The following is a 57,671-nucleotide window of genomic DNA, read 5'->3' as shown; positions in this document are numbered from 1 at the left end:
GACTTCGACAAGGCTTCCCTGCCGGCCGACTTCGATCTCGCGATCGGCAATCCGCCTTTCTCGAACCTCACCATCCACAACAAGAGCCCGCTCGGTCGCCTCGGCCTGTCGCTCCACGACTTCTTCATCGCGAAGGCGCTCGAGCAGCTTCGCCCGGGCGGCATCGCGCTGTTCGTGACGTCCCGATATTCGCTGGACAAGAGCGATCCGAAAGCCCGCCTCCACATGGAGTCCATCGCCGACCTCCTGGGAGCGGTGCGCCTTCCGAGCAAGGCCATGAAGGAAGAGGCCGGCACCGACGTCGTCGTCGATATCCTGCTCTTCCGCAAGCGCGCGCCCAATGCGCCGTTCGCCGTACGAAACTGGATCGATCTGGCCGAGATTCCCGACAGCGACGAAGGCTTCGGGCCGCTCCGGATCAACAGCTACTTCCTCGACCATCCCGATCATGTGCTCGGGGTCCATCAATGGCACAGCGGCCGGTTCGGCATGGAATATACCTGCACGGCCGAACCCGGCGTCGAGCTGGGAACCGCGCTCGCGTCCACCCTGTCGGCGATTACATCGAGACACGAAGGCGCCTACCGCGCGATCGATCGCGCGACATCGCTTCGCGACAGGCTCGATGTCGCCACGGACGTGGAAGTCGGCACCGCGGCCGACGAAGCTGACTTCAAGGAAGGCAGCTATCTCGTTTTGCGCGGCATCCTGCACCAGATCGTTGATGGAGTGCCCATTGAAGTCAGCGTCAAGACCGGGCGCGGCGACAGCGGCCTGTTCCAGAAGCACGCCAACATCATCAGGGGCCTCATCCCCATCCGCGATACCGTCCGTGCGATCCTGCGCGCGCAGCTTAATGACCGCCCCTATGCCACCCTGCAGGAAACGCTGCTCAACCACTATCGGCATTTCATCAAGAAGCATGGGCCGATCAACCGGACGATCACCAGCATCCGCAGCGATCCGGAGACCGGCGCCGAAAAGGAATATCAGCGCCGCCCGAACCTCCAGCCCTTTCTCGATGACCCTGACGTATGGCTGGTGGCCTCGATCGAGAGTTACGACGAGGCTAGCGACGCCGGCGTCCCCGGCGCGATCTTCACCGAACGCGTCGTCAAGCCGCCGGTGGTCCAGGAGATCCAATCGGCCCAGGACGCCCTGGCGCTGTCTCTCCACGATCGCGGCCGCGTCGACGTCTCCCTGATCGCCGGGCTGCTCGGAGTCACCGAGGCCGAAGCGCTCGCGGACCTCGCAGACGACGTATATCTCGATCCGCTCCGCAGCACGCCGCATTTCGACCATTGGGTGCCGGCCGACGAAGCGCTGTCAGGCCCGGTTCGCACCAAGCTCGCCCTTGCGCGCGAGAAGGCCGAATCCGATCCGCGGTTCGCGGCCACCGCAACCGCGCTCGAGGCGGTCCAGCCGGTTGATCTCAAGCCAAGCGAGATCACCGCGCGCCTCGGGGCTCCCTGGATTCCGGTCGACGTCATCGAGACGTTCATCGCCGAAACGATGGAGGTCACCACCCGCATCCATCACACCGTCGCCCTCGCGAGCTGGACGGTCGACAAGGCGCCATTCCTCGGACATGTCAGCTCGACCTCGACCTGGGGCACCGCGCGCCGCGGCGCTGCCGACCTGCTCGAAGACGCCCTCAACTCCCACATCCCCAAGATCTACGATATCCATCGGGATGCGGACGGTTCCGAGCGGCGCGAACTCAACACGACCGACACGGAAGCGGCCAAAGAGAAGCTCGCGGCGATCAAGTCGACCTTCGAGACCTGGGTCTGGCAGGAGAGCGACCGCGCCGATCGACTGGTGCGGATCTACAACGACGCCTTCAACAACCTTGTGCCCCGCACCTTCAACGGCAAGCATCTCAAGCTGCCGGGCGCCTCGACAACGATCCGCATGCGCGACCACCAGAAGCACGTCGTCTGGCGGATCGTCGCCGCGGGCTCGACCTACGTCGCCCACAGCGTCGGGGCGGGCAAGACCTTCAGTCTCTGCGCCGCCGTCATGGAGCAGCGCCGTCTCGGCCTTGCCAACAAGCCGATGATCGCGGTGCCCAATCATTGCCTGGCACAGATCGCCCGCGAATTCCTGATGCTCTATCCCACGGCACGTATCCTCGTTGCGGACGACACGAACTTCGTGAAGGAAAAGCGCCAGCGGTTCCTGGCCCGCGCTGCAACCGGCAACTGGGACGCGATCATCATCACGCATGATGCGTTCAAGTTCATCCCGACGCCTGCCGCGTTCGAGAAGAGCCTCATCGAGGATCAACTCGCCAGCTACGAGGCCCTGATCACGGGTATCGACCATGAGGATCGCGTCTCGCGCAAGCGTGTCGAACGCCTCAAGGAGGGCCTCAAGCAGAGGCTCGAAAACCTCCAGGCCCGCAAGGACGATCTCGTGCATATCGGCGAGATCGGCATCGACCAGATCCTTGTCGACGAGGCCCAGCAATTCCGCAAGCTCACCTTCGCGACGAATCTCGGCGACCTCAAGGGGGTCGATCCGGCCGGCTCGCAGCGCGCCTGGGATCTCTATGTGAAGAGTCGCTATCTCGCCGGCATCAATCCCGGACGCGAGCTGATCCTCTCGTCAGGCACGCCCATCACCAACACCCTGGGCGAGATGTACACGCTCCAGCGGTTCATGCAGCCCGACGAACTCCACGCGAAAGGCATGCACGAGTTCGACGCCTGGGCGGCGAACTTCGGCGACACGCGCACCGAGCTCGAGCTTCAGCCGAGCGGCAGCTACAAGCCCGTCACCCGCTTCTGCGAATTCGTGAACGTCGCCGACCTGATGGCGATGTTCCGCAGCGTTGCCGACGTCGTGCTGAAGGACGATCTGCGCCAATATGTCCGCTTGCCCACCATCAAGGGCGGGAAGCGCAAGATCGTCGTCGCAAAGTCCGGCGCGCCCTTCAAGGCCTATCAGCGCGTGCTGGCCGGGCGCATTAAGGCGATCGAGGCACGTAGCGGCCGCCCGCAGAAGGGCGATGACATCCTCTTGTCGGTCATCACCGATGGCCGGCACTCAGCGATCGATCTGCGCTTCGTCGACCCTGTCGTCGGGAACGAGGAGGGCAACAAGCTCAACCTCCTGATCGAAAATGCTTTCCGCATCTGGCGGGAGACGAGCGACCAGCGCTACACTGATCCTGAAACAGGAAAGCCCTATCCGCTTCCCGGCGCCGTGCAGATGATCTTCTCCGATCTCGGCACCGAGGCCGCTCTCGAAACCCGCGGCTTTTCAGCCTATGTCTGGATCCGCGATCGATTGGTCGAGATGGGAGTTCCCTCAGACCAGATCGCGTTCATGCAGCACTACAAGAAGAACAGCGCGAAACAGCGCCTGTTCAACGACCTCAACCAGGGCCGCAAGCGCTTCGTACTCGGCTCGACTGCCACTATGGGAACAGGGGTCAACGCTCAGCAGCGGCTGGTAGCCCTGCATCACCTCGACGTCCCCTGGCTGCCTTCCGATATCGAGCAGCGCGAAGGACGGATTGAGCGTCAGGGCAATCAGAACGACGAGATCGAACTGTACGGATACGCCACGAGCGGCTCGATGGACGCAACCAATTGGCAGATGCTCGAACGCAAGGCGCGTTTCATCAACATGGCCATGTCGGGTGATCGCTCCATCCGCCGGATCGAGGACGTCGGCTCCAACGTCAATCAGTTCGCGCTGGCGAAGGCGCTCGCCTCCGGCGACGACCGCCTGATGAAGAAGGCCGGGCTCGACGCCGAAGTGGCACGGCTTCTGCGCCTGCGCGACGCCCATATCGACGACCAGTTCAACATCCGCAGGACGATCCGGCGAACGACCGATGAAATCGGGAACAGCCGCCGGCATATCGCCTTGCTGGAAACCGACATCGCGCAACGCGTCGCCACCGATGACGACAGGGTCAATTTCGAGACCGACGGCAGGACGCTCACCGATCGCAAGGCGGTCGGGGAGCATATCCTCCACCTGGCTGACCAGATGCGCACGCGCGGCACGCCTGCCCGCTGGCTGTTGGGAGCATTTAACGGCTTCGAGCTGGAGATTTCGGGCAGCGAGGCGAGAGATGACGAAGGCCAGCGGTATATCGCAAGCGCCGTCGTCATCCAGCACCACGGCGAGCATCGTGCATTCGAAATTACCGAAAAGACCCGACCGGGCACGGCGGTCGGCCGGCTCGAGTCCTCCATTCGCGATCTCGACACCGGCCTCGCCAATATCAGGGCAAGCCTCGAAGCCGCCGAACGGCGCCTGCCGGCGTTCCAGGCGCGCCTCGGCCAGGAATTCTCTGACACGGCGCTGCTGGAAGAAAAGCTCCAGGAACTGGCTGACCTGGAGGCCGAGCTGGCAAATACCAAGGGCGAGTTCGAATCTGAGAACGACAATGCACCCGTCACCGAGTGCGCCGGCAATCAGCGCGAGTTGCTTCAACCCGCGGCAGCCTCCGCGGCTTGGTAGAGCGCGACGCAAGCCCCCATCCCGGACGCTTGCGGCAATTGGTAGAAATACCCCTGAAGCCGCCGTCGGCACCTGCCAGCGCGAAGCGACGGAGGACCCCCGGCCTCCATCGCTAGCCCCAACTTCGTCAAGGGAGCGCACCATCCCGATTGTGGAGACGCGCTTGATCCGGTCGAGCCTGCTACGGCAACCGTCTCCCAATGGACGCAGGAGTTTCTCCACCATTACAACGACCCGCAGAGCTGGATCGAGCGCATCCACCGCCAGGCAAACGAACGGGCATGCCCCCGATCCGGCCGACCTTGCACCTTCTCATCGCACATACCTTATGGAGGAAATCATGGCCCCTCTATCTCCGCTCAGGGAACGCCTGGCGGGCTTTCCGCACGCTTACGCCTGCTCGATCCAGCGCTGTACCGCTACCGGCCGAAACCAATTCGTCGTTCGTACCGGCGATCCCGTCCAGCCGTTCCGGGTGACCGACGTGGGTCCCAACAACGACGAGAACCTCGTCCTGCGCGTCGCTTGATTGCGTTGTCGCAGTAGGTCGCTTCATGGCGGACTGCCGCCCCGGTGCCACATCTGCGACACCGTCACCCGTACGCAATTCGTCCGACGGCTGATGCCCGTCATTGCGGGCCTGCCGGCGATCTTCTCGCGCTGAGCCGTTGGCAGCGTCGGCGCGAGTTTCTCCAACACTCGGCAGGAGAGCGATCCGATGGATGGCGCCGATCAATATCCAATTGAACCCGGCATGTGGATCAGCACGGAAGAGGACGAAAAGCTCTTCTTTCGACGATACTCATCGACCGGCCATTGGGGCTTCTTTTCCGACAGCAATCATCACAGCGCGCGCGAGCACAAGCTTCCGCTCGCCGGTCTCAGACCTTTGCACAAGGAGCGCCGGACATGAAAACACATGCGATGGCGAGCGGACTTCGGATCACGCTTTCGAAGACCGAATTGCAGGCCTTGCTCAAGGTCGCGCAATATGGCGCTGACCGGATCGCCGCCGCCCCGTGCTCTTATATCCGGCCAAAACGCCAGGAGGTCGTAGCTGTTGACGTCATCCAGGGCCTCGAGCGCGGCCTCGCATCGGTCCAGTGGAAGAAGGCAGAGGCCAAAGCCAGGCGAGAGGCGCCCAAAAGAGAGGCTGAACGCAGCGCGGCCCGCGAGCATCACACCCGGATCGACGGCTATGCCGTCTGGGGTATGCTGGGCGACTGGACCGATATCTCCGATGATCCCGATCGCCGCCGGTGGGCGGATATGTTCCACCCCGACACCAGCCCTCGCGAGCAGGGCGAAATCCGGCATAATGTCTGGCGGATATTCATCAGCAAGGGCAACGCGGCCTTGGACGACCTCGTCGTCTTGTCCGGCGATTGCACGATGACTGCCGATCGAGACGAGATCGAGCAGCTCGCACGTCGGATCATCGCGAACTATCAAGATTGACCGCCTTCGTGGCGTCCGGCCGCCCCGGCCGGCAGCAGCCTATTAGGGCAGGCCTATCCCTCAAAAACCCCGCCTCCACGCCCGGGGCTGGGCCGCCGAACGAATTCCCGTGGCCCCAGCCGTATCCCACAAGGATCCAAACCATGCCCGAACTCATGGAAATCGAGACTTATCGGTTCGAAGAACTATCCGAGCGCGCCAAGACAAACGCCCGCAACTGGTATCGGGAAACTGGCCTCGACTATGAATGGCACGACTTCACATTCGATGACTTCGAACGGGTGTGCAACATTCTCGGTGTCAGCCTCAAGACCAACATCGTGCGCCTCCAGGACGGAGAGACAGACAGCGAGCCACGCATTTACTTCACCGGTTTCTGGAGCCAGGGCGACGGTGCCTGCTACGAGGGCTTCTACTCCTATGCGAAGGGCGCCCATCGTCGAATACGTGACCACGCCCCCCTGGACACCGAGCTTCACCGTATTGCCGATAGCGTGCGGGCCGTGCAGAGCCGCAACTTCTATCAGCTCAGCGCCGATGTCTCTCACCGTGGGCGCTACTATCACGAACACAGCATGGCGATTTCAGTCGAGCGCGATGGGGCCTCCCAAGACATGACTGCTGGAGCCGAAGAGGCTATTGCAGTCGCGCTCCGCGACCTCGCCGGTTGGCTCTATCGCGGTCTTCGCGCCGAGTATGAGCATCTCACCTCCGACGAAGCTGTCGACGAAAGCATCAACGCCAACGGCTACCGATTCACCGCTTCCGGCGAACGACACGTGCGCATCGCATAGCCGATGCAGGCACATTGACCGCCCACGACAGGAGATCCGACAAATGACCGGAACCATTCGACTGTCCACAAATGATATCCGGCGGCTGCGAAACGTCAACGAGCAGATCGCACGGCGAGAAAGGGTGCCTCCCGCTACGCGATCGAGATCGCCAAGCGCTTTACCCTCCCGAGGGCTGAACGGCCGGCTGATCCGCCGCAATGACATTGCGGCATTGACCCCGGCGTCCGCCTAGATGGGAGGATCGCGCCAACTTGGCCTCAAATGCCCTTGACTGGCCCGTACATGGGCGAACTATCCTATGGCATGCGCCTCATCGATTATCTTGCGGCCAGCAGGCTTTATTATCAGCGATCTCTTGTGACGCTGCCCGACATCCTCCTGATCGAAATCCCGCCTCACTTTGCCGGCAGCGGGCTTGCTCTAGACCGCTATTATCCGGTGATCCTCGAGAGCCTCGCCGAGATGCACGAGTTCGAAACTTTCCTGTGCGAACCGCGCGACACGCTGGTCCCTCCCGCGTTGTTGGACCATCGGCCCTCTTCCCTCCGCGCCGACGATATTATCTTCGCCCGCTACGAACCCACGGCACCGTACTGGCCCTGGCTGCTGCTGTGCTGCTGGCCGCCAAACTACACCGCCATGGTGCCGTTCCACATCGAAGCGTTCGCTCGCGGAGCCTACACCGTCGAAGCCTTCACCAGCGCCGGCGAGGTAGACCTTGCGGAGGCCGCGCTGCTCGCAACTCTCGGCCCTCATGAAGCGCGACACGTCCGATGCGTGGAGGGGATGATCGGAAATGCCTGATCACCAAACCGCCCAGTCTCATGGGGGTCGAAATCGCAATGCGCGGTGCCGGAACGGGGGATCGGCAGACCGATCACCGGATTCCCTATCTCCAGCTATCGGCCAAGAATTTCATCAACCGGCCGCGCCATGTCGGCGCGCTGCTTCATGAGCTCGGTTAGCCAGCAAAGATGCGCGGCCGCATCGGCCAGAGGCATTTCGCAGACTTCCTCGAACATCTCGCGCTGATAATCGAGGTCGCGCGCGAGGATGCCTTTCAGCCGCACGCGCGCCGGGCTATCGTCATCCTCGATTTCTTCAATCGCTTCACGAGCGGCGTCGAGAAATGCCTCGGCCAGCTCCTGCGCTTCATAATAGCCGCCATCCAGACCTTCGATCGAGGCGAGGCTCGCCAGACGCCGACGGACCAGCGGTAATTCGGGATCGATCGCCGCATCGTCGAGCGGCAGATTGAAATCATAGGCGGCGAGAAAGTCGCGGATCATGGTCAGCTCCTCGAGCTGAGAAAGAACATATAATGAACAGGATTGCAACCTCTGTCCGGGCTATGTCATGAGTTAGCGCATGCTTCCTTCGATTGTCTTCACGCTTATCGCTTGCCCTTTCGATGACATTGCCGTGCTCGCGGACATCGAAGGTGCCCGGTCATGACCGGCAGCAAGCCCCCGCTGCGATTGCGCGGGATTGTCCGACTGAGTGATCGCGGTCCACTGCTGGAAGTGGCGGATGGCCCGGTCTGGCGCCTCGAAACGCATGACGACTTGCAGGCTCATCGGGACCAGAATGTCCAGATCGAAGCATGGCAACGCGGACCGAGCCTGCTGGAGCTGCTCTGGATCGGTCCTGCTAGCGACTAGCATTGCGTTTTTCGGCTTAGACTGATTTCTACCAATTCGAGGATATCCCGGGCAGGTAACACCGCTCAGTGCATGACGATATGGGGGCGGTTTGAATCTATTGCCGCAATGGACCGAAAGGGCCGACAAACGGGGCCTCGATCCGCTTGGAATGCAGAATAGCGGGGTCGTGCTTTACCAGTCACTCCTCCCCGGCATCAGCAACGTTACCCTGCGGATGCGCTATTACGGCTATTATTGCTGGGTGAGCGAGACCTATGCTCGCCGCAGCGCCACTAGCGATTTCGAGGCCTGGCGCACCTGGGTGCGGCGCGCCGAAGCGCTCTATGCCCTGGTCTGCGCGCGGGCCGGGGAAACCGGCGTGGGCGGCGTCGACTGGGCCAACCGCCGCTTGGCCGCTGAGGAGCGAATCATCGACTTCGCGGCCGCAGCTTCCACCGACGCATCCCAGGAACGCTATCTGCGCCAGTCGCTCGGCGTCTTCGGCGGCGCCTACTACACCCAGATGGCCGAATTGGGCCTCTTTACCGAGAACCGCCACGGGATACAGGTCGCCACCCGCGATCTCGGTCAACGCGCCGCCGGCCTGTTCGCGGATGCGATCGGACCCGATCTCGCAAAGCTCCTGCGCCAAAAGATCGCAGGGGCCAGCGTCAACGTCCGCGACCTCGATCGCCTCGAACCGATCGCGCCCTCCCGGATCCAGGTGCAAAGCGAGGAACGCAGCTTCTACGAAGCCCTTCTCTTCGCACGCGAAGAGTCGCTCGGGCAGAAGGCAGCAAGCCGCGGCGCCACGCTCAGCCTTATCCTGGAGACCGCGCACGCCATCGAGGAACAGCCTGGACCGGAGGATGTTCGCTGGCACCTCTTCGATCCGCCGCAGTCACCTTTGCCCGAACGTCTCGAGGCGCAACGCCTCAACTGGGAAGCCTATCAATGCCAGGATCTGCTGCAGGTGGCATCGGCCGCCCTGCTTGCCTGGGCCATCACGATCATCAACGCGGACGGGCAGGGTCGAACCCCCGCTGATATCCGCGACGAGGTGGTCTCCCATTTGATCGGGCATAACGAGGACGCGTTCGCAGGGAGCTGGCGCGACCTGCGCCTGAGCCTCGATCCGGGGACCTTTCCATATCAGGCCATGTGGGATGACCTGACGAGCGCCCGCGGCGCGCCCGCAGACAAGGCCCTCGCGACCATCAAACTCATGGCGGCCTTGCACCAGCGGCTTTGGACACGGCCCGATCTCGCCGACGCGGCAACGCGCGGCCTGCCTGGCCGAGGTCCTGCACGATCGCTCCGCACGGAACTCGACTGGCTCGAAAGCAGGGATACGGACGACGTCATCGATCGGATCGCCGACTATGTGATCGAACGCGTCGTCCGCCGGCATAGCTGGGTCGCGATGCAGAAGCTACGCCGGCAGCGCGACTACACGTTCCTGTTCGAGCTACGCGATGGACGCCTCTTCTTCCTCACCGGATATCAGCCGGTCGCCACCACCCCCCGCCTTGCGCCCGCCATTCGGTTTCTCGAAGACATCCACCTTCTGGACGAGAATGGGCTGACGGCGCTCGGGCTCGACGCGCTGGAGACCTCCCGATGAGGCTGCCGGATCGTCTCGGCCGCCGCCTCGGCCGTCCCTTTCACAGTGCGATCGCCACGAGCTTCGCCGTGGAATTCGCAGCTGTCGAGCAAATCCTCCTGCCTCAGCTGATGGCGAGCGGCGCATCGAACCTGCTCCTCATCACCGACGCACGCATGGCGTCACTCGCCCTTTCGGACGGATCGATCCTGCCGACAGCGCTCGGGCGCGACTATGCGCTCCACAGCCCGCCAGCCGCCGACGGGATTTTCCACCCCAAGATCATCCTTCAGATCGGCCGTGACAGCGCTCGCGCCTTCGTCAGCTCGGCCAACCTGACCGCGGCGGGGCTTGCCGGAAACGCCGAGGTGTCGATCGAGATCGAATGCAAGGATGAGGACGGTCCAGAACGCGAGATCGTCCGATCCATCTGGCGCTATCTCAATGCGCTCGTGCCATCCGAACCGTCTCCTGCGCGAGACGCCCTGCGCTGGGCGGGCGAACGCGCGGCGTGGCTGGATGGTCCGCCCGGTTTACTCCTGCAGGAGCTGGACGACGGTTCGGCGATCGCGTTCCTCCATGCCCCGGACGAAGCGGGAATCGGCGATCACTTCGTCTCGTTCGTCGGCGGCGACAAGGTTCAGTCGCTGGTGGTGATCAGCCCCTATTGGGACGACGATCTTTCCGCCCTTGCCGGTCTTTCCCGGCGGCTCGCGCCCAAGCGGATCATCCTGCCGATCGACAGTACGAATCACGAGTTTCCGGCCGATGCGCCGTTCGCCAGCACACCCCGTATCGTCGAGCTTTGCTGGCCCACCCGGCGCTTCACCCACGCCAAGATCCTCATCGCTTCCACCGCGCGTCACGACCATATCCTGTTCGGAAGCGCGAACTGCACAACCCCGGCACTGGGGCGGGCAGGGGCCATCGGCTCCAATGCAGAGGCCTGCATCTATCGGAGGCTAAAGCGCGGGGCTGCACGCGAAGCCCTCGGGCTCGATCGCTGGCTCGACGGCGATGTCATCGCGCTTGCCGATCTCCCGCCACGCACTCCATCAACACCCATTCCTCTCAAGGCAATCGAAGCGCGCCAGCCCGGCAGCTTCGATCTCGACAATGACGTTCTCATCTGGCGCCCGGCGCGCAGCGGGATGCAGGAAGGCGAGGTCCAGCTCCTCGACAATGGAGCAAACCTGCTCCTGTCCATCCCTGTCGCCTCCTTCCACCATTCCGGCGACACACGCACGGCACCAATCGATCCGGCGCTCCACCGGACGCTGTGCTTCGCACGCTTCATCTCTGGCGACTTCAGCTCGACCATTACCCACGTCACGCACCGGAACACGCTGCGCGGGCGTCGCAGGGAAGTGGCGACCGGAGCTGTCGCTCGGGCGCTCGCGCCATTCACCGATGGAACCGACTTCGATCTGTGGATGCACCAGGCCTTCGAAACCCTCGCCCGGGCCGACTTCGAGCAAGCGACCAATGCGCCTCAGATTGCGGCCAAACTCAGTCCGACGCGCAAAGCCGATGGCGAGGTCGAATCCCCGGTCGCGCTCAGCTATGAGGAATTTGTCCAGGCGCGGCCTGTCAGCGGGCGGTCGGGCGCAGCTGGCGCGAACAGTCTTGCCGGAACCTATAGCGACAGCATCCGCGATTTCCTCAATCTCCTCTCGGGCCGCACTCCCGCTCCGACCGCAGGCGAAGACGATGATCCCGTTTATTACGAACCTGCGGAAGAGGGCGGTGACGCTGATCTCGGTGATGGCACCGATGGTGGCGACCTTGAGCCGCCGCGCCAGCCGAACGAGGAGCCGAATGATCCCGCCGCGATCGACGGGCGCCTCTATGAGCGCCACGTTATCGGCTATGCCGAGGGTCTCGAATGGGACGATGAACCGCTCGGCCCGAGCGATGTCCTGCGACTGCGCTTCTGGATCCTGTTCCTCCTCTATAAGGCCCGCTGCCCCGATCTCCCTCACGGCCTCGACGGTTCGGGCGCCCCTTTATCCTGGCCGCGCTTCACCGTCCGTATCCTTGTCGCCTTCTTCTGCGGCCGCACGCCAGCGATCACCCGGCTCATGATCGCGCGCGACTATAGCGGCATGCCGGTCGACTTCATGGAATGCTGGATCACCGTCCTGTGGAGCCTCGATACCATCGAACGGACGCTGTCCGGCCGCATCAAGGATCGTGAGTTCCTCAAATATATCCCCGAGCTGCGCCGGCGCGTGGTCGCCCTCCTGGGCCTCTCTCCCGACGAGCTGGCCGGACACACCGCGACCGAGGTTCGCGAAGGACTCGACAGTTCGATCGGACAAAGGCTCGGTCTTGTCCCATAAGCCACCCAAGGAGAGGGCCACGCTCCGCAGGGCCTTGCCGCAAGATGCCCGATGGGAGACCGCAATGTGCAGCGCACAGCAGAAGGCAGGACGAGCCGGATGACCACCGAACGAAGCGCGCCTGTCGAACCCCGGCCGATTGAAGATGGAAGACGCTGGTCGATCTGGATCGACGTTGAAGGCTTCAGCACGCTCTGGGAGCGTGGACACAAAGCCGTGCTGGGCCTGAGCGCCCTCATGGAGGGCATCTACAGCCTCGGAACCCGGCTCTACCGCGATGACGGCGACCGCCTCTTCGCCCACCAGTTCGGGGACGGATTCATCATCGTCGCCGACTTCCACGAGCCCCAGCTCGATCGCTGCGCCGCCATCGCCGTTGCGCTCATGCGCCACATCTCTCGTGCCGGATGTCTCGCCCGCGCTGCCATAGCCGAAGGGGAATTCGCCGACATCTCGGGGCTGTGGCCCAAGGTGATCCGGGAGGCCATCGCGCGCGACGGGTCGGACGATTGCGTATCGCTGGGAAGCGGCCTCATGACGCTGTTGCCCGTCATGGGAACCGCGCTGATCGCCGCCAACAAGCTCGATGCGAGGAACCCCATTAAAGGATCGATCCTCACCATCGCGACCTCGGACAGCGCGCGGATCTCCCCCAGCTTTCCGAGCCGCACCGTCGATGGCCACGCCGCCCTCACAATCCTCGATTGGGTGCATGCGGAGCATGCCCATATCGACCGCATATGGTCCTGCGCCGGCGTTGGCGGATCGCCCGCGGACACCGAGCGCGCGATCCGGGACTATATCGAGACCGAAATGCCCCCATCGGCATGGATCGAGGGAACGCTCCACTCCAGCAAGCCCAGTTGACGGTGCCCATGCCTGACGACCAGACCCGCCGCATCAAGGTCGAACTGCTCATGCCGGGCGACATCATCCTCACCGCGTCCCGCGGCAAGGTGAGCAAGGCCATCCGCCTTGCCACAAAGGGACAGGTGTCCCACGCCATGATCTGCGTCCAGCACGGCTCGATCATCGACTCGACCGATGACGGCGTGCAGGCGCACAATATCCAGCGCGAGCTTTACGGGCCGGACGATCATGTCACCGTGCTCCGCCTTCGCTTGCCCCCGAGCGACCTTCAGCTTGGCATCATCATCGATTTCGCGCGCGCCGAAATCGGGACACGTTACTCCAAGAGCGAAGCGGTCCGATCTGTCCTGAGCGGTCCCAAGCCAAGGACACGGCAACTCTTCTGCTCACGCCTTGTCGCCCAGGCATTCGCCAGCGCGGGCGTCCACCTCGTACCCGACCCCGACTACTGCACGCCCGAGCAGATCCGGCGCAGCCCGCTTCTCGCCGAGCTTCTGAACCTCACCGAGACGGTGTCATCAGCCGAGCTGGCGGCGTGGGCCAAGCGCCCGAACCCGATCGCCGACATGCAGGAGGTCCAGAACCGCATATTGACCGCCGCGCGGCGGCTCGATCCCTCGGTCGAGAACTTCGGCGACCTCGACCAACTCGTCCAGGATCACCCCGAATGGGACGAGGAGATCGCCCGTGTCTATCGGGAGAGCGGCTATCTCGACCTTAGGCGAGCCGACTTCGCGATCAACCCGTGGCATTACGATCTCGACCATATGGAGGAGAGCGCCGGACCTCACCCCGATCGGGGTCTCCTCGAATATTGCATCAGCACCGTTCGGGAATTCCACACCGGTGGCCTGCGCTTCGCCGTCAATCTCGTTCACTACCAGCGGGCTGATGAGGCGAACCGCCGGAAGACCACCGCGCAACTCGTAATGCTCTACCAGCGGCTCGTGGTGAACGACTACACACGGCGCGACGTTGCTCTCGCCTGGCTGAAGCGACACCACCCCGAGGCAGCCGCTCGCCATTTGCAGCGCATTCCGCCGCACTCGGACCTGTGGTTCTCGATCGTGGACCGCGTGGAGCCCCGGCTTGGCGCCATCGCGCGCATCTCCATCCAGCGCATGGGGTCATCGGATGTCTGTTCGGCATGCGGCGATCCGGCCGACGACTATCGCCTCGTGAACGCAGCCGAGGCAATGCCCGGGGTGCCGTCGCTCAGGCTTTGCAGCGATTGTGTGGGCATTCGACGCGGCGGTGGCGAAATCCTTGAGCCGATCACATGACCGCAGCGGGGTGCGCAATGGCCGACAGTCGTGGCCGGGGTGGGCGGATGCCCGCCCGAGGCGGGCACCGGGCTCTATCTCCGCTACGCTCCGACCAAGCCCCCTTGCGGGGTCTTGTCCGCTTCGCGGTAACGATCCCTTCCGCGGGCGCGCGCGGCAGATGAGGCGCTTCTCTCTCGATCGAAGAGTCCGGCCGCATGACCACCGCAATACAGGCTTCGCCTAAGGAATCGCGCTAGTCGCGCGATGCGGATCGTGGAGCCAGCCCGATCGCATCGCCCCCTTCGCCGCCCTCGCAGGATCCGTGCGTTGCAGGACGGGTTTCGTCCGCAAGAATTGCGTCGGAGCAAAGCTGCGCTAGGCGAAAAGGGGCCGGCGATGTTTGTCTGTTTTCAACAGAAACGCCGGCCCCTTTTCGCCAAGCTTCGCTAGAGCCCCTCCCGTGCTTCTTGCGGACAAGAGCCCCGCCCTGCGCCTTCGGACCTGCGAGGGCGGCTCCGGGTGCGATGACGATCGAGCCGGCCCACGCTCCCTTTCCATTCAAGCGGAACCGACCGCTGCGCGGCCGGTGCGTCTTCGTCATTGTTGGGCCGCTGACGCGGCCGTCTGTGCTCGGGCTCACCAGGCACGATGAAAATCTGTCAATAAATCAATAACATGGAAGTAATGGAGGGGAGGGAGTAGGGTTTGGATGCGGCCGGGAAAGAGAAATGGCCCACACCCGAGAGAAAGGATGAAGTCATGAAGATCGGTAGCTTCAAGTTCGACGAACGCGCCAGCGACATTATCGGCAAGATCGCCACTCGCGAGATGCGCTTTCCCTACCTCATCATGCGCCGTGTCGAGGATCGACAGAGCGACAGCGCCCCCGTCTATGAAATCTACGAGACGAACCGCGCGGGCGACGAAATCCAGATCGGTGTCGTCTGGGAACGCCGCATGAAGTCCAATGACGAGGTGTTCCTGTCCGGCATGGTCGATGACCCGAGCTTCCGCGAGCCGCTCCCCATCGCCCTTTTCGGGGACGAGACGAACGGCTTCGATGTCCAGTGGCGGCGCGAACGCGACCGCGAGGCACAGGGCGGCGGCTTTGGCGGACGTTCCGGCGGCGGTCAGCGGCAGGGCGGTTTCGGCGGACGGTCGGGCGGCGGCTTCTCCGGCGGCAGCACCGCAGGCCCCGGCGGCGAATATACCGGGAACGGGCGCGGCCTTGACGAAGACGTGCCCTTCTAAGCGGCACCAAAGGCGGGCCGGGGGAGCGCTGGAACGCTTCCCCGGATCCTGAACCGTCACCCGACCAAAGGAACCCATCCCATGAGCAAGCCAACGGCCTTGCGCAGCGTTAGCAGCTTTGCCGACCTGCCGGAACTCTATGCCGAACTCACTGCCACCCCCGATTTCGTGGCATCGTTCGGCGATCCCTTGCCCCTCACCATCATCGACGCGGGCGAAGACCCTGCCGAACACACCATGCCCGATCCGCTCGCGGCGCAGGCGGAATGCGGGGGCATCGTCGCCGCCATTTTCGACCTGCTAGGCGATACGCGGCTGGACCCACTCGCGCCCGAACTCGCATGGGGCTTCGTCAACAGCTTCCACTTTGTCGCGGGCAAACTCGAAAGCCGCGAGGACAGGCTGGCCGACACGATCCGCGATATGGCGCGCCGATTGGAGCCGGGCGAGGTGTTCAACAAGGAACTGGAAGACACCCAGCTTGAATGCCAGTCGGTCGCCGAGCAGCGCGCCGCCATGGAAGCCATGCGCGACTATGCCGCCGCGATGTATCGCGCCTATGCCGGTCGCCCATGGGCCCCGGCTCGGGGATCGCGCGCGTCCCATGTCACCACCGCCAGCCAGATTTCCGCGCTCGACTTCCTGCGCGCACGATCCGAGCGACGGCGCGATCGCTACGACCCGCAAGGCCCCGTCGTCGTCGTTTCCGGCCCGCAGGACTGGCACGACTGGCGCGTCATCTGGAACAGGCTCGACCAGATCAGGGCGCGCATCCCGCACATGGTGCTTGTCACCACCGGGCAGCGCGCCGGTGTGGACGCCGCCGCCGCCGCATGGGCAGCGCAGCGCGGTGTCGTCTGTATCGCGTTCGGCCTCTATGGACGCGGCAAGGGCAAGGGCTTCAAGCGCAACCGCGACATTGCCGAGCTTATGCCGGTCGAGGCGCTGCTGTGCGAAGGTTCCGGCATCCAGTCGAGCCTCTATGACCTGCTCAACCCGGAACAGGGGCACCGCGTGCCCACGCATGTTTTCATGAGGACCGATCAGGAACCCGATGTGCCGATCAAGCGCAAGCGCCGCGTCATAGCGGCCTGATCGGACGACCACCCAACGAGAGGGACCGGCGCGGCACACCGCAGCCGGTCCCTTGTCGTGCTTGTCGCACGAGCGGGGGAAACCCGAACGGTTTCCCCGCGCCGCTCCTTTTGCCGGGCGTTCCGCCCGCCAACGTCGCTCCCCTTTCCGCTAAGGCTGCACCGTCGCCTGGCTCGCTCCTCCGGCCTCCGATCCGGGCGGCAGCGCAGCGCCGGACTTCCCCCGCGCGGCGGCGCCGGCCTTCGCTGGCAAACCCCGTGCGGGCGGATCATCGGACGCGGCCGGGAGCGCCTTCAAGGCTGCCAGCGCGGCACCGCCGCCAACCCTGATCGCTTGGCCGAGCACATCGCGAAACTCGCGTTCGCTCAGCCGCTCGACCGCAAGCTCCGTCGCGAGCTTCCCATAATGCGCGCGCAATCCGCGCCGCACCGTCTCGGCTTCTTGCGCGAGGTTGCGCTGGTCGGCCTCGATCTTCGCGAGCCGTTCCCGTTCCGTCATCTTGGGCATGTTTGGACTCCTTCTAGGAAGGAGGTCTGCTCGCCACTCCCGACTATCCACCAAGGAGCTTTCGCTTGCAACGCCTTCCCGCCGACAGAGCGCAGCCGATCAAGCGCGGCTCCCCTGCCGGGAAGACCCGCGCCGATCGGGATCGACGGGCGCAGCGGGCAAGCGCGCTGCGGGCGAGGGACGCACGCCGGAGGCGGGTGTAATGCACCCCACGCACGGGTGCTGCGGGCGCGAATCGCTCGGATTTCTGCGGTTTTCCGCCGGCACAGAGCGGCAGTCGATCTGGCACCGGTCGGCAGCCGCTGGCAGCCACACCATATCTCATCGGTCGCTAAATGCCTGATCCCGTTTGGCACTTAGTGGCAGCCAGCGGCAGTTTTGATAAATTGTTGAGATAGCGGCGTAATTCGGCTATAAAGGCTGCGCTTCACCACGTTGCTGGCGTGCCGGACAAGGAGTCCGCCGCTTGGCACGCATCACGATCCGCATAGACGATGACCTCTATGCGCGCCTTTCTGTTCAGGCGCGCAATGCCGGTCTCGGCGCCGCGACCTATTGTCGCGACATCCTCGAACGCTTCGAAGGCACCGATCCCTCGGGCTATCATGCCCGCTTCGACGAGATCCATGCGACGGCCATCCAGGCCTTCGCGATCCTCGCGACATCGGTGGGCGAGCGCTCCCCCGACATCCTCCAGAAGGGGCTGGGCGAAGCCCGGCGCCTCCTTCGCGAAAGGGGGCTGCTCGATCCCGAGCAGGACCGGCCATGAGCATCTTCCGCCACGACACGCTGGGCTCCTGGACGCGGGGCGGCCAGGCCATCGTCCACAATGTCCGCATGACCACCCAGGTCTTCTACCAGACCTTCCTCGCGGGGCTGGTGATCTGGATCGGCGGCATCATCTGGTACGCGTTCGAGAAGTCGTCTGAATATGAGCGCTTCGTGATGTTCAAGATCACGCAGGCCTATTTCATGGGCGACACGCTGCCGGGCAACGCCACGCCGATCCTGTTCAAGACACCGACCGGCCAGCAATATTGGACCACGCCCAAGGGACTGATCGGCTCCGGGGTGGCGCACAAGACGCTCGCCGCCTTCGAGACCTACCTGCTCCATGGGGCGCTGTTCGCCGGCCTGTTCGCTCTCGCCATGCTGGGATGGGCATGGTTCTATTTCACCCGGACGGGAAGGGGGCTCGGCTCCAACCAGTTCCTGCGCGGCGCGCGGTTCGGAACGGTCAAGCAGGTCCGCCGGGCGCTGTGGCGTTATGCCAAGGGCAGCTTCGACATCGGCGGGGTGAATGTGCCCGACGCCTTCGAGCCCGAGCACATCCTCATCTGCGGCGCGCCCGGCACCGGCAAGACCAACATCATCGTCAAGATGCTCCACGGCATCCGGAAGCGGAAGCGCCGCGCCATCGTCTATGACACGGCGGGAACATTCGTCGAGAAATTCTACCGGCCCGGGATCGATGTGCTGCTCAATCCGCTCGATGCCCGGGCAGACTGCTGGTCGCCTTGGGTCGATGTTCCGCGCGACTATCATTACGACCAGATCGCCGAGTCCACGATTCCTGACAAGACTGGCGATCCCTTCTGGGCGAAGGCTGCGCGCGGCACGCTGGTTGCCGTCCTGCGGAAGCTGGCGAAGCAGGAACGCACCCTGGTTTCGATCCTGCTCGACACGCTGCTGCGTTCCAAGCTGAAGGACCTTGCCGCCTTCGCGGCCGGCACCGATGCGGCGGCGTTCATCTCGACCGAGGGTGAGCGCACGAGTGCCGGCATCCAGGCCGAACTCGCCTCGGTGATGCGCAGCTTCTCCTATCTCGACGACACCGCCGATGGCTTCTCGATCCGCGACTGGGTCGCCAACGAAAAGGACGATAGCTGGCTCTTCATTACCGTGAAGGCGGACCAGCTTCCCTCGCTGCGTCCCCTGATCACGGTATGGCTCGACATCGCCATCAGCGCGATCATGAGCATGACGCCTGATCGCAACCGGCGCCTCTATTGCGTGATCGACGAGTTGCCGACGCTCCAGCGTCTGCCCTCGCTCGGCGACTTCCTCGCCCGCGCCCGGAAATATGGCGGCTGCGGTATCCTGGGCTTCCAAAGCTACCCGCAGCTCGAAGCAACCTACGGCATCCAGGATGCCGCGGCGATCACCGGCTACTGCTCGACCTGGGTGGCGCTGCGCGCCAACGACACCCCCACCGCCAAGCATGTCAGCGAGAATCTCGGCCAGGTCGAGCAGGTCGAAGCGAATGAGGGCATGTCCTACGGCGTGAACGACATGCGCGACGGTGTGAACCTCTCGCGCATGCAGGTGACGCGGCCTCTGGTCATGCACACCGAGGTCACCAATCTGCCCAACCTCATGGGCTATCTGCGGTTCGGTCGCAACCTGCCGGTGGTTCGGTTCGAGGACAGCTACAACAAGGTCATCTCCCTCGGCGAGGCATTCGAGGAGAGGACGACAGCGCCAATCAGGATGACCGCGCCAGGCGGTGCGGCGCCCGCAGCTCCCATGTCATCGTCTCCTCCGGCCAAGCCAAGGCCAGCGCCGTCCAAACGCCGCCGGACGACTTCCGATCGGGAGGATGCCGAGCTGCCGCTCACCCGGCCCGAGGAACCCGGAAACGTCCCGGTCGCCGACCCAGAAGAAGTTGTGGTTCCGCCGCCTTGCGATCCGCAGGATAATCGGGATCCGGCCACGCCGACACCGCCGCTCGAGCTGTTCGGCAAGTCGGCAGGTTTCCGTCTCCAGCAACATGGCCGCCATGACGGCGCCCGCAACAAGGCGAGGCCGGCATGATCAACCCGATCCGTCTCAAGGGCAAACCCGCCAACATCGCCCGTTATTACACGGTTGGCGATTACTACACCAAAGGCGCCGAGGAGCAGTCCGAATGGGGCGGGAAGATCGCCGCCGAACTCGGATTGGAAGGCAAGGTTGATTCCGCCACCTTCAAGGAACTGCTCGCTGGCAAGGTCGGCGAGCAACAGCTCGGGCGTCGTCGGAAGGATGGTGAGATCCAGCACCACCCGGGATGGGACTTCGCCGTCAACGCACCCAAATCGGTATCGATCATGGCCCTGGTGGCCGGCGACAACCGCATCGTCGAGGCACATGAGACGGCCGTCACGGTGGCGCTCTCCTATCTGGAGGAACATGCGCTGATGCGCCATCGCGTGGATGGTGAAGTAGCCGAGAGGACGACTGGGCGGCTTATCTGGGCGCGCTTCACCGAGCATGCGTCCAGGGAACTCGATCCGCATCTGCACACGCACGTCGTCGTCATGAACATCACCGACGAGCGGGACGGCGCCAAGAAGGTCAGCCTCGAAACGCGGGCCATGTTCGCTGAGCAGATGACTGCGGGACAGGTCTATCGGAATGAACTGGCGCACCTTCTCCGGGAGCGGGGCTACGACGTCGAATTCGACCCTCGCCGCGGCCTGTTCGAGATTCGGGGAGTCCCCAAGGACCTGATCACGGACATGTCGCAACGCGCCGAACAGATCGACGCGCATGCCAAGGAACATGGTCTGACCGGGCAGGCTGAGCGCCAGAAATCCTTCTATGCCACCCGTGGGCCGAAGCAAAAGGCCTCGTTGGAGGAGCTTCATCAGCGGTGGGACGGACGCTTGGGTCCACATGCCGAGGCCGTGCGGGAGACTCGCGCCGACGCCGAGAAGAACGGAGAGCGCCAGATCGACGTCGAGGCATCGATCGCCGCGCGAGCGATGCTGTTCGGCATTCGGCAATCGGAAGGCAAGGAGGCGGTCAACAATCTCGGGCGACTGTTACATACAGCACTGGCCTCCCATGTTGGCGAGGTCCGGCTGTCCGATGTGCGTCCCGTCGTTGGGGAGCATCAAAGACGGGCCAAGCTTCTCGAAACAAAAGAACGGACCGGCGACGAAATCCATACCCGCGGCCGGACAACCCGCAAGACCGCGCGCGTTGAGATTGCCCTGTCCGATCAACTTGCGCTCGCACTGAACGACGCCCGGCCATTGGCCTCTGTCGAAGCGCTGCGCGACGCAGGGATCGCTCGCGATCTCAAACCCGAACAGAGGACCGCGCTCCTTCATATCGGCACATCCGACCATCGGGTGGTCGCGGTTCATGGCGTGGCCGGCTCCGGTAAATCGACGATCATCCGCGCGCTGCGCGAGGCGGTCGGAGAGCAGGCGACGCTGATCGCCCTTGCTCCCACCTCATCTGCTGCCAGCGAACTGGGGCAAAAGGCCAATATCGAATCACGCACAGTCGCCAGTCTGCTTGCCACGGGAGGAGCCAAACTGGATGATAGCTATGTCCTCGTGGTCGATGAGGCGGGTCAGCTAGGAAACCGCCAAGCGTTACGATTGCTTGAGATCAGCCGCACCACCGGCGCGCGACTGATCCTGCTCGGCGACACCCGGCAGACGGGGGCAATCGAGCAGGGCAAGCCCTTCTGGTTGATGATGCGGCTTGGCATGCCAAAGGCCGAGCTGAAGGATCCTGTCCGTCAGGAGAGCGACGGCATTCTACAAGCGGTCCGGCTGGCCAGACTCCAGAATTACGATGGCTCGCTCAACGCGCTCGAGTCGGTCACCAGCGGCGCGAGCAGCGAGGACCTCGCTAAGGCGCTGGTCGCCGACTGGACGAGGTTGAGCCCCGGGCAGCGGGCCAAGACGAACATTCTTGTCCTTGAGAATGCGACCCGTCTGATCGTCAACACAAGGATCCGCGAGGCCCTGAAGACGGAGGGCGCGCTGGCAGCCGAAGAAGCCCGGCTGTCGATCCTGTCGCCTTCCGGCATGACGGATCAGGAGAAACATTTCGCGCGTTTCTACTCACGCGGGCAGGTCGTGACATTCTCGCGGGATAATGTCGGGCTCGGCATCGCTCGTGACGCCGAATACCGGGTTGTCGGCGTTAGCCGCGATTCTCGTGGTCGGCAGACGGTCAATCTGGTCGATGAGCACGGCAGGACCATCCAGTGGGATCCGCGTCTCGGGCGTGCTTCCCAGATCAACGTGTTCAAGGAGGAGCAGCGCGACCTTGCCGCCGGTGACCGCATCCAGTGGCGTTTGGTCAACAAGGAGCTAGAGCTCAAGAACGCCGAGCGTGGCACGGTGGAACGCCTCGATGGCCCGGTCGCAACGATCCGATGGGATCGAGGCGGCAGGCTCCAGGAAATTGATCTGTCGCGGAACCGCAACTGGGATCACGGTTACGGCGAGACCGTCTACTCCGCACAATCTAAAACCTACGATCGGGTCTATGTCCTGGCGCCGGTCAACTCTCCGCTGGTCACAGGCCAAAATTACTACACTGCGATCACGCGGGCCCGTTTCGGCGCCCGCCTCTGGACCGAGGACCGGGAAAGGCTGGTCGACAAGCTGAAGCTGCGCTCGGGCGAGAAAACTTCTTCGCTTCAGGGATTAGGTAGGATCGACCGCGACAGCGTCAGGGGTCGGACAGCGCAACATGGTGAGCGCTGGGACCGGATTCGTGATGAGCAACGCGCCGAACGCGATATCCGCAAAAACCGCGCAACGGAACAACGAGAACCAGAGAAAGGGTGGCCTCCGACGGGGCTGGCCGAGCGGCTAGTCGGCCGCGCACAATCCGCAGCGGCCTTCCTTGATCGATGGATAGTGTCTCTCCTCGACCGAAGCCCCGACAGGGGCGCGGACCGCGGCGCAAGCGGTGCTACGCAGCAACCAGCTCCGGAGCCGGCCCACACCCCCGCGCAAGATCATGGAGGCGGCCATGATCGCTAACGTGAAGCGGGTCAGAGGACTATTGGCGCTGGTCACGCTGGTTATCTGGTCTGCGGTTGCAGATGCCCGGCCGCTGTCGTCGTCGACTCATGAAGCCCGGATTGGGGCGTGTATTCGGCAGGCATCTGGGGGACGCGCCTGGCTCGAGAAAACACTGTGGGGGCTGCGCGACCAGGAAGGCGGCTGGATCGGAGCCGAGGTACCGAACAGCAACGGGAGCCATGATCTTGGACCGCTCCAGGTCAACACGTTCTGGGTGCCGAAGCTTTCGACGCTGACAGGGCGTCCACCGGATCAGGTTCGGGGATGGCTCGCGAGCGACCCATGCTTCAACGTTCAGGCCGCGCGCTGGATCTTCCTATCGGCCCTGTCCGCAACAGGCGCCTATTGGAAGGCAGTAGGTGTCTACCACAGTCCCACCGGCTGGCGGCAGCGTCGGTACGCCTTGTCCGTTTCGCGCCACCTCGAACGCCGCTTCGGCGCTCGTGTTTTCGCAGCCTCTCCCTCGGTGGCACAACAATGAGAAGGCTGAGGCTTGAAACCACGACCTATGGAGAGGTGAAACCCACCGCCGAGGATGTTGAAGCCCGCCCGAGCCCGCCTCCTTCGACGGACGCCCCTAGCAGGGAAGACCGCTGGACGATCAGACGGAGCGCCTTGTCCCGACAACTCGTTCTGGACGCCCAAGCAGTTTTTACGCATAGACTGCAAAGGCCTGTCTCCGAGAACGAGGCAAGGAACATGCTCGGCAATCTTGCAGATTATGTCTGGATGTTGGTTCAATGGGAGGTCGCTGCGGCTGATCCCCCAGCGCATGTAAAGGAAAAAAATCAGCCTGCGAGACCCCGTGGTCGACCGAAAAAGCCCGATCAAGTAAAACGTAAGCCGTCGCGCCGCCCCCCGCCAACATAGTCGCCCCCTAAACGGCTTGATGGAGGGGAGGGAGGTGTAGGAGGTGCTCTTGGTAGGACTTAGGAACGACAAATGGCCCGTCCGCGTAAACCCAAAGCTCAATCGTCTGGCCGAGGCCGTTCAGCCGGCGGCGAGAAAGCTGTCTTATATGCTCGCGTCTCTACGGCGGAGCAGGAGAGGGAAGGCTTCTCCATCGACGCCCAGGTTGCTCTGATCCGCGAATATGCTGAGCGGATGGGCTTCGTCATCGCCGAGCAGTATGTTGATGTGGAAACCGCAAAAAAGACAGGTCGTACCCAGTTCGAGGCGATGCTGAAATATCTTCGGGGTCATCCAGGGGTGCGGCATCTGCTGGTGGAAAAGACGGATCGGCTCTATCGCAACATCAAGGATTGGGTGACGCTCGATGGATTCGACATCGAACTGCACCTCGTAAAGGAAGGAACGGTTCTCTCCCGCGACTCGCGTTCCTCCGAAAAGTTCATGCATGGGATCAAGGTCCTCATGGCTAAGAACTATGTTGATAACCTCTCCGAGGAAGCTCGCAAGGGCATGCTCGAGAAGGCGAAGCAGGGTATCTGGCCTTCTCAGGCTCCCCTCGGCTACCTCAACGTCGTTGGCCCACAGGGCAAAAAAATCATCGTCCCTGACCCGGATCTTGCTCCCATCGTGGCGCGTGTGTTCGAATGGTTCGAAACGGGTGACTACGCCCTGAAAGATGTCACCCACAAAGCGCGGGCCGCCGGGTTGAGGTACCGTCGGAGCCAGAAACCCGTCGGGACCAGCACGATTCATTACATGCTTCGGAACAGACTGTACGCAGGTGCCTTTGAGTGGGGCGGACGCCTGTATCAGGGAACACACGAGCCGCTCGTGACTCGGGTAACCTGGGAGAACGTCCAAGAGGTCCTTGATGGCCGGAGCGCGAGCAATGTGCGGGCTGAGCCGTTGCGGTTCGCTTTCACAGGTTTGATCACTTGCGGCCACTGCGGCTGCGCGGTGGTCGCCCAGATGCAGCGGGGTCGGTACATTTATTACCACTGCTCCGGCTTCAAGCAGAAATGTCCCGAGAAATATGTGCGCGAAGAAACCTTGGCCCAGGCTTTCTCTGAGCAACTCGCCCGCCTGCACATGGACGACGAGGTTTTCGCGCTGATCGAGCGGGCGATTCGCGAATCGCACGGTGACAAGAACAGGGAGCGCATAGAGACGGTCGGCCGCCTGAGAGGGGAGGCTGATCGGCTTCAGCAAAGATTGGATAAGCTTTACGTAGATCATCTCGACGGCCGGATCACCGCCGACATGCATGACCGCATGGCCAACACTTGGCGCGAGGAGCGGGCGGGATGCCTTCGCAGGATGGATGTCCTCAACAATGCAGAGGACGCCTACGTCGATGATGGAATCGCTCTCCTGAACCTTGCTCGAAAAGCGCATTCCACATTCAACCTACAGTCTCAAAATGGCAAAAACACCGCTTTGAATCTGTTGGTTTCGAACAGCACTTGGGCGAACGGACGGCTGTCGGTCACTTACCGCGAACCGTTTGATATGCTTGAGGAAATATCGCTTGGAAATCCGGGATCCGAGCCGCCGGCGGCGCCGGGCGGCTCGGACTATCCTGAATGGCTCCCCGAGTAGGATTCGAACCTACGGCCATTCGATTAACAGTCGAATGCTCTACCGCTGAGCTATCGGGGAGCAGCCCGACTTCCGCCGGGCAGGCCGCGCCTATAGCAGCGGCTTTTAAGAATTGGCAAGCGCTAATCTGATGATTTTTTTGGCTCCCCGTCAGGCCGGGCTTTGGCGCTGTCAAAGCGCCGGTTCAGGCGATGAATTGTTCCGCCGCGATGCGGTCGTCCAGCGTATGTTCCGGGTCGAACAGCAGGGTCAGGGGCGTCGCACGGTCGATCTTGACCTCCACCTGGGCGACATCGCGCACTTCGCGCTGGTCGGCCACGGCGCTGACCGGGCGCTTGACCGGATCGAGCACGGTGAAGCGGATGACGGTATTTTCCGGCAGGATCGCCCCGCGCCAGCGACGCGGCCTGAACGGACTGATCGGGGTCAATGCGACGAGCGCCGATCCCAGCGGCAAGATGGGGCCATGAGCCGACAGGTTATAGGCGGTCGACCCGGCGGGAGTCGCCACCAGCACGCCGTCGCACACCAGTTCAGGCAGGACAACGCGGCCATTGACCTGCACCTCCAGCTTGGCGGTCTGGCGGGTTTCGCGCAGCAGCGACACTTCGTTAATGGCCGGGATCGAAAACCGCTCACCATCGACCGTATCGACTATCATGCGCAGCGGATTGACCTTGAACATCTTGGCCGCTTCCAGCCGTTGCTCCAGCCGTTCCAGCCGCCATTCATTCATCAGGAAGCCGACCGTGCCAAGGTTCATGCCGAACACGGGGACAATCCGTCGGGCTTCCAGCATCGCGTGGAGCGTCTGGAGCATATAGCCATCGCCGCCCAGCGCGATGATCATCTCGGCCTCTTCGACCGGCACGAAATCATAAGTGGCGCGCAGCCGTTCCTCGGCAGCCTTGGCTGCCTGGGTAGGGGACACGACCAGCGCACGCCGCATTTCGTCGCTCATCCGCCGGTAACGCTCATGTGGCGGCGCGTCGCAGGCGCGGTTTCGCCCGCACCAATGCGAAAGTCGTGGCGCGCTGGCTTCAAACGCAGCGCGCGGTCGATCAGCGGCTCGACAGCAGCCAGTCCGCCTTCGCGCAGGGCCGTCTTGAAATCGACATGATCCTCATGGCCAAGGCACATGAAAATCTTGCCCTCGCATGTCATGCGAATGCGGTTGCAATCGGCGCAGAAATTATTGGTAAGCGGGGTGATGAGGCCAAGCCGTGCCGTCATCCCGGCGACTGCATGATAGCGCGCCGGGCCGCCGGTGCGGTCGGGCAGGGGCGTCAATGCGTGGCGCGCGCGAATATCATCCGCTACCTCGCTCAAGGGCAGATAATGGTCGGTGCGGTCCTCGCCCGTCTCGCCCAACGGCATCGTTTCGATCAGGGTGAGGTCCAGCCCTTCGGCATCGCACCAGCGCAGCATTGGCAGGATTTCATCATCATTGATGCCCTTGAGCGCCACCATGTTGATCTTGATCGCCAGTCCCACCGATTGCGCCGCTTTCAGCCCGGCGAACACCGCGGCAATGTCACCGCCACGGGTGACATGGGCAAAGCGGGCTGGATCGCGGCTGTCCAGACTGACATTGATCCGGCGCACCCCTGCGTCGGCCAGCATGTCGGCATGGTCGGCCAGCTGGGTGCCATTGGTCGTCAGCGTCAGTTCGTCCAACCCGCTGCCCAGATGCCGCCCGATCCGGCGCACCAGATCGCCAATATCACGCCGCACCAGCGGCTCGCCGCCAGTCAGCCGGATCTTGTTGATGCCGCGCGCCACGAACAGGTCGGCCAGCAGCGCGATCTCCTCCAGCGTGAGCACCTGATTTTTGGGCAGGAACTGCATCTTTTCCGCCATGCAATAGCGGCAACGCAGGTCGCAGCGGTCCGTGACGGATATGCGCAAATAGCTGATCCGGCGGCCCAGGCCGTCGGTCATCTGCGCGCGCGAGGGGTCCGCCATGGCCATGGCAACCTAGCTAGGCGATGGACTTGCCCGGCGCAAGGGCAGCCCGGTTGCGGTAGAGGCAAGACGTCGGTAACCCGTTGCTGCTAAGGCGGCACGATGCGCGCGTTCAGGGGACCATATCAGTGATCGCGGATCAGGCCGAAGACGGACAGCGCAGCCTGTTCATCCTGTCGCCCGGCGACCGGGACGGACTGTGCCATGCCGCGCGGTCAGCCGGCTGGCGCGCGATCGGCGCCAGACGCGCGCGAGAGGCACCGCAACGCTATTTGCGCAGCGAGGCGCAGGTTGCGCTGGTCGATATGCGTTCAGGCGCCGGGGAAGCCAAATTGCTGGCGCCCCTAGTCCCGGCGATGGAGGCGGGTGGCGGCGCGCTGATCGTGCTGGTCGACAAGGCAGACGAAGCGATCATCCCTGATCTGCTGGCGGCGGGCGCGACCCATTTTCTGACCGCACCCTATAGCGAGGCGTCGTTGCGCGCTGTGCTGGCGTCCGCCCAGCGGCTGGTGGAGCGATTGGGCGGCGGGGCATCGCCCAGTCAGCGCGCGCAGCGCATCCGACGGGGCGACGCGCTTTATTGGGAATTGGGACGCGGCGATTCGCTGCTGCGGCTGAGCGAAAGTCTGGCCCGTCATCTCGACCTGCCCATGGCGCAGGTTCATCCTGCGACGCTGATCCGCCGTTTGCCAAGGGCGGAACGGCGCGCGGTGCTGACGGCACTGCGCGCGATGATGCGTGCCGGGCGACCTGCTGCACTGGCGCATGATCTGCCCGACCGGCCGGGCAATCGGCTGGTGCATCATCTGCGGATCGAGCAGGGGGTGGTTGCCGCCGATGTTGAATGGCTGTCCGACGCGCAGGAGCGGGATCTGGCCAGCCGCGATTATCTGACCGGCCTGCGATCGCGACAGGCGGCGCTGGACTGGCTGGATCGGCGTACCGGCCTGGCGACGACCGCCATATTGCTGTCGATCAGTCAGTTTGAACGGATGAACGCGGCCTATGGCCAGGTCGTCGGCGACGCATTGCTTGGCCGGATCGCGCGGCGGATCGAACGGATGGTCGACGATGTCGCACCCGGTGCAATGGTCGCACGCATCACCGGCACCGAATTTCTGGTCGGCCTGACCGGCGAAGCGGCGGGCAGCGATCGGGCGACCTTTCTGGCGCGCCAGTTGATCGCGGCGATCGGCCGCCCGTTCAGCGCGGGGGATCATCTTATCCGCCTGATCGCCCGTTGCGGCATAGCCCAGGCGCGGCCCGAAGACGATGCGACCCATTTGCTGCGCCGTGCCGGGACTGCGCTGGCGGATGCACGACAGGCAGGCGGGGAGGGCATCCGCATCCTGTCGACCGATCGGCACAGCCGTCAGGTCGATCCCGACCAGTTGGAAACCGACCTGCGACTAGCGCTCGACCGGGGCGAGATAGGCATCGTGTTCCAGCCGCAATATCCGGTCGATTCGGAGGTCATTAGCGGGGTCGAGGCGCTGGCGCGCTGGAACCATCCGCAATATGGGCCGCTGGGTGCGGGCATATTGTTCGCGACCGCCGAACGATCCGATTATATGCTGCCGCTGTCGGCGCATATTCAGGCGGAAGCGTTGCGGCAGGCCGCGGCGTGGCCGCGCGCGCTCTCGACGCTGCGCCTGTCGATCAATGTGACGGCTGCGGATATTGCCCAGCCGGGGTTTATGGCCGGGTTGCTGGCGATCGTTGACCGAAGCGGTTTTCCCCGGTCCCGCCTGACGGTGGAGATCACCGAAAGCGGATTGATCGAGGATGTCGATGCCGCCTCTGTGCTGCTGACTGCGCTCCGGTCGGAGGGGTTGGCGGTCGCGATCGACGATTTCGGGACTGGCTATTCCAGCCTCGCCTATCTCAAGAGCCTGCCGCTCGACTATCTCAAGATCGACAGCGGGCTGGCGCAGGATATTGCCGGAACGGCGCGGGACCGGATCGTCGTGCGCGGCGTCATCCACATGGCCAAGTCGCTGGGCCTCAAGGTCGTGGCTGAGGGCGTCGAAACGCAGCAGCAGCTTGACCTGCTGGCGCGCGAAGGGTGCGATTTCTATCAGGGCTTCCTGCGATCGGCAGGGGTTTCATCGGCCGATCTGGTTGCGCTGGTGCTGGCGGGCTAAAGGCCCAGCAGCGGCCACAACACCATGCCAAGGCCGATCAGGCTGATCATGAAGATGAGCGTGCGGACCATGGGGATGCCCAGCGCATAGACGGGAAGATAGGCGATGCGTGCGCCGATCCATATCCAGCCGCCCAGCGCCGTCATGTCGCTGGTTCGTCCTGCCACTACCACGCCGATCAGAGCGACGATCGCAATTGGCAGTGTTTCCTGAAAATTCGCCTGCGCCCGCGCCAACCTTCCCGCCAAGGCATTGAGCGGCGGCAGCGATTCGTCGCGTGCGCCCATATTCCAGTGCGCGCCATATTGCCGCGTTTTGGCATGCGCCGCGGCAAAGACATGCGCCATCAGCAAAATCATGGCCCAGGCAAGGATCGTCAGTTCGATCGGCATGACAATAGTCCCTCTGTTGACAGACAGAGGGTAGGCCGATGCCGGGGAAGCGGCAATTAAAAGCTGAACCCCGCTCGCGCGATCAGCGTATCGCCCGCGTCGCGGCGCGCGGGTCCGCCGATGCTGGTGCCGCTGTAGCGCAATCCTGCAAACCATCGCCCGCGATACCAGTCCAGCGCGACGCCATGATCGCGGTAGGTGCCGTCAGGTCGCAAACGGGCAGAACGAGCCGGATCGTCAGCATCGCCCGATGATCGGCCGACATGGCCGGACAGGGTGAAGGGCGTGTTCGGCAGTGCTATCGCGCCTGCTATGGACAGATAGAGATTGTCGCCACCTATGGCCGACTGATGGGGCGCATAGTGCGCGCCGAAGTCGATGCTTGCGGGACCAAGAAGAAAGCCTGCAACGGCGCCGACTTCGCCATAGTCCTGGCCCGACGCGCCCGGAAACATATGGTAACGCCCCTGGGCCGACAGCCGCCAGCCGCCCAGTTGCCGGGTCCAGTTCAACCCGGCGTCGATGACGCCATCTGCGCCACCATGCCGCGTGCTGCCCCACAGGCCGGTCGCAGCACTTTCGATGCTCAAACCATCCGTGACGGGAACGGACAGGCCCAGGCGCAGTGCCGGATCACCATCGCTCCAGCTGATACCCCGCCGCCGCTCATCGCTCATCGCCTCGACAGATGCGTCGACGCCGGGACTTTGCGCGACGGCGGGCATGGCATGGGCGGCGGTGACAAGCATTGCCGCCCAAAGGATGCCGTAACGCGGATCAGTTGGACGCAAGATTACGCACCATGTCCAGTTCCGCCAGCAATGGCGCGCGGTCCTGCGCCACGGCTGCCGCCAGCTGGGCCTGAACCTGGCCCTGATGGCGTTCGGCAATATCCTTGCGGAAACGGTCGCCCGAAGGACAGGCCGCGCTCTCGCTGCCCGACGCCAATGGATCGGTGGCGATGGTGCGGGCCAGTGCGGGACCATGGGCAAGGCTGCGGTCTATCTCGACCCGCGCGGTCCATTTGCACCGCTGCATATCCATCCGGTTGGGGGTTCGTGCGCCCACCGTGCGCGCGCTGACCACCAGTCGCGCGGTGTAATTGGCCTGAACCTGCATCCCATGATGATCGATCGCAACGCTATGCGAAGCCGCGGCAGCGGCGGCCATCGCGAAAAGGGACATGCTCATATATTTCTCCTGCTTTGTGACGTCGGGCTATCTTGCCTGATCGTCAGCAGCGTGACTTAGATAGTCACTGTTTCCCGGCCATTGCTGGCGCACGACAAAAGCCTGCTTTCGTCATGCTGCCGCCTTGGCCAGACCCTTCGACAATTGCAACGCGCCGTTGAGGCGAGCTGCGGAATCGGCCCAGTTGCGGTTGACCACCACCTTGCTGTCGGGTCGCAGCCGGGCCACGCCGTCCAGCCGCTGGATATAGGCGACCAGGCCCGCCGGATTGGGGAAGCGATCCTCGAAGAAGCTGACCAGCGCGCCTTTTTGCCCAACGTCGATCTTGGCGATGTTCGCCCTCACGCAATTCTGCTTGATCTCGATGATCTTGAGCAGGTTTTGCGTGGGGGCGGGCAGCTTGCCGAAACGGTCGATCAGTTCAGCGGCAAAGGATTCCAGCCCCTGCCGATCCTCTATCTCGTTCAGGCGGCGATAGAGACCCATGCGCAGGTCGAGGTCGGGGACATAATCGTCGGGGATCATGATCGGCGCATCGACGCTGATCTGGGGCGAGAAGCTGTCGCTGCGCGCTTCAAGGCCAGCGCCGCCCGCCTTGGCGTCGAGGATCGCCTCTTCCAGCATCGACTGGTATAGTTCGAACCCGACTTCGCGGATATGGCCCGACTGTTCGTCGCCGACCAGATTGCCCGCGCCGCGAATGTCGAGATCGTGCGAGGCAAGCTGGAAACCAGCGCCCAGCGTGTCGAGGTCGGACAGCACTTTCAGTCGCTTTTCCGCCGTTTCGGTAATGATGCGGTTGGCGGGCGTCGTCATATAGGCGTAGGCGCGGGTCTTGGACCGGCCCACGCGACCGCGCAACTGATAGAGTTGGGCGAGGCCGAAACGGTCGGCGCGATGGATGATCAGCGTGTTGGCGCTGGGAATGTCCAGCCCGGATTCGACGATGGTGGTGGAGAGCAGCACGTCGTAGCGCTTGTCGTAAAAGGCCGACATGCGTTCTTCCACCTGCGTGGCGCTCATCTGGCCATGGGCGACGATCGCCTTGATTTCCGGCACTTCGGTGCGGAGATACTCCTCGATCTCGGTCAGGTCGGCGATGCGGGGCACAACGAAGAAGCTCTGCCCGCCGCGATAATGTTCACGCAGCAGCGCTTCGCGGATCACCACCCCGTCCCATGGCATGATGTAACTGCGCACCGCCAGGCGATCGACCGGCGGGGTCTGGATGACCGACAGTTCGCGTAGCCCGGACATGGCCATCTGCAATGTGCGCGGGATCGGCGTGGCAGTGAGGGTCAGCACATGCACGTCGGTCTTGAGCGCCTTCAGCCGTTCCTTGTGGGTCACGCCAAACCGCTGTTCTTCATCGACGATGACCAGGCCCAGCCGCTTGAACTCGATACCCTTGGTCAGCAGCGCGTGGGTGCCAACGACAATATCGACCGTGCCGTCGGCAAGGCCCGCCTTGACCGCCTTGGCTTCCTTGTCGGGGACCAGGCGGGAGAGGCGACCGATATTGACCGGGAAGCCGCGAAAGCGCTCCTCAAACTGCATATGATGCTGGCGCGCCAGCAGGGTGGTGGGGCAGATCAGCACCACCTGCATCCCCGCCATCGCCGCGACGAAGGCCGCGCGCAACGCCACCTCGGTCTTGCCGAATCCCACATCGCCGCAGACGAGCCGATCCATTGGCTTGCCAGCGCCCAGATCCTCGATCACGTCCAGAATGGCGCGCTCCTGATCTTCCGTCTCCTGATAGGGGAAGCGATCGACGAAGGCGGGGTAGCCTGCATTGTCCGGTTCAGCGACGGTGGCCGCGCGCAGCGCGCGTTCCGCAGCGGTCTTGAGCAGTTCACCCGCGATTTCGCGGATGCGCTCCTTCATCTTCGCCTTGCGCCGCTGCCAGGCTTCGCCGCCCAGCTTGTCGAGGCCCACGCCTTCGCTGTCGGAGCCATAGCGGGAAAGGACTTCGAGATTTTCGACCGGCACGAACAGCTTGTCGCCGCCGGCATAGCTGAGCGCTACGCAGTCATGCGCGGTCTTGCTGACCGGGATCTGGGTCAGTCCTTCATAACGGCCAATGCCATGGTCCATATGAACCACCAGATCACCGGGCGAGAGGGTCGCCAGTTCCGCAAGGAAGGCGTCGGCGCTCTTCTTGCGCTTGGCCCGGCGGACCAGGCGATCGCCCAGCATGTCCTGTTCGGTCAGCACCGCGACGTCGGGCGCGGTGAAACCATGGTCGAGCGGCAGGATGGTCAGCACCACGCTGCCATTGGCGGCCAGCCCCAGCGCTTCCTGCCAATCGTCCGCCGCCGCCATGCGCCTGACGCCATGGTCGGCCAGCAGGCCCGACAGCCGTTCGCGCGCACCGGCGGAATAGCTGGCGATTACGACCTTTTTGTCTGTCCGCTGCAACGCCGCGATATGCTTGCCGACCGCGTCGTAGACATTGGCGTTCTGCGCCCGTTCCGGCGCGAAATCGCGCGGACCATCGACCGCAAAGTCCAACACGGTGGCGCTGTCCGGTTCGTGAAACGGCGTCGCGACGTGCATCGGCCAGCGGGCGACGACCGCGTCCCATTCGGCAGCGTCTAGATAGAGAAGATCGGGCTTGAGCGGGCGATAGGCGCCCGGATCGGACGATTTCGCCTGGACCCGGTTGGCATGATAGTCCCTGATCGCCTCAAACCGGGAATCCGCCGCGCCGACGACGCCATGGTCGCGGATGATGACGGCATCGTCGCCCAGATGGTCGGACAGGGGAACCAGCTTTTCCTCAAACAGGGGCAGCCAATGTTCCATGCCCGCCAGCCGCCGCCCCTCGCTGATCGCCTGATAGAGCGGATCGCCGGTCGCGGTCGCACCGAATATTTCGCGATAGCGGCCGCGAAAGCGCTTGATCGTATCTTCGTCCAGCAACGCTTCGGACGCTGGCAGCAGGGTGAAGCCTTCCACGCTGCCGGTGGTGCGCTGATCGGTGGGGTCGAACCGGCGGACCGTCTCGATCTCGTCACCGAAGAAGTCGAGGCGCAACGGTTGATCCTCACCGCCCGGAAACAGATCGACAATGCCGCCGCGAATCGCGAATTCGCCGCGATCATGAACGGTATCGGTGCGGACATAGCCATTGGCTTGCAGCATGTCGGCAAGGCGGGTGATCGCAATCCGCTCCTTGGGCGCCAGCTTCGCCACCAACTGTCTGATGCGAAACGGGGTCAGCGTCCGCTGCGTCAGGGCGTTGAGCGTGGTCAGCACCAGTTGCGGGCCTTTGGGCTTGGCCTGCAAGGCGTGAAGGCCAGCCAGGCGTGCCGACGCGGTGCGCAGCGAAGGGCTGGCGCGGTCATAGGGCAGGCAGTCCCAGGCCGGGATTTCGATGATCTCGATCTCCGGCGCGAAATAATGGGCCGTTTCCGAGACCGCACGCATCAGTTGTTCGTCGGAGGCGACGAACACGGCGCGGGCCGAACCTGCACCATGCGCGGCGCGGGCGATGTCCGCCAGCAGCCAGGGCTGGAACCCCGCAGGAACGCCCGACAGGGTCAGCGGCGCTTTGGCGCGGAGGATTTTCTGGAGATCGGTCATAAATGTTCGCTCTTCAACTCAATCATCCTCCCCTTGCAGGGGAGGTGGCAGGGCGAAGCCCTGACGGAGGGGTGTCAGGCTATCGAGAGGGTTACACCCCTCCACCACGCCCTTTGGGCGCGGTCCCCCTCCCCTTGCAGGGGAGGAGTTTCTAATTTTCGATCTTCACGAAATCGAGCTTCAGGAACTTGTCCATCATCGGCCCCTTCCATTCGTCCGGCACGGGGATGGTGCCCAGCGCCCAGCCGATGATGTCGGCGTCCTGTTCATCCATGAACCGCTCGAACCAGGCGATCTCTTCGGCATTCCACTCCTTGTGATACCGCTCGAAAAAGCCGCCCACCGCATAATCGGATTCGCGCGTGCCCCGGTGCCAGGCGCGGAATTTCAGGCGGCGCATCTGGGGATCATCGTTCACAATTTGTTCCTTTTGCGGACACGCCGAAAAAGCCGATCGGATGTTTGTGCCATCGTCCCGGCTCAGCTAGATGGGCAGCAGATAGACATGCGACCCGATATTCTCAATCCGCTCTTTGCCGAAATCTCTGTCCTTAAGGGCATTGGACCGGCGCTGGCCCGCCCGCTGGAGCGGCTGGGGCTGGCGCGCGCGGTCGATGTGGCGTTCCACCTGCCGGTCAGCTGGGTCGATCGCGTCCTGACCGACGAACTGGATATGGCCGATGCGGGCCGGGTGATCGGCATCGTCCTGACCCCGGTGGATTATCGAGCGAGCGGCAGCGCCCGCGCGCCGTTCCGCGTCCATGCGACCGACGGGCATGGCAATAATGTATCGCTCACCTATTTCGGCCGGAACAGCGCCTGGCCGCGCAAGCTGTTGCCGCTGGGCGAACCCAAATTCGTATCGGGCAAGCTGGAAGCCTATGGCGACAATCTTCAGATCGTTCATCCCGACCATGTGCTGCCGCCCGACGAGGCGGCTACCATTCCCGCGCGCGAGCCGGTCTATGGCCTGTCCGAAGGGCTGACCAACAACCGGATGCGCGATCTGGTGAGGCAGGCGCTCGCCCGCGCGCCCGACCTGCCCGAATGGATCGAACCCAGCCTGCTGGCCCGCAAGGACTGGCCGGGCTGGCGCGAGGCGCTGGCCCGTATCCATGCGGACCCGTCCGACGCCATGGCGCGCGAGCGGTTGGCCTATGACGAGATTTTCGCGGGACAACTGGCGCTGATGCTGGTGCGGCAATCCTCGCGACGGCGGCGCGGCGTGCCGATCGCGGGTGACGGGCGGTTGCGCGCAATGCTCAAGCTGCCCTTCGCGCCAACGGGTGCGCAGCGGCGGGCCTTTGGCGAGATTGAGGGCGACATGGCGCAGGCCACGCCGATGCTGCGATTGCTGCAAGGCGATGTCGGGTCTGGCAAAACGCTGGTGGCGTTGATGGCGTTGCTCAACGCGGTCGAGGCCGGGATGCAGGGGGCGATGCTGGCCCCGACCGAGATATTGGCGCGCCAGCATTATGAGACGCTGCGCAAAATGGCGTCGGGCCTGCCGGTCGAGATCGCCATCCTGACCGGGCGCGACAAGGGCAAGGTGCGTGAGGCGACGTTGATGGGGCTGGCCGATGGCAGCATCGACATCCTGGTCGGCACCCATGCGATCTTTCAGGAAGCGGTGCAGTACAAGAATCTGGGCCTGGCCGTGATTGACGAGCAGCATCGCTTCGGCGTGGCCCAGCGGATGATGCTGGCCAACAAGGCCGAACGCGCGCCCCATCTGCTGGTGATGACGGCAACGCCTATCCCCCGGACGCTGACCCTGACCTATTATGGCGAGATGGAGGTGTCCAAGCTGGACGAGATGCCGCCCGGCCGTCAGCCGATCCAGACCGTGGTGATGGCGGCGACGCGGCTGGACGAGGTGGTCGACGCGCTGGCCCGCCATGTCGAGGGAGGGGGGCAAGCCTATTGGGTCTGCCCGCTGGTGGAAGAGAGCGAGACGAGCGACCAGGCGGCGGCGGAAGCGCGGGCGGAATCGTTGAAGCTGCGTTTTGGCGACCGGGTGGGGCTAGTCCATGGACGGATGAAAGGGCCGGAAAAGGACGCGGCGATGGACGCCTTTGCCGCGAACCGGACGCAGATATTGGTAGCGACCACGGTGATCGAGGTGGGCGTCGACGTGCCCAATTCCAGCCTGATCATCATCGAGGGCGCGGACCGGTTCGGCCTGGCCCAGTTGCACCAGCTGCGCGGACGAGTGGGACGCGGCGACAAGCCGTCCGTCTGCCTGCTGCTGCGCGGCAATGCACTGGGCGAGACGTCGCGGGCGCGGCTGGCGCTGATGCGGGAAACGAATGACGGCTTTCGCATTGCCGAGGAGGATTTGAAGCTGCGTGGGGCCGGTGAAGTGCTGGGGACGCGCCAGTCGGGCGAACAGCAGTTGAAACTCGCAACGCCGGAGCATCTGGCATCGTTGCTGGAAGCGGCGCGGGATGACGCGCATTTGTTGATCGACCGCGACGGTGGGCTGGACAGCCCGCGCGGACAGGCGGCACGGACCTGCCTCTATCTGTTCGAGCGGGATGCGGCGGTGGGGCTGTTGCGCGGCGGCTAGGAAAAATGCTGCATTTGCGAAACAAATGAGGGTGCGCCACGTTCGCATCCCATGACCGACATCAGCATGACCCACATCACGCCCATGGCGGCGCTATCCATCGGCATCGCCGTTGGCTTGGCATTCCTGTTGCACTGGGCGATCTATGCCGTTGCGTTGCGGATCGTCCGCGCCCGCATGACCCCGCTGCTATTGCCGGAAATATTCCAGCCGACGCGATGGCTGGTTGTGCTAATGGCTCTGGCGGGCGGCCTGAAGTCCATCGAGATGGGGCCGCGTGTCGAAGAGTTCTGGTCCATCGGGTCGAAGATGATCTTCGCGTTGCTGGTCGGCTGGCTTGTCCTGCGTGGGCTGCGCGCGCTGCGCAGCATGATCGAGCACAAGGCCGACATGAGCGTGGAGGATAATCTGAAGGCCCGGCGGCGTCATACGCGGGTCCGCATCCTCTATCGCATCGCCCAGAGCATCGTCGCGGTGTTGGTGATCGCGATGATGCTGATCGCGATTCCGGGTGTCCGCGCCGTGGGCGTGACGTTGATGGCGTCGGCGGGGCTGGTCGGTCTGGCGGTTGGCGCGGCGGCCCAGCCGGCGCTCAAGAATCTGATTGCGGGCATTCAGATGGCATTTTCCGAACCGATCCGGCTGGACGATGTGGTGATCGTGGAGGGGGAATGGGGCCGGATCGAGGATATTACGCTGACCTATGTGGTCGTCCATATCTGGGATGACCGGCGGATGGTGGTGCCGGTGTCCTATTTTCTGGAAAAGCCGTTCCAGAACTGGACGACGAAAACGTCCGACCTGCTGGGTACCATATTTCTTTATGTGGACTCGACCGCCGATGTGGAGCGCATTCGCGCCAAGTTCATCGAAGTGACCGGCGCCAATGCCCGCTGGGACAAGCGCGTCGCCATCCTGCAGGTGACTGACCATCGCGCCGATGCGCTGGAGTTGCGGGGATTGTTGAGTGCCCGCAATGCAGGCATTGCATTCGACCTGCGCTGCGAGGTGCGCGAAGCGATGCTGTCCTTCCTGCGCACGGATATGCCCGAAGCGCTGGTGCGGACCCGTCAGCGGATAGAAGCGGACGGATTGTTTACCACGCCGTCCGGCGCGGAGGGACGAGCGCCATGAGCGCGTCATAGGTACGCGGCGCGATGGGTTGCAGAAATTCGACGCCCAGCCGTCCATGCTCGACCCAGCGGACTTCGGCGGGATGGTCCTTCACGATCGGCAGCCAGATCGTCATCTGCTCGCCCACCAGCAAGCCGCCATCGCTGCGGCACATGGCGCCAAGCGGCGATATGTTGATGATGCGCACGCCATGGGTGCGGCCGCGCGCGGTGACGTGGCTGACCATGTCAACCAGATCGCGGGGCGCGCGGCGCTGATCCACGGCGGGATCGCGCGATCGCATGACATGATTGAGGTTGGCGAACAGCGAAGACATGGCCGCAGCCTAGGGGGGCGAAGATGGACGCAATGCTACCGGGGACGGTTAATTTTCCCCTAGCATTATTTCCCTGTCAGGCGACCACGATCCCATGCTTTTTCGCCCCGAAACTGACCTTGTCACCGGGTTTCAGGGTCAGGGCAGGATCGTTTACCACATTCCCGTTCACCCGGATCGCATTTTCCAGCAATTTGCGTCGTGCTTCCTTGTTCGACGAGGCAAAGCCGAGCGCGACATTGGCCTGCACCACCGTCAACCCGTCCGCGCCGATGCTGACGGTCGGCAGGTTCGCGTCCGACGCGCCTTCCTCGAAAGTCTTGCGGGCCGTTTCCGCCGAAGCGGCGGCGGCGTCCGCGCCATGGGCCATGGCGGTGGCGGCATCGGCCAAAATCTTCTTGGCCTCGTTAATCTCGGCACCCTGCAAGGCTTCCAGACGGGCAATCTCGTCCAGCGGCAGGTCCGTGAACAACCGCATGAAGCGTCCGACATCGGCGTCCTGGGTGTTGCGCCAGAATTGCCAGTAATCATAGGGCGGCAGGGCGTCGGCGTTGAGCCAGACCGCGCCGTTCATCGTCTTGCCCATCTTGCCCCCGTCCGCCGTGGTGATGAGCGGGCTGGTCAGGCCATAGACCTGCGTGCCATCGACCCGGCGCGCCAGTTCGATGCCGTTGACGATATTGCCCCACTGGTCCGATCCGCCCATCTGCAACCGGCAGGCCGAACGGCGCGACAGTTCCAGAAAGTCGTAGGCTTGCAGGATCATATAGTTGAATTCGAGGAAGCTGAGCGACTGTTCCCGATCCAGCCGCAATTTCACGCTGTCGAAGCTGAGCATCCGGTTGACCGAGAAATGCTGGCCGATGTCGCGCAGGAAGGGGATATATTCAAGGGCGTCGAGCCAGTCGGCATTGTCGACCATGACCGCATCGGTCGGACCATCGCCGAAGGTCAGGAATTTTTCGAACACCCGCTTGATGCTGGCGACGTTCGACGTGATGAGATCGTCGGTCAGCAGCTTGCGCGCTTCGTCCTTGAAGCTGGGATCGCCGATCTTGCCGGTGCCGCCGCCCATCAGGACGATCGGCTTGTGCCCTGCCTGCTGCATCCGCCGCAGCATCATGATCTGCACCAGGCTGCCGACATGGAGCGAGGGGGCGGTCGGATCGAAACCGATATAGCCCGGTACGATCTCCTTTTGCGCCAGCGCGTCGAGACCCGCCGCATTGGTGACGTCATGGATATAGCCGCGCGTGTCGAGCAGGCGCAGGAGGTCGGACTGATAGTTGCTCATGGCGCGCGCCTGTAGCATTGGGAGGGCGGCTGTAAAAGAGGCGGAGAGTCGTAAATGCTGGCAATCGGCCTGATGTCGGGGACATCGCGCGACGGGATCGACGCGGCGCTGATCGAGACGGATGGGGATGGGCTGGTCAAGCCGCTCGCTTTTCATGCGCAGGCCTATCAGGACGGCTTCCGGGTGCGGCTGGCCGAAGCCTGCGCTCGCGCCATGGCGATGGATGCGCCGGGGTTCGAGCCGCTGATCGCCTCGGTAGAGGCGGAGCTTACTGAATTGCATGTGGAGGCGGTGGCCGACCTGCTGGGGCGGAGCGGCCATGTGGCGGAGGATGTCGGCGTCATCGGCTTTCACGGCCATACCGTCGCGCACCGGCCCGACCGGCGCTGGACCTGGCAGATCGGCGATGGCGCGGCGCTGGCCGGGGCGTTCGGCATCGCGGTCGTCGGTGACCTGCGCAGCGCGGATGTGGCGTCGGGCGGGCAGGGCGCGCCGCTGCTGCCGGTCTATCATCGCGCGCTGGCCGCCGGGCTGGAAAAGCCGGTGGCCATCCTCAATCTGGGCGGGGTTGCCAACATTACCGCGATCGGATCGGACGGGGCGCTGACGGCGTTCGACACGGGCATGGCGAGCGGCCTGATCGACAACTGGATGCAGGCGCATGGCGACATGGCCTATGACGCGGGCGGGGCCTGCGCGGCGCAAGGGCGCGTCGATGAGGCGCGGCTGGGCGCGATGCTGGCCGACCCATGGTTTGCCGCGCCGCCGCCCAAGAGCATCGACCGTGAGGCGTTTACGATCGAGGCGGTGCAGGGGCTGGATCTGGAGGATGGCGCGGCGACGCTGACAGCCTTTTCCGCGGCGGCGGTCGCGCGCGGCATCGACCATCTGGCCGAACGTCCGCTGTGCCTGCATGTCGCGGGCGGCGGGCGACATAACAGGACGTTGATGGCGATGCTGGCCGAGCGGTGCAGGGTCGATGTCCGGTCGGTCGATGCGCTGGGCTGGGACGGCGACGCGCTGGAGGCGCAGGGTTTCGCCTATATGGCGGTGCGCCATCTTGCGGGGCTGCCGATCAGCTTTCCGGGGACGACGGGCGCGCCGGCGCCGATGACGGGCGGGGTGCTGTTTCGGGCTTAACTTCGCATATTTCCCGGCAAATGCGACATTATATTATGTGAGCGTGATCCTATCGCAAAGTGGCTGACGCATCATAACAGCCGGGTTTTTCGTAGGACAGCGGGGTCATGATGATGTCGCCTCATGCTGGCCAAAGCCGTTCGGGCCGTCCGGTGGCCTTTGCCGTATCCAGCGGCTGGCGATCAGCTTGATCCCCGATTGCACCGGCAGCCCGGCATGTTCGCTCATAGGGTCGGGGCGTCCATCGGGCAGGATGTTGGCGAAGAGCAGTCCATCGCCCTTGCAACCGCGATGGGAGAGGGGCAGGCGGGTGAAGTGGGTTTGTCCGCCGGTGTAATCGTCGTTGAGATAGACCAGAAGGGTCAGGCTGCGCTGGTTGGAAAGGCCCGGCACGGCGTCCAGATGGACGCGATATTGCTGGCCGGGGCGGTAGCGCAGGACTTGCAGGGTTTCGCCCTGTTCGACCGTGGTGCCGCTGGCGGCGGCGAGGCGGCGGTTGATGGCGTGAATGGCGGGCCATTCGGACACGATGGGAAAGCCCGCCGCGTCGGAATCGCGCACAGGATCGGCGACGAAGCGCTTTTGCCCTTCATGAAAGATCAGCGCCGGGCGCAGCCTGCGGTCGGACAGGCTGGCGAGCAGGTCGCATTCCGATGGCGTGAGCAGGCCGGGCAGGGCGTGGATCATCGGGCTGTCGGACAATGGTTCGGGTGTCGGCCAGGCGAGCGGATCGCCATGGGCGTCGATCGCCATTGCCGCAATCAGGGCGCGTTGCCCGGCCGCGATCGGGTCGCGATCCGCCCAGTCGTCGAGCATCGTCAGCGCCCCGGCCCAGTCGCGTGCGCCACCGACGCCGGAAGCCAAGAAGCCCGCGAGAATCCGCGCCGCGCCGATGCTGTTGGCGGCGGCGAGATCCACCCGCGCGGCGGCCAGGTCACGCGGTAGCCATCGCCCCTCGACCCGCCAGAGCGCCCGCATCGCCAGCGCATCGCCATCGCCGCGCGCACAAGCCGCGTCGACCAGCCCATGCGCCGACGCGCTGTCGCCACGCTGAAGCAGCGCCAGCGCTTCGGCCACGATCGTCGCCATCAGCGCTTGCGCGTCAGCTCCCGCATGGCCGCGTCGATGCCCTCGATCGTCAGCGGATACATGCGGTCGTTCATCAATTCGCGGATCAGGCGGATAGACTGGTTATAGCCCCAATGCGCTTCGGCCGTGGGGTTGATCCATACGGTCGCGGGATAGGTATGGGCGACCCGTTGCAGCCAGACCGCGCCCGCCTCTTCGTTCATATGTTCGACCGACCCGCCCGGATGGCTGACCTCATAGGGGCTCATCGTCGCATCGCCGACGAAGATCACCTTATAGTCATGGCCATATTTGTGGAGGATGTCCCAGGTCGGGGTACGTTCGGCGAAGCGGCGGCGATTATCCTTCCACACGCCTTCATACAGGCAGTTATGGAAGTAGAAAAATTCCATATTCTTGAATTCGCTGGTCGCGGCGGAGAAAAGCTCCTCACACAGCCTGACGAACGGGTCCATCGATCCGCCGACATCCAGAAACAGCAGCAGCTTGACCGCATTATGCCGTTCGGGCCGCATCCTGATGTCGAGCCAGCCCTGCCGCGCGGTGCCGCGGATGGTTTCATCCAGGTCCAGTTCCTCCGCCGATCCTTCGCGCGCGAAACGGCGCAGGCGGCGCAGCGCGACCTTGATATTGCGGGTGCCCAGCTCCTTTGTGTTGTCGAGATTGGCGAAGTCGCGCTTTTCCCACACCTTGATCGCGCGCTTGTGCCGGCTCGTCCCGCCGATGCGGACGCCTTCGGGATTATAGCCGCCATTGCCGAAGGGGGAGGTGCCGCCGGTGCCGATCCATTTATTGCCGCCCTGATGCCGCCCCTGCTGCTCCTCCAGCCGCTTCTTGAGCGTCTCCATGATCTCGTCCCAGTCACCCAGCGACTTGATCTTCTCCATTTCTTCGGGGCTAAGATATTTTTCCGCGACCAGTCGCAGCCATTCCTCCGGTATTTCCGCCTCTACGCCCGAATTGCCGAGCACGCCCTTGAACACTTGACCGAATACCTGATCGAAACGGTCGAGCAGCCCTTCATCCTTCACATAGGTTGCGCGGGCGAGATAATAGAAATCCTCCGGCCGCCGTTCGATGACGTCGCGGTCCAGCGCTTCCAGCAGCAGCAGATGCTCCTTGATGCTGGCGGGGATGCCGGCGGCGCGGAGCGCATCGAGAAAATTGAGCAGCATGGACGCCTTTGTCGGGCAGCGCGGCGCATGATGCAAGTGGCCGGACCCAGCGCTTGTCGGAATATTAAGTGTTGCAGTGCATGGTTAATGCGTCACTATCCAGTCATCGGGAAATTTGGGGCCTACGCTTGGAAAACAGGGACTTGCTGGCTGATCTTGGGGAACGGTCAGGCGACATCGCGTTGCAATGCAGCGAAACTGCGGGCTTTCTGAGCGAGTTGAACCTGCGGATACAGCAGGATTCGGCGAGGCTGTCCGATTTGCACGCAAATATGGATACGCTGGCCGCCAGCCAGAATGAAAGTGTCGCAGCCGCGCAGGAATTGAGCCTGACCGCGCGTCGGGCGGGGCGGATCATCGCCGATGGACATGCGGCCATCACATTGTCGCTGGGCGAGGTGGCGGGGCTGGTCGAGCATGTCACGGGGCTGGAGGGGCATTTGCGCCAGTTCCTGTCGGTGATCGAGGCGGTGGGCGATATTTCCGACGAGCTGGGGACGATCGCGCGGCAGACGCGGCTGCTGGGTATCAATGCGGCGATCGAGGCGGCGCGCGGCGGGGAGGCGACGCAGGGCTTTGCCGTGGTGGCGGACGAAATCCGACGGCTGGCGGGGCAGGCGGGCGAATCGGCGGCATCGGTCGGCGACAAGCTGGGCCTGCTGGATCGCGATGCCCGGCGGCTGATCGGCGGGGTGGAGGCCAATATCGTGCGCGGGCGCGATGTCGGCACGCATATCGACCGGCTGCGGATGAGCATGGCGGAGATCGCATCGCTGGTGACGCAATTTGCCGAACGGTCCGATGCGATCGTGACCTGCACCGACGAGGCGGACAGTGACGTGGCGGCGTTGCGGCAGGGGTTGGCGCGGTTCAGCCAGTCGGCAAGCGAAAGCGCGACGCGGGTGGACGTGGCGCGCGGGCAACTGGAAGGGCTGGAGGGCATGGCCAACGCCATGCTCGATACCGCCGCCCATGGGCCAGGGCGGACCCGCAACAGCCGCTATATCGCGCTGGCGGAGGAAGGCGCCGATGAGGTGATGGCGCTGATCCGGCAGGGGATTGCGGACAATCAGCTGAACCGGGGCGACCTGTTCGACACCGATTATCGCCGGATCGAGGGGACTGAACCGGCGCAATATCAGACCCGCTTCACCGCCTTTGCCGACGCGCTGCTGCGTCCGACGCTGGACAGGCGCACGGGCGAGGACAGCGCGATCGTGGGGTGCTGCCTGATCGACATGAACGGCTATCTGCCCACCCATATCAGCACCCGCAGCCAGCCGCAGCGGCCCGGCGATCCGCGCTGGAACATGGAACATGCGCGCAACCGCCAGATGTTCATGGACAGCCAGACCCGGCGGGCGCTGGACGGGGAAGGCGATTTTTTCCTGTTCACCTATCGCCAGGATCTGGGCGAGGGTCGCTATCGCGCGCTGCGCAGCGTGTTCGTGCCGCTGGTTTTCGAAGGGCGGCGATGGGGCCTGTATGAGGTTGGCTATCTGATCTGACGGCCCGAATAGGGACATTTGCGGATGGAGCGGGTGGCGGCGCAGGGATAAGCAGGAAGGCAATTGTCCAACGCCCTTGCCTGCCGGAGTTTCGCCCATGAAAACCATTCTGCTGCATATTCATGAGGATAGCGCCCAGAATAGCCGGATGGAGGTGGCGCTGGACATTGCCCGTGCGACCGGCGCGCATGTTCGCTGCCTTCAGGTTACGCCGGTGATCGATTATGTGTCGGCGGACATGTATGGCGGCAGTTATGTGCTGCCCCAGGACATCGACAACATCCGCATTGCCGAAGCGAAGGAAAAGGAAAAGATCGAAGCGCGTATCCAGCGCGAGGGGGTGGCGTGGGACTGGCGGCACAGCGATGGCGACGTCGTGCAATGCATCCTGTCCGCGTCCCGGCTGGTCGATGCGATCATCGTGACCCTGCCGGGGCCGGGCCGCCGGGGGATCGGCGATCCGCTGCCGATCGTCGCCGACCTGGCAATCAGCAGCCGCGCGCCCATCCTGGCCGTGCCCAAGGGGTGCAAGGCCTTTGCCTGTCAGGGCCGGGCGATGGTGGCATGGGATGGATCGCACGAGGCCGCGGTGGCCCTGTGCGCCGCGCGGCCATTGCTGGCGCTGGCGAGCGAGGTGCATGTCGTGACCGTCGAGGAAAAGGCCAAGCGCGATTTTCCGCCGATCGACGCCAGCGAATATCTTTCGCGCCATGGCATCGCGTCGGAAATCCACGAATGGCCGCGCAAGGGCCGGACGGTCGAGGAGGCCCTGGCCGCCGCCGCCGCCGAATTGCGCGTCGACTGGATCACGATGGGTGCCTTCGGCCATAGCCGCCTGCGCGAAACCATATTTGGCGGCGTCACCCGCTATCTGTTGGGCGAAGCGCGGGTTCCGCTCTTGCTGGCGCACTGATTTCGCGTCAGTGATGGGCAATGGCGATCAACGATGTCGATCCGCGCGATGATGCGCATAGCCTGGAACAGGCGTTGCTGGGGTCGATCCTGGCGACGGTGCCCGACGCCCTGATCGTCATCGACGCACGCGGACGCATCATGTCGTTCAGCCCGGCGGCGCAGCGCATGTTCCAATATGGCGAAGCCGAAGTGCTGGGCGAGAATGTGTCGATGCTGATGCCATCGCCCGATCGCGAGCGGCATGACGGCTATCTGGACCATTATCGCGAGACCGGGGAAAAGAAGATCATCGGCATCGGTCGCCTGACCACGGCGCGGCGGCGGGATGGATCGACCTTTCCCATCGAACTGGCGGTCGGCGAGGTCAGCGATCAGGGTATGCGATTGTTCACCGGCTTCATCCGCGACCTGACCGAGCGGCAGAAAACCGAACGGCGGGTGCAGGATTTGCAGGCCGAACTCAGCCATGCGTCACGCGTGACCGCGATGGGGACGCTGGCCGCGGCGCTGGCGCATGAACTCAACCAGCCGCTGACGGCGATCGCCAATTATATGGAGGCGGGGCGCGACCTGCTGGCGCAGGAAGGCGCAATCGACCGGACCTTGCTGGGCGAAGCGATGGACGAGGCCGCGACGCAGGCGCTGCGCGCCGGGGAGATCATCCGGTCGCTGCGCGAATTCATTCGCCGGGGCGAAGCGGACCGCCAGCCCGAAACCGTATCGACCCTGTTGTCGGAAGGGGTGGCGCTGGCCTTTATCGGCATCAACAGCCGGGGCATCGATATGGACATCGCCGTCGATCCCCGTGTAGGCCGCATCATGGCCAACCGGGTGCAGGTGCAGCAGGTGATCACGAATCTCGTCCGTAACGCGGTGGAAGCGATGGAGGGGCGTCCGATGCGCATTCTCCATCTGTCGGCCGCGCCTGACGATGATGGCCGGGTGGAGATCATTGTCGCCGATAGCGGCCCCGGCCTTGATCCGGCGGTCGAACGATCGCTCTTTACCCCGTTCAGCACCACCAAGCCGACGGGCATGGGGGTCGGGCTGTCGATCAGCCGCACCATCGTGGAAGGCCATGGCGGCCGCATCTGGGCGACGCGATCGCGCTGGGGCGGTGTCGCCTTTCATTTCACATTGGACGCCGCGGATTGACGCCATGACCCAACCCCTCATCTATGTCGTCGATGATGACGAGGCGATCCGCCGATCGCTCAGCTTCATGCTCAAGACCAGCGGCTTTGCCGTGCAGAGCTTTTCGGGCGGCATCCCGTTCCTGAAGGAAGCGGCCGGGCTGGAACAGGGCTGCGTCCTGCTGGACGTGCGGATGCCGGACATGGACGGGCTGGAGGTGCAGCGTGAACTGCGCGCGCGGGGCGTCCTGCTGCCCGTCATCATCATGACCGGCCATGGTGATGTCGGCATGGCGGTGGCCGCGATGAAGGCGGGCGCGACCGACTTCATCGAAAAGCCGTTCGAGAAGGCGGCCCTTCTGGACGCCATCGCCGCCGCCAATGCGCAGGTTGCCGCCCACCGCGATGCCGGCGCGCGGCGCGAGGATGCGCAGGCGCGTCTCAACATACTGACCGATCGCGAACGCGAGGTGCTGAACGGCCTGGTCGAAGGACTGCCCAACAAGTCGATCGCCTATGATCTGGGCATTTCGCCGCGCACGGTGGAAATCCATCGCGCCAATCTGATGCAGAAGCTGGACGTGCGCAGCCTGTCCGAAGCGCTGCGCATCGCGTTCCAGGCCGGGATGCAATGATGCCCGATCAGGGACATTACGGATAGGCTGATGCCCGCCGCTGCGTCAGGCAGCGATCATGATGATGCATTTTGATCTGGCGCAAACCGCGCCCGCCGCCTCCGCCCCGGTTCCGTGCCAGGACGCCAGCTTCTGCCAGCGATGCGACGTGCGCGCGCGCGCGATTTGCGGCACGCTGGAGGAGGATGATCGCGCCGCGCTCAATCGCCTTGGCCGGCGGGTGACGGTGCAGGCCGGGCAGACGGTGATGTGGGAAGGGGACGATGCCACCATCGTCGCCAATGTCATCGAAGGCACGCTCAAATTGTCGGCCTCCACCGGCGATGGACGCGAACAGATTGTCGGGGTGGTCTATCCGTCCGATTTCATCGGTCGCCCCTTTGGCCGCAGCACCCCCCATAGCGTCACCGCGCTGACCGACGCGCGCCTTTGCCTGTTCACGCGGGGTGCGTTCGACGGTTTTGCCCGCACCCATCCCGAACTTGGCCACCGCCTGCTGCAACGCACGCTGGACGATCTGGACCGGGCGCGCGCCTGGATGCTGCTGCTGGGCCGGAAGAATGCGCGGGAAAAGATCGCGACCTTCCTGCTCGATATGTCGCAACGGCTGGCGGGGGAGGGCGCGGGGCCGCTCGACAGCTTCGCGCTGCCCCTGTCGCGCCAGCAGGTCGCCGATGTGCTGGGCCTGACGATCGAGACGGTCAGCCGCCAGATGACCGACATGAAGCGGGCGAAAATCATCGACCTGCCGAACCGTCGCACCGTCGAAATACTGGATCGCGACCAGTTGTCCTGCCTCGCCGAAGCGGCCTGACCGGCACATATCGGCCCGGATAGGGACATTCACCTACAGACCCCGATGCCCCCTTTTGACAGAGGACAAGGACAGTCGATGTCCGCCCGTGCAGGCGATTTCGACGAACATATCTCCTGGGGGATAAGCATGGAACAATTGGTCATGAAGGCGGGCGGGTGGTTCGCGCTGGCCCTGCTCGCGGCCGCTGCGGCGGTCATGGCGGCGGACAGCGGTTTTGCCGTCCATATGACGATCGTGGCGGCGACCGGACTGCTGCTCGCGGCGCTCACCCTGAAACGCGCCGACTATGGTGCGATCATCCGCGGCGCGCTCAAGATGCCCGATCAGGGGCGTTATGATGACGACATGATCCGCTGGGGCGTCATTGCGACGATATTCTGGGGTCTGGCCGGTTTTCTCGCCGGTCTCTACATCGCGCTCCAACTCGCCTTTCCCGCGCTGAACCTGGGGATCGAATATACCAGTTTCGGGCGATTGCGGCCGCTGCATACCTCGGCAGTCATCTTTGCCTTTGGCGGCAATGCGCTGATCGCGACCAGCTTCTATGTCGTGCAGCGCACCTGCCGGGCGCGGCTCGCCTTTCCCACCATGGCACGCTTCGTCTTCTGGGGATACCAGATGTTCATCGTGCTGGCCGCCACCGGCAATCTGATGGGCATTACCGAGGGCAAGGAATATGCCGAGCCGGAATGGTATGTCGACCTGTGGCTGACGGTCGTGTGGGTCTGTTACCTGCTGGTGTTCGGCGGGACGATCCTGAAGCGGTCCGAACCGCATATCTATGTCGCCAACTGGTTCTACCTGTCCTTCATCATCACCATCGCGATGCTGCACATCGTCAACAATCTGTCGATGCCGGTCAGCCTGCTGGGGTCCAAAAGCTATGCCGCCTTTGCGGGCGTGCAGGATGCGCTGACCCAATGGTGGTACGGCCATAATGCGGTCGGCTTCTTCCTGACCGCCGGCTTTCTGGCGATGATGTATTATTTCGTCCCCAAGCAGGCCGAACGCCCGGTCTATAGCTATCGCCTGTCGATCATCCATTTCTGGTCGCTGATCTTCCTCTATATCTGGGCGGGGCCGCACCATCTGCATTACACCGCGCTGCCCGACTGGGCGCAGACGCTGGGCATGGTCTTTTCGATCATGCTGTGGATGCCCAGCTGGGGCGGGATGATCAACGGCCTGATGACGCTGAACGGCGCTTGGGACAAGATCCGCACCGACCCGATCATCCGCATGATGGTGATGGCGCTCGCCTTCTACGGCATGTCGACCTTCGAAGGCCCGATGATGTCGATCAAGGCGGTCAACAGCCTGTCCCATTATACCGACTGGACGATCGGCCATGTGCACAGCGGCGCGCTGGGCTGGAACGGCATGATCACCTTTGCCTGCCTCTATTATATGGCGCCGCGCCTGTGGGGCCGGGAGCGGCTCTATTCGCTGCGCATGGTCAACTGGCACTTCTGGTTGGCGACGGTCGGCATAGTCCTCTACGCCGCGGCGATGTGGACGGCGGGCATCATGCAGGGGCTGATGTGGCGCGAATATGGGAGCGACGGCTACCTCGTCTATGCCTTCTCCGAAGTCGTGAAGGCCATGTTCCCGATGTACCTGATCCGCGCGGCCGGCGGCCTGCTCTATCTGGCTGGCGCGATCATCATGGCGGTCAATATCGGCCTGACCATCGCAGGACGCCAGCGCGAGGAAAAACCGATGCGCGATGCTGCGTTCGATCCCGCCGCCGACCGTCCCCTCCAGCCGCACGCCGCGTGACGGAGAAACCGACATGGAAACCAAGACCAAAAGCAAATTTTTCGATCATGGCAGGCTGGAACGCAACGTATCCCTGCTGGGCATCGCTGCGCTGATCGTCGTCGCCATCGGCGGCATCGTGGAGATCGCGCCGCTGTTCTGGATCGACTCCACGATCGAGAAGGTGGAGGGGATGCGCCCCTACACCCCGCTGGAACTGGCCGGGCGCAACATCTACATCCGCGAAGGCTGCTACAACTGCCATAGCCAGATGATCCGCCCGTTCCGCGACGAGGTGGAACGCTATGGCCATTACAGCCTGGCGGCGGAAAGCATGTATGATCATCCCTTCCAGTGGGGGTCCAAGCGCACCGGGCCGGATCTGGCGCGGGTGGGCGGACGCTATTCGGACGAATGGCATGTCCAGCATCTGAAAGACCCGCGCGCGGTGGTGCCGGAATCGATCATGCCGACCTATCCCTTCCTGGCCGAACGCGACCTGAAGGCCGGTGACATGAGCGGCGATCTGACCGCCCTGGCGCGCGTCGGCGTCCCCTATGACAAGGACGCCATCGCCGCCGCCAACGACGACCTGAAGGCGCAGGCCGATCCAAACGCCGACAGCACGGCGCTGGTCAAGCGCTATCCCAAGGCGCAGGTGCGCGATTTCGACGGCGATCCGAACAGGCTGACCGAAATGGATGCGCTGGTCGCCTATCTCCAGATGATCGGCACGCTGGTCGATACCAAGGCCGCCGCCGCGCAGGAGACGGCGCGATGAGCTATGACGCGATGCGCCATTTCGCCGACAGCTGGGGCCTGGTTTTCATGGGCCTCTCCTACCTGATCCTCATCGGCTGGCATTTCCGGCCCGGCGCGCGCCGCCGCAGCGGCGATGCCGCCACGATGATCTTCACCGACAGCGACACCAAGGGGGGCGACCATGGCTGACCCGACCAAGAGCAAGATCGACCAACATAGCGGCACCCCGACGATGGGGCATGAATGGGACGGGATCGAGGAACTGGATACGCCGCTGCCGCGCTGGTGGCTGTGGACCTTCTACGCCTGCATCCTGTTTTCGCTGGGCTATGTCATCGCCTATCCGGCCTGGCCGCTGGTGAACAGCTATACCAAGGGGATGCTGGGCTGGTCCAGCCGTGGCGATCTGGCGCGCGACATGGCGGCGCAGGCGGAGAAAGTCGCGCCGATCCACCGCGCTATCGCGGCGACGCCGATCGACCAGTTGCCGGCCAATGCCGCGCTGATGCAGGCGGCGGTCGATGGCGGGCGCGCGGCGTTCAAGGTCCATTGCGTGCAATGTCATGGATCGGGCGCTGCCGGATCGAAGGGCTATCCCAACCTGAATGACGATGACTGGCTGTGGGGTGGCGATCTGGTCACCATCGAAAAGACGATCATCGATGGCGTCCGCAATCCCGATCATGCCGAAACCCGCATGTCGATCATGCCCGCATTTGGCCGCGACCAGTTGTTGCAGGCGGCGCAGGTCGACGATCTTGTGGCGCATGTCCGCACGATCAGTGGCCAGCAGAAGCCCGATGCCGCGTCCCGGCGGGGCGGGCAGCTTTTCGCCGACAATTGCGCCGTCTGCCACGGCCCGGCGGGCAAGGGCAATCGCGAGCTTGGCGCGCCCAATCTGACCGATGGCATCTGGCTGTATGGCGGCGACGCGGAGAGCATTCACCAGACGGTGTGGAACAGCCGGCAGGGCGTGATGCCGCGCTGGGGCGACAAGCTGGACCCGGCGACGGTGCGGATGCTGGCTGCCTATGTCCACAGCCTGGGCGGGGGCGAGGCTGCTCCGGTGGCGGTGCCCGTGCCGACGGCGGCGGTGGACAACGGCGCGGCGGAGGCGACGAGCGATGCGCGGCAATAGCCTGCCTGTGCAAGGGTTGGTGGATGGCAGGCGTCAGGTACGCCTGCCATGACCGCCGCTCCCCTGTCCCTCTACGCCAAGCGCAAGGGCGTTTATCCCAAGGCGATCGACGGCTTTTACCGTCGCCTGAAATGGGTGGTCATGGCGGTCACGCTCGCCATCTACTGGATAACGCCCTGGCTGCGCTGGGATCGCGGCCCTTATGCACCCGATCAGGCCGTACTGGTCGATCTCGCCCATCGTCGCTTCTACATGTTCGCGATCGAGATTTGGCCGCATGAATTCTATTATGTCGCTGGCCTGCTGGTCATGGCCGGGGTCGGCCTGTTCCTGGTCACTTCCGCGGTCGGGCGCGCCTGGTGCGGCTATGCCTGCCCGCAGACGGTGTGGACCGACCTCTACCAGCATGTCGAGCGCTTCATCGACGGCGACCGCAATGCCCAGATCCGACTGGACAAGGCGCCCTGGAGCGCGGGCAAGATCGCCCGGCGGGTCTCCAAATGGAGCATATGGCTGCTCATCGCCTTTGGCACCGGGGGGGCGTGGATATTCTATTTCGCCGACGCGCCGACGTTGCAGCAACAGTTCTGGAGCGGGACCGCTGCGCCTGTTGCCTATGCAACGGTTGCTGTCCTGACCGCCACGACCTTCATTCTGGGCGGCTTCATGCGCGAACAGGTGTGCATCTATATGTGCCCCTGGCCGCGCATCCAGACCGCGATGCTCGATGAAAAGTCGCTGGTGGTCACCTATAAATATTGGCGCGGGGAGCAGCGGGGGAGCCTGAAAAAATCGCTGGCGCAGCCCGACGCCTTTGGCGATTGCATCGATTGCGACCAGTGCGTCGCCGTCTGCCCCACCGGCATCGACATTCGTGAGGGGCCGCAGATCGGCTGCATCACCTGTGCGCTGTGCGTCGATGCCTGCGACAAGGTGATGGCGCAGGTGGGGCGTCCGCGCGGCCTGATCGACTATTGCACCGAGGATGACGCCACGGCGGAAAAGGCAGGCCGTGCGCCGCGCCCCGTCATCCGTTCGCTGCTCCATGTCCGCACGCTCGTCTATCTTACGCTGTGGAGCGCAGTCGGCGTCGCCATGCTGTTTGCGCTGGGCACTCGCACCCGGATCGACATCAGTGCGCAGCAGGATCGCAATCCCATCGCGATGCGCCTGTCCGACGGCACGGTCCGCAATGCCTTTACGGTCAAGCTGCGCAACATGGAATCGCGGCCACGGCCCATGCGTATATCGGCAGAAGGGCTTGCCGGGGTCAGCCTGTGGACCGACCGGGATGGCCGGGCCGATGCGCGGGCGGCGATCGACACGATCGTCCCGTCCGACAGCGTGGCGAAATTGCGCATCTTCCTCGCTGCGCCAGCGAATGGCCCGCAGCGCGAGGATTTTGCCTTCACTGTCCGCGCCACTGACCGCGAAGGCGGCACAGCCAGCGAACCCGCCCATTTTGAAAGGTTGCAATGATGCCCGGCTTTCACCTGACCGGCCGCCATGTCGCGGCGATTTTCGTGGCCTTCTTTGCCGTGGTGATCGCGGTGAATGTCCTGATGGCGAGCTATGCCGTGGGCGGTTTTGGCGGCACGGTGGTCGACAATAGCTATGTCGCCAGCCAACGCTTCAACGGCTGGCTGGCGCAGGCGCGGCAACAGGATGCGCTTGGCTGGCAACAGGAAACGCGGCTGGACGGTGCCCGCCATGTGATCCTGAAGCTGGTCGGGCCGCGATCGCAGCCCATGACGGTCACCGCGACGGCGGAGCATCCGCTGGGGCGCGCACCCGACTTGGATTTGCGCATAGAGCGGCAGGCCGATGGCGAGTGGCGGGCGGCGCAGCCATTGCCAGCGGGACGGTGGATCATCCACTGGACCGTCAGGGCCGACGGGCATGAGATGCGCTTTGTGGAAAGGCATGGATGATGGCGAGCCTGCCCGTCACCCTGACGCCTGATCCCATCGCACCGGATGCGGCCCATAGCCTGTTCGCGGTGCCGGACATGCATTGCGCAGGCTGCATCGCCAAGGTCGAGCGCGGGCTGACGGCGCTGCCGGGCATTCATGCCGCGCGGGTCAATTATTCGGCCAGGCGCGTCGCCATCACCCATGATCCGGCGATGACCCTGCCGGACCTGCGCGCGGCGATTGCGGGCATTGGTTTTGCCGCCGAGCCGCTGGCCGATCCGACGATCGCGGTGGAGAATGCGCAGGACAAGCGGCTGTTGCGCGCGCTGGCCGTCGCTGGCTTTGCATCGATGAACATCATGCTGCTGTCGGTATCGATCTGGTCCGGGGCGGTGGGCGCGACTCGTGAGCTGTTCCACTGGCTGTCCGCCCTGATCGCGCTGCCGACGGTCGCCTATGCCGGGCAGCCATTTTTCCGTTCCGCCTTTGCGGCGCTGCGGGTCGGGCGCACCAATATGGACGTGCCGATCAGCATCGGGGTGCTGCTGGCCACGGGCATGAGCCTCTATGAGACGATTACCGGCGGCACCCATGCCTGGTTCGACGGCGCGGTGATGCTGCTGACTTTCCTGCTGGCTGGACGATGCCTGGACGCGATGATGCGGGGGCGGGCGCGGGACGGCGTTGCCGCCCTGCTGCGCCAGACCGCGCCGGGCGCCTATGTGATCGAGGCCGGCCAGCGCCGCTGGGTGGAAGCGCGCGCGCTGGTGCCGGGGATGATGATGCAGGTGGCTGCGGGCGAACGCTTTGCCGCCGATGGCGAAATTCGGGAGGGGAAAAGCAGCGTCGATCTGGCCTTCCTGACGGGTGAGAGCCGTCCGGTGGCGGTCGGCGTCGGTGATGGCGTTCATGCGGGCGCGCTCAACATGGACGGGCCGCTCAGCGTGGTCGTAAGGGCGGCGGGCGCGGATACGCTGATCGCCGACATTGCGCGGATGATGGATGCAGCCGGGCAGGGCAAGTCACGCTATGTGCGGATTGCCGACCGGGCGGCGCGGCTCTACGCGCCTGCCGTCCATCTGCTTGCCGCCCTGTCGTTTGCAGGCTGGATGATCGCTGGCGCTGGCGTGCATCAGGCGCTGCTGATCGCGACTGCCGTGCTGCTGATCACCTGTCCCTGCGCCCTTGGCCTGGCGGTGCCCGCCGCGCAGGTGGTCGCGTGCGGCGCGCTGATGCGGCGCGGCATATTGGTGAAGGACGGGTCTGCGCTGGAGCGGCTGGCAGAGGCGGACCGCGCAATGTTCGACAAGACCGGCACGTTGACGCTGGGGCGGCCAATGCCCGAAAACCTCGATGCATTGCCTGCCGATGCGCGGCCGGTGGTGCTGGCGCTGGCCCGCGCCAGCCGCCATCCGCTGAGCATTGCCTTGGCCGAGGCGCTGCAACGGGAGGGCGTCATGGCGGCCACGCTGTCCGACCTGCGCGAGGAGGCTGGCGTTGGCGTCAGCGGCTTGTGGCAGGGGAGGCCGGTATCGCTTGCCCGACCGGCCAATGCGGGCAACTGGACCAGCCTGGCGACCGAATATCGGGATGGCGATTGCCATATTCTCCTGACCTTTGCCGACATGCTGCGTCCCGATGCCGCCGCGACGGCGGCGGCGCTTCGTACCCTTGGCCTCGATCCCATCATTGCAAGCGGCGACCGGCCGCAGGCGCTGCATGAAGTGGCGATGGCGACGGGGATGCTGGCGACCGGCCATATGAGCCCGCAGGCCAAGCTGGCGATGATCGAGCGGCTCAAGGCGCAGGGGCATCGCGTGCTGATGGTCGGGGATGGCCTGAATGACGGGCCTGCGCTGGCGGCGGGCCATGTCAGCCTGGCGCCTTCATCGGCCAGCGACGCCAGCCAGCTGGCGGCCGATGTCGTGTTTCTGGGCGACAGCCTGTCATCGGTTGCGGTTGCCGTGCGTGCAGCGCGGCGGACGTTGGCGATCGTGCGTCAGAATTTCATGCTGGCCGTGGGTTATAATCTTCTGGCGGTGCCGCTGGCGATCGCCGGGCTTGTCACGCCATTGGTCGCGGCGCTGGCCATGTCCGGTTCGTCGTTGATCGTCATCGCCAATGCGCTGCGTTTGCGGCGGGCGGCACGATGATCGGCCTTGCTCTCCTCATTCCCATTGCCCTTTCGCTGGGGCTGGTCGGGCTTGGCGCCTTTTTCTGGGCATTGAAGGCGGGGCAGTTCGATGATCCCGATGGTGCTGCGCTGCGCATTCTAAACGATGATGACTGACGGCGCGCGCGATCCTGATTGAGCGCTATTGCGCCAGCAGGTTCAGCGCGCGGGTCATGAGCGCCACGAAGCGGGGTTCATCGACGCGCGCGGCGCTGTCATTCCAGCTGGCGGCGATGGCGAACCACCGGCCATCGCGCGCCTGCACCAGAAAATTCATGGCGATGACGCCCGGCTCCGATCCGCCCTTATAGCCCAGATAGCGCCAGCGTTTCGCATCGGCAGGCGCAATGCCGGGATTGACCGCCATGATCGGCAGGGCATCGCCGCCATTTCGCCTTAGCCAGTCGAGCAACCGAACCATGTCGCGCGGCGTGGCGAACCATTCGATGCTGTCGATGGCGGTGGGAATGTCCGCAACCGTGCCGATGTCGACCGCGCCCGCCGTCAGTTGCGCGGCGTTGGCGGTGATGATCGCACGGCGCTGGTCGGGCGTCGCTGCGGCATAGTTGCGTGCGAGATCGGCATGGGCGGGCATTTTGAGCGCGAACGCCTCTGCCGTCGTCAGCAGGGGCAGCGTCGCGTCGGGGCGGGCATGGCCGCTGGTTGCGACCATGGCATCGACCCGCGTGCGCCCCAGCGCCAGCAACAACGTATCGGCCGCGCTATTATCGCTTTCCGCGATCATCGCCAGCGCCAGACTGTGCAGCGTCATCGGCGCGCCATCGGGCGTCGTCAACAGCCGCCCGGAAAAGCTTTTGTGCGACAGCGGGATGACGTCGCTCCAGCGTCGCTCGCCTGCTGCCACGGCGCGGGCGAGTTCCGCCAATATATAGAGTTTGAAGGATGAGCCGGTTGCCATTGGCGTATCGGCGTGCTGATCGTGCAGCCAGACCGGGCCTGCATCGCCCAGTTGCGCTATCGAAAGCGCGGTCCGACCGGGGAGGGCGGCGATGCCGGCCAGAACCCGGTCCATATCGTCATCCGTCCGCCGCGTGCCGATCAGTTGCAGGCCGACAACCCGGTTGGGCGCCTGGGGCGCGACCACTAGCGTAAAGCCGATCGTCGCCCGCTCATAACGGATTTCCACCACGCCTGTCGTCGGGCTTTCGACCTGCACTGCGCCGCGCGCCAGTGGCTTGCCATATTGCTTGCGCAGATCGGCGGCCAATGCGCGCCATTGCGCGACCGGGACGGCGTCCAGAAACAGGGTGGAGAAATA

General features: G+C 64.1%; 49 protein-coding genes and 1 tRNA gene (2 of these 50 running past the window's edge). 35 read left to right on the top strand and 15 right to left on the bottom strand.

The genetic code is table 11. The features are described from left to right. The 6 genes from AC07X9_RS06595 to AC07X9_RS06570 all read left to right on the top strand — a co-directional run. On the top strand, window positions 1-4,482 hold the 3' portion of the coding sequence (locus tag AC07X9_RS06595) for a helicase-like domain-containing protein (protein ID WP_140159571.1). Its footprint begins 663 nt before the window's first position; only the last 4,482 of its 5,145 coding nucleotides appear in the window; its start codon lies beyond the left edge, outside the window; the stop codon is at window positions 4,480-4,482. Between the two features lie 340 nt (window positions 4,483-4,822). Beyond that, window positions 4,823-5,011, top strand: a complete 189-nt coding sequence (locus AC07X9_RS06590) for a hypothetical protein (RefSeq protein ID WP_086485955.1) — start codon at window positions 4,823-4,825, stop codon at window positions 5,009-5,011. Between the two features lie 189 nt (window positions 5,012-5,200). Then, window positions 5,201-5,395, top strand: a complete 195-nt coding sequence (locus tag AC07X9_RS06585) for a hypothetical protein (RefSeq protein WP_086485671.1) — start codon at window positions 5,201-5,203, stop codon at window positions 5,393-5,395. After that, window positions 5,392-5,940: a hypothetical protein gene (locus tag AC07X9_RS06580; protein ID WP_086485670.1), complete on the top strand. Its 549-nt coding sequence runs from the start codon at window positions 5,392-5,394 to the stop codon at window positions 5,938-5,940. Before AC07X9_RS06585 ends, AC07X9_RS06580 begins: the two co-directional genes overlap by 4 nt. Window positions 5,941-6,083: 143 nt before the next feature. Then, a complete protein-coding gene (locus tag AC07X9_RS06575; protein ID WP_086485669.1) occupies window positions 6,084-6,734 on the top strand; it encodes a DUF8835 domain-containing pootine in 651 nt (216 codons plus the stop codon). A 285-nt stretch (window positions 6,735-7,019) separates the two neighbouring features. Further along, window positions 7,020-7,541 carry a hypothetical protein gene (locus AC07X9_RS06570; RefSeq protein WP_495197981.1) on the top strand — a complete coding sequence of 174 codons (522 nt, stop codon included), beginning with the start codon at window positions 7,020-7,022 and terminating at the stop codon, window positions 7,539-7,541. A 95-nt stretch (window positions 7,542-7,636) separates the two neighbouring features. Here AC07X9_RS06570 and AC07X9_RS06565 read toward each other — a convergent pair whose 3' ends face one another. Beyond that, window positions 7,637-8,026 (bottom strand): hypothetical protein, encoded by a 390-nt coding sequence (locus AC07X9_RS06565; RefSeq protein ID WP_086485668.1) that lies wholly within the window; start codon window positions 8,024-8,026, stop codon window positions 7,637-7,639. Window positions 8,027-8,188: 162 nt separating this feature from the next. Here AC07X9_RS06565 and AC07X9_RS06560 point away from each other — a divergent pair, with 162 nt between their 5' ends. The 7 genes from AC07X9_RS06560 (at window position 8,189) to AC07X9_RS06530 (ending at window position 16,806) form a co-directional block, all read left to right on the top strand. Beyond that, window positions 8,189-8,398 carry a DUF5818 domain-containing protein gene (locus AC07X9_RS06560; protein WP_086485667.1) on the top strand — a complete coding sequence of 70 codons (210 nt, stop codon included), beginning with the start codon at window positions 8,189-8,191 and terminating at the stop codon, window positions 8,396-8,398. 91 nt (window positions 8,399-8,489) lie between these two features. After that, entirely contained in the window at window positions 8,490-10,004 is a 1,515-nt protein-coding gene (locus tag AC07X9_RS06555) for a hypothetical protein (RefSeq protein WP_086485666.1), read from the top strand. Then, on the top strand, window positions 10,001-12,325 hold the full coding sequence (locus AC07X9_RS06550) for a phospholipase D-like domain-containing protein (protein WP_086485665.1): 2,325 nt from the start codon (window positions 10,001-10,003) through the stop codon (window positions 12,323-12,325). The genes AC07X9_RS06555 and AC07X9_RS06550 overlap by 4 nt, the downstream gene beginning before the upstream one ends. Window positions 12,326-12,424: 99 nt before the next feature. After that, entirely contained in the window at window positions 12,425-13,192 is a 768-nt protein-coding gene (locus AC07X9_RS06545; RefSeq protein ID WP_176342111.1) for a hypothetical protein, read from the top strand. An 8-nt stretch (window positions 13,193-13,200) separates the two neighbouring features. Then, the gene (locus tag AC07X9_RS06540; protein WP_176342110.1) at window positions 13,201-14,478 is read left to right on the top strand and encodes a YiiX/YebB-like N1pC/P60 family cysteine hydrolase; all 1,278 of its coding nucleotides are present in this window, start codon (window positions 13,201-13,203) and stop codon (window positions 14,476-14,478) included. Between the two features lie 741 nt (window positions 14,479-15,219). Further along, window positions 15,220-15,711: a DUF736 domain-containing protein gene (locus AC07X9_RS06535; protein ID WP_086485663.1), complete on the top strand. Its 492-nt coding sequence runs from the start codon at window positions 15,220-15,222 to the stop codon at window positions 15,709-15,711. Between the two features lie 81 nt (window positions 15,712-15,792). After that, window positions 15,793-16,806, top strand: coding sequence for a DUF2493 domain-containing protein (locus tag AC07X9_RS06530; RefSeq protein WP_086485662.1), 1,014 nt, complete (start codon window positions 15,793-15,795; stop codon window positions 16,804-16,806). A gap of 150 nt (window positions 16,807-16,956) precedes the next feature. Here the strand turns inward: AC07X9_RS06530 and AC07X9_RS06525 are convergent, their stop codons facing one another. Beyond that, a complete protein-coding gene (locus AC07X9_RS06525) occupies window positions 16,957-17,313 on the bottom strand; it encodes a hypothetical protein (protein ID WP_254908055.1) in 357 nt (118 codons plus the stop codon). 466 nt (window positions 17,314-17,779) lie between these two features. On the opposite strand from AC07X9_RS06525, the gene AC07X9_RS06520 reads away from it, so the two are divergent. The 5 genes from AC07X9_RS06520 (at window position 17,780) to AC07X9_RS06500 (ending at window position 25,643) form a co-directional block, all read left to right on the top strand. Beyond that, on the top strand, window positions 17,780-18,082 hold the full coding sequence (locus tag AC07X9_RS06520; RefSeq protein ID WP_086485661.1) for a hypothetical protein: 303 nt from the start codon (window positions 17,780-17,782) through the stop codon (window positions 18,080-18,082). After that, window positions 18,079-20,127 carry a type IV secretion system DNA-binding domain-containing protein gene (locus AC07X9_RS06515; protein ID WP_086485660.1) on the top strand — a complete coding sequence of 683 codons (2,049 nt, stop codon included), beginning with the start codon at window positions 18,079-18,081 and terminating at the stop codon, window positions 20,125-20,127. Before AC07X9_RS06520 ends, AC07X9_RS06515 begins: the two co-directional genes overlap by 4 nt. Beyond that, the gene (mobF, locus tag AC07X9_RS06510) at window positions 20,124-23,090 is read left to right on the top strand and encodes a MobF family relaxase (protein ID WP_086485659.1); all 2,967 of its coding nucleotides are present in this window, start codon (window positions 20,124-20,126) and stop codon (window positions 23,088-23,090) included. The genes AC07X9_RS06515 and mobF overlap by 4 nt, the downstream gene beginning before the upstream one ends. After that, window positions 23,080-23,613 (top strand): lytic transglycosylase domain-containing protein, encoded by a 534-nt coding sequence (locus AC07X9_RS06505; RefSeq protein ID WP_254908054.1) that lies wholly within the window; start codon window positions 23,080-23,082, stop codon window positions 23,611-23,613. Before mobF ends, AC07X9_RS06505 begins: the two co-directional genes overlap by 11 nt. A gap of 461 nt (window positions 23,614-24,074) precedes the next feature. Continuing rightward, window positions 24,075-25,643, top strand: a complete 1,569-nt coding sequence (locus tag AC07X9_RS06500; protein ID WP_086485658.1) for a recombinase family protein — start codon at window positions 24,075-24,077, stop codon at window positions 25,641-25,643. Here AC07X9_RS06500 and AC07X9_RS06495 read toward each other — a convergent pair. The 3 genes from AC07X9_RS06495 to moaA form a co-directional block, all read right to left on the bottom strand. After that, window positions 25,629-25,703, bottom strand: a tRNA-Asn gene (locus AC07X9_RS06495). The two genes, AC07X9_RS06500 and AC07X9_RS06495, sit on opposite strands and share 15 nt — an antisense overlap. Before the next feature lie 124 nt (window positions 25,704-25,827). Next, the gene (locus tag AC07X9_RS06490; protein ID WP_017184535.1) at window positions 25,828-26,604 is read right to left on the bottom strand and encodes an NAD kinase; all 777 of its coding nucleotides are present in this window, start codon (window positions 26,602-26,604) and stop codon (window positions 25,828-25,830) included. Beyond that, window positions 26,601-27,614: a GTP 3',8-cyclase MoaA gene (gene moaA / locus AC07X9_RS06485; RefSeq protein ID WP_017184534.1), complete on the bottom strand. Its 1,014-nt coding sequence runs from the start codon at window positions 27,612-27,614 to the stop codon at window positions 26,601-26,603. Before moaA ends, AC07X9_RS06490 begins: the two co-directional genes overlap by 4 nt. A 122-nt stretch (window positions 27,615-27,736) precedes the next feature. On the opposite strand from moaA, the gene AC07X9_RS06480 reads away from it, so the two are divergent. Next, window positions 27,737-29,752, top strand: a complete 2,016-nt coding sequence (locus AC07X9_RS06480; protein WP_017184533.1) for a putative bifunctional diguanylate cyclase/phosphodiesterase — start codon at window positions 27,737-27,739, stop codon at window positions 29,750-29,752. On the opposite strand, the gene AC07X9_RS06475 is transcribed toward AC07X9_RS06480, so the two are convergent. The 5 genes from AC07X9_RS06475 to AC07X9_RS06455 form a co-directional block, all read right to left on the bottom strand. Then, complete coding sequence (locus AC07X9_RS06475; protein ID WP_017184532.1) at window positions 29,749-30,144, bottom strand: MAPEG family protein; 396 nt, start codon at window positions 30,142-30,144, stop codon at window positions 29,749-29,751. The two genes, AC07X9_RS06480 and AC07X9_RS06475, sit on opposite strands and share 4 nt — an antisense overlap. Before the next feature lie 56 nt (window positions 30,145-30,200). Beyond that, window positions 30,201-30,935 (bottom strand): TorF family putative porin, encoded by a 735-nt coding sequence (locus tag AC07X9_RS06470; RefSeq protein ID WP_303393665.1) that lies wholly within the window; start codon window positions 30,933-30,935, stop codon window positions 30,201-30,203. Then, complete coding sequence (locus AC07X9_RS06465) at window positions 30,922-31,335, bottom strand: hypothetical protein (RefSeq protein ID WP_017184530.1); 414 nt, start codon at window positions 31,333-31,335, stop codon at window positions 30,922-30,924. Before AC07X9_RS06465 ends, AC07X9_RS06470 begins: the two co-directional genes overlap by 14 nt. 111 nt (window positions 31,336-31,446) lie before the next feature. Continuing rightward, window positions 31,447-34,923 (bottom strand): transcription-repair coupling factor, encoded by a 3,477-nt coding sequence (mfd, locus tag AC07X9_RS06460; protein WP_017184529.1) that lies wholly within the window; start codon window positions 34,921-34,923, stop codon window positions 31,447-31,449. Between the two features lie 151 nt (window positions 34,924-35,074). Beyond that, on the bottom strand, window positions 35,075-35,341 hold the full coding sequence (locus tag AC07X9_RS06455; RefSeq protein ID WP_017182360.1) for an FAD assembly factor SdhE: 267 nt from the start codon (window positions 35,339-35,341) through the stop codon (window positions 35,075-35,077). An 87-nt stretch (window positions 35,342-35,428) separates the two neighbouring features. On the opposite strand from AC07X9_RS06455, the gene recG reads away from it, so the two are divergent. Continuing rightward, the gene (gene recG / locus AC07X9_RS06450) at window positions 35,429-37,492 is read left to right on the top strand and encodes an ATP-dependent DNA helicase RecG (protein WP_017182359.1); all 2,064 of its coding nucleotides are present in this window, start codon (window positions 35,429-35,431) and stop codon (window positions 37,490-37,492) included. A gap of 51 nt (window positions 37,493-37,543) precedes the next feature. Next, a complete protein-coding gene (locus AC07X9_RS06445) occupies window positions 37,544-38,626 on the top strand; it encodes a mechanosensitive ion channel family protein (protein WP_017182358.1) in 1,083 nt (360 codons plus the stop codon). Here AC07X9_RS06445 and AC07X9_RS06440 read toward each other — a convergent pair. Next, window positions 38,589-38,942: a PilZ domain-containing protein gene (locus AC07X9_RS06440; RefSeq protein ID WP_017182357.1), complete on the bottom strand. Its 354-nt coding sequence runs from the start codon at window positions 38,940-38,942 to the stop codon at window positions 38,589-38,591. The two genes, AC07X9_RS06445 and AC07X9_RS06440, sit on opposite strands and share 38 nt — an antisense overlap. 76 nt (window positions 38,943-39,018) lie before the next feature. Then, window positions 39,019-40,236, bottom strand: coding sequence for a tyrosine--tRNA ligase (gene tyrS / locus AC07X9_RS06435; RefSeq protein ID WP_017182356.1), 1,218 nt, complete (start codon window positions 40,234-40,236; stop codon window positions 39,019-39,021). A 54-nt stretch (window positions 40,237-40,290) separates the two neighbouring features. Here tyrS and AC07X9_RS06430 point away from each other — a divergent pair, with 54 nt between their 5' ends. Beyond that, window positions 40,291-41,376: an anhydro-N-acetylmuramic acid kinase gene (locus tag AC07X9_RS06430; RefSeq protein ID WP_017182355.1), complete on the top strand. Its 1,086-nt coding sequence runs from the start codon at window positions 40,291-40,293 to the stop codon at window positions 41,374-41,376. Between the two features lie 105 nt (window positions 41,377-41,481). Here AC07X9_RS06430 and AC07X9_RS06425 read toward each other — a convergent pair whose 3' ends face one another. Beyond that, entirely contained in the window at window positions 41,482-42,465 is a 984-nt protein-coding gene (locus AC07X9_RS06425) for a 2OG-Fe(II) oxygenase (protein WP_017182354.1), read from the bottom strand. After that, window positions 42,465-43,640 carry a vWA domain-containing protein gene (locus AC07X9_RS06420; RefSeq protein WP_086485952.1) on the bottom strand — a complete coding sequence of 392 codons (1,176 nt, stop codon included), beginning with the start codon at window positions 43,638-43,640 and terminating at the stop codon, window positions 42,465-42,467. The genes AC07X9_RS06425 and AC07X9_RS06420 overlap by 1 nt, the downstream gene beginning before the upstream one ends. Before the next feature lie 143 nt (window positions 43,641-43,783). On the opposite strand from AC07X9_RS06420, the gene AC07X9_RS06415 reads away from it, so the two are divergent. From AC07X9_RS06415 to ccoS, 13 genes are all read left to right on the top strand, one after another. Beyond that, window positions 43,784-45,148 carry a methyl-accepting chemotaxis protein gene (locus AC07X9_RS06415; RefSeq protein ID WP_017182352.1) on the top strand — a complete coding sequence of 455 codons (1,365 nt, stop codon included), beginning with the start codon at window positions 43,784-43,786 and terminating at the stop codon, window positions 45,146-45,148. Between the two features lie 97 nt (window positions 45,149-45,245). Further along, entirely contained in the window at window positions 45,246-46,061 is an 816-nt protein-coding gene (locus AC07X9_RS06410) for a universal stress protein (protein WP_017182351.1), read from the top strand. Window positions 46,062-46,081: 20 nt separating this feature from the next. Continuing rightward, window positions 46,082-47,218 carry a sensor histidine kinase gene (locus AC07X9_RS06405; protein ID WP_017182350.1) on the top strand — a complete coding sequence of 379 codons (1,137 nt, stop codon included), beginning with the start codon at window positions 46,082-46,084 and terminating at the stop codon, window positions 47,216-47,218. A gap of 4 nt (window positions 47,219-47,222) precedes the next feature. Continuing rightward, complete coding sequence (fixJ, locus tag AC07X9_RS06400; RefSeq protein WP_017182349.1) at window positions 47,223-47,831, top strand: response regulator FixJ; 609 nt, start codon at window positions 47,223-47,225, stop codon at window positions 47,829-47,831. A gap of 58 nt (window positions 47,832-47,889) precedes the next feature. Beyond that, complete coding sequence (locus AC07X9_RS06395; RefSeq protein ID WP_017182348.1) at window positions 47,890-48,645, top strand: Crp/Fnr family transcriptional regulator; 756 nt, start codon at window positions 47,890-47,892, stop codon at window positions 48,643-48,645. A gap of 129 nt (window positions 48,646-48,774) precedes the next feature. Next, the gene (ccoN, locus tag AC07X9_RS06390) at window positions 48,775-50,427 is read left to right on the top strand and encodes a cytochrome-c oxidase, cbb3-type subunit I (protein ID WP_026002252.1); all 1,653 of its coding nucleotides are present in this window, start codon (window positions 48,775-48,777) and stop codon (window positions 50,425-50,427) included. 13 nt (window positions 50,428-50,440) lie between these two features. Next, window positions 50,441-51,187: a cytochrome-c oxidase, cbb3-type subunit II gene (ccoO, locus tag AC07X9_RS06385; RefSeq protein WP_026002251.1), complete on the top strand. Its 747-nt coding sequence runs from the start codon at window positions 50,441-50,443 to the stop codon at window positions 51,185-51,187. Further along, entirely contained in the window at window positions 51,184-51,357 is a 174-nt protein-coding gene (locus AC07X9_RS06380) for a cbb3-type cytochrome c oxidase subunit 3 (RefSeq protein WP_017182345.1), read from the top strand. Before ccoO ends, AC07X9_RS06380 begins: the two co-directional genes overlap by 4 nt. Beyond that, window positions 51,350-52,306: a cytochrome-c oxidase, cbb3-type subunit III gene (gene ccoP / locus AC07X9_RS06375; RefSeq protein WP_017182344.1), complete on the top strand. Its 957-nt coding sequence runs from the start codon at window positions 51,350-51,352 to the stop codon at window positions 52,304-52,306. The genes AC07X9_RS06380 and ccoP overlap by 8 nt, the downstream gene beginning before the upstream one ends. 48 nt (window positions 52,307-52,354) lie before the next feature. Then, the gene (ccoG, locus tag AC07X9_RS06370) at window positions 52,355-53,785 is read left to right on the top strand and encodes a cytochrome c oxidase accessory protein CcoG (protein ID WP_017182343.1); all 1,431 of its coding nucleotides are present in this window, start codon (window positions 52,355-52,357) and stop codon (window positions 53,783-53,785) included. Then, complete coding sequence (locus tag AC07X9_RS06365; RefSeq protein ID WP_017182342.1) at window positions 53,782-54,237, top strand: FixH family protein; 456 nt, start codon at window positions 53,782-53,784, stop codon at window positions 54,235-54,237. The genes ccoG and AC07X9_RS06365 overlap by 4 nt, the downstream gene beginning before the upstream one ends. Next, window positions 54,237-56,372 (top strand): heavy metal translocating P-type ATPase, encoded by a 2,136-nt coding sequence (locus AC07X9_RS06360; RefSeq protein WP_026002250.1) that lies wholly within the window; start codon window positions 54,237-54,239, stop codon window positions 56,370-56,372. The genes AC07X9_RS06365 and AC07X9_RS06360 overlap by 1 nt, the downstream gene beginning before the upstream one ends. After that, a complete protein-coding gene (gene ccoS, locus AC07X9_RS06355) occupies window positions 56,369-56,509 on the top strand; it encodes a cbb3-type cytochrome oxidase assembly protein CcoS (RefSeq protein ID WP_017182340.1) in 141 nt (46 codons plus the stop codon). The genes AC07X9_RS06360 and ccoS overlap by 4 nt, the downstream gene beginning before the upstream one ends. A gap of 25 nt (window positions 56,510-56,534) precedes the next feature. Here ccoS and AC07X9_RS06350 read toward each other — a convergent pair whose 3' ends face one another. Then, window positions 56,535-57,671, bottom strand: partial view of a serine hydrolase gene (locus tag AC07X9_RS06350; RefSeq protein ID WP_017182339.1) — the 3' portion only. It continues 138 nt past the right edge of the window; the window shows 1,137 of its 1,275 coding nt (coding positions 139-1,275); the start codon falls outside the window, past its right edge — the gene reads right to left on this strand; its stop codon occupies window positions 56,535-56,537.

It is taken from the genome of Sphingobium sp. GW456-12-10-14-TSB1 (assembly GCF_059424385.1).
This window is presented reverse-complemented; position numbering and strand designations above follow the sequence as displayed.

Excerpts from the sequence above, each read along its gene's own strand:
- mobF (WP_086485659.1), top strand. The coding sequence starts at position 20,124 with ATGATCAACCCGATCCGTCTCAAGGGCAAACCCGCCAACATCGCCCGT.
- AC07X9_RS06525 (WP_254908055.1), bottom strand. The coding sequence starts at position 17,313 with ATGCCCAAGATGACGGAACGGGAACGGCTCGCGAAGATCGAGGCCGAC.
- AC07X9_RS06445 (WP_017182358.1), top strand. The coding sequence starts at position 37,544 with ATGACCGACATCAGCATGACCCACATCACGCCCATGGCGGCGCTATCC.
- ccoO (WP_026002251.1), top strand. The coding sequence starts at position 50,441 with ATGGAAACCAAGACCAAAAGCAAATTTTTCGATCATGGCAGGCTGGAA.
- mfd (WP_017184529.1), bottom strand. The coding sequence starts at position 34,923 with ATGACCGATCTCCAGAAAATCCTCCGCGCCAAAGCGCCGCTGACCCTG.
- AC07X9_RS06570 (WP_495197981.1), top strand. The coding sequence starts at position 7,020 with ATGGGCGAACTATCCTATGGCATGCGCCTCATCGATTATCTTGCGGCC.
- AC07X9_RS06575 (WP_086485669.1), top strand. The coding sequence starts at position 6,084 with ATGCCCGAACTCATGGAAATCGAGACTTATCGGTTCGAAGAACTATCC.
- AC07X9_RS06535 (WP_086485663.1), top strand. The coding sequence starts at position 15,220 with ATGAAGATCGGTAGCTTCAAGTTCGACGAACGCGCCAGCGACATTATC.
- AC07X9_RS06585 (WP_086485671.1), top strand. The coding sequence starts at position 5,201 with ATGGATGGCGCCGATCAATATCCAATTGAACCCGGCATGTGGATCAGC.
- recG (WP_017182359.1), top strand. The coding sequence starts at position 35,429 with ATGCGACCCGATATTCTCAATCCGCTCTTTGCCGAAATCTCTGTCCTT.
- AC07X9_RS06395 (WP_017182348.1), top strand. The coding sequence starts at position 47,890 with ATGATGATGCATTTTGATCTGGCGCAAACCGCGCCCGCCGCCTCCGCC.
- AC07X9_RS06500 (WP_086485658.1), top strand. The coding sequence starts at position 24,075 with ATGGCCCGTCCGCGTAAACCCAAAGCTCAATCGTCTGGCCGAGGCCGT.
- AC07X9_RS06465 (WP_017184530.1), bottom strand. The coding sequence starts at position 31,335 with ATGAGCATGTCCCTTTTCGCGATGGCCGCCGCTGCCGCGGCTTCGCAT.
- AC07X9_RS06565 (WP_086485668.1), bottom strand. The coding sequence starts at position 8,026 with ATGATCCGCGACTTTCTCGCCGCCTATGATTTCAATCTGCCGCTCGAC.
- ccoP (WP_017182344.1), top strand. The coding sequence starts at position 51,350 with ATGGCTGACCCGACCAAGAGCAAGATCGACCAACATAGCGGCACCCCG.
- AC07X9_RS06540 (WP_176342110.1), top strand. The coding sequence starts at position 13,201 with ATGCCTGACGACCAGACCCGCCGCATCAAGGTCGAACTGCTCATGCCG.
- AC07X9_RS06490 (WP_017184535.1), bottom strand. The coding sequence starts at position 26,604 with ATGAGCGACGAAATGCGGCGTGCGCTGGTCGTGTCCCCTACCCAGGCA.
- ccoS (WP_017182340.1), top strand. The coding sequence starts at position 56,369 with ATGATCGGCCTTGCTCTCCTCATTCCCATTGCCCTTTCGCTGGGGCTG.
- AC07X9_RS06590 (WP_086485955.1), top strand. The coding sequence starts at position 4,823 with ATGGCCCCTCTATCTCCGCTCAGGGAACGCCTGGCGGGCTTTCCGCAC.
- tyrS (WP_017182356.1), bottom strand. The coding sequence starts at position 40,236 with ATGAGCAACTATCAGTCCGACCTCCTGCGCCTGCTCGACACGCGCGGC.
- fixJ (WP_017182349.1), top strand. The coding sequence starts at position 47,223 with ATGACCCAACCCCTCATCTATGTCGTCGATGATGACGAGGCGATCCGC.
- AC07X9_RS06560 (WP_086485667.1), top strand. The coding sequence starts at position 8,189 with ATGACCGGCAGCAAGCCCCCGCTGCGATTGCGCGGGATTGTCCGACTG.
- AC07X9_RS06515 (WP_086485660.1), top strand. The coding sequence starts at position 18,079 with ATGAGCATCTTCCGCCACGACACGCTGGGCTCCTGGACGCGGGGCGGC.
- AC07X9_RS06405 (WP_017182350.1), top strand. The coding sequence starts at position 46,082 with ATGGCGATCAACGATGTCGATCCGCGCGATGATGCGCATAGCCTGGAA.
- AC07X9_RS06365 (WP_017182342.1), top strand. The coding sequence starts at position 53,782 with ATGATGCCCGGCTTTCACCTGACCGGCCGCCATGTCGCGGCGATTTTC.
- AC07X9_RS06530 (WP_086485662.1), top strand. The coding sequence starts at position 15,793 with ATGAGCAAGCCAACGGCCTTGCGCAGCGTTAGCAGCTTTGCCGACCTG.
- AC07X9_RS06425 (WP_017182354.1), bottom strand. The coding sequence starts at position 42,465 with ATGGCGACGATCGTGGCCGAAGCGCTGGCGCTGCTTCAGCGTGGCGAC.
- AC07X9_RS06505 (WP_254908054.1), top strand. The coding sequence starts at position 23,080 with ATGATCGCTAACGTGAAGCGGGTCAGAGGACTATTGGCGCTGGTCACG.
- AC07X9_RS06475 (WP_017184532.1), bottom strand. The coding sequence starts at position 30,144 with ATGCCGATCGAACTGACGATCCTTGCCTGGGCCATGATTTTGCTGATG.
- AC07X9_RS06545 (WP_176342111.1), top strand. The coding sequence starts at position 12,425 with ATGACCACCGAACGAAGCGCGCCTGTCGAACCCCGGCCGATTGAAGAT.
- AC07X9_RS06440 (WP_017182357.1), bottom strand. The coding sequence starts at position 38,942 with ATGTCTTCGCTGTTCGCCAACCTCAATCATGTCATGCGATCGCGCGAT.
- AC07X9_RS06420 (WP_086485952.1), bottom strand. The coding sequence starts at position 43,640 with ATGCTGCTCAATTTTCTCGATGCGCTCCGCGCCGCCGGCATCCCCGCC.
- AC07X9_RS06580 (WP_086485670.1), top strand. The coding sequence starts at position 5,392 with ATGAAAACACATGCGATGGCGAGCGGACTTCGGATCACGCTTTCGAAG.
- ccoG (WP_017182343.1), top strand. The coding sequence starts at position 52,355 with ATGACCGCCGCTCCCCTGTCCCTCTACGCCAAGCGCAAGGGCGTTTAT.
- moaA (WP_017184534.1), bottom strand. The coding sequence starts at position 27,614 with ATGGCCATGGCGGACCCCTCGCGCGCGCAGATGACCGACGGCCTGGGC.
- AC07X9_RS06410 (WP_017182351.1), top strand. The coding sequence starts at position 45,246 with ATGAAAACCATTCTGCTGCATATTCATGAGGATAGCGCCCAGAATAGC.
- AC07X9_RS06360 (WP_026002250.1), top strand. The coding sequence starts at position 54,237 with ATGGCGAGCCTGCCCGTCACCCTGACGCCTGATCCCATCGCACCGGAT.
- AC07X9_RS06430 (WP_017182355.1), top strand. The coding sequence starts at position 40,291 with ATGCTGGCAATCGGCCTGATGTCGGGGACATCGCGCGACGGGATCGAC.
- ccoN (WP_026002252.1), top strand. The coding sequence starts at position 48,775 with ATGGAACAATTGGTCATGAAGGCGGGCGGGTGGTTCGCGCTGGCCCTG.
- AC07X9_RS06550 (WP_086485665.1), top strand. The coding sequence starts at position 10,001 with ATGAGGCTGCCGGATCGTCTCGGCCGCCGCCTCGGCCGTCCCTTTCAC.
- AC07X9_RS06380 (WP_017182345.1), top strand. The coding sequence starts at position 51,184 with ATGAGCTATGACGCGATGCGCCATTTCGCCGACAGCTGGGGCCTGGTT.